Origin of the sequence: Bacteroides caecigallinarum (assembly GCF_016902295.1) — a bacterium.
GTDB classification, from domain to species: domain Bacteria; phylum Bacteroidota; class Bacteroidia; order Bacteroidales; family Bacteroidaceae; genus Phocaeicola; species Phocaeicola caecigallinarum_A.
The window spans coordinates 1-52,012 of the sequence record NZ_JACJLQ010000026.1 but is presented as its reverse complement, the minus strand read 5'-3'; the positions used below and the strand labels follow the sequence as shown (position 1 = coordinate 52,012).

Sequence of the window (52,012 nt, the reverse complement as noted above, 5' to 3'; positions counted from 1 at the left end):
CTCCTGATAGTTTACTTTTTCTTTCGCCATAATCATTGATGTTATTGGGTTATGGCGCAAAGGTATGTTTAAGGAAAATGCGTGTCAAGGCGGAGAATAGAATGGTTACTTTGCACAACATATCTATTTACATATAAAAAACAAAAATTCTATCGGAATACTTAATTCTCTCCAATATAATTATTCGCTTCAATTTCCATAATTAATAATAATTACAACCAACTTAATGAAGTTGCACCTTTCACAACATGGTCATACGTTTCAAGCATCATATCATAACTTATAAAATTAAATAATTCTTTAGATTTATAGTATATCTCCAGATCTATAGTCTGTTCAAATTTTTTCCTATGTTTCTCCGGAGCTACGATAAAAAAACGAGTCCTAAAATTTTGCATTTGCATACAACGTTTAAATGCTCCATCTAAAGTACCGATACTATCTACAACCTCAAATGCATATTGAGGGAATGAAAGTTCTCGGTCACTCATCCAAAGAACATCTACCAACTTCGCTTCTTTTACAATCTCAGGATAAGAGAATTCAGGCAATTGTTTCAATGTTGCTATGTCACATAAATGAGTATTATCCCTGTAAAGCATTGACGGATCAGCAGTATAAGTTTTAAATTTCTGTACGTTGCCAAGTTCAAGACATATTCCCTCCATAAAAGAGTGTACCCTAACTTTATCTGTCATTTTAGGAACTTTTTCCTCTTGATAACCATTTACAGCATAGATACTTAATCCGATTTTCTTAAAACGTGAACCTTGCCTTAATTCTCTATATAAAACACCCCTTATACCTGCATCCCAAGTAGCGGATTGTTTTGCCGTCGGATAAAATTTCTCTATCTGGTCATATATCTGGCTAAGACTTGCAGAGCCACCATTTGCAAGCATAACCTGTTCTATTGCGTCAACTTTTGTCATATCTTAATAAATAACTACATCATAAATAGGATTTCTGTCTTCAATCTCTCCACAACTATTATACGTATAGGTATATGAGCAATTAAGAGGCTTAAAAATATTAATTGCGATATTTTCATAAGAATGTTCCAAATATCCTTCTTCACGGTTATAATCAAATTCTGAAAGAGGAAGATCTATCGTCCTACCATTTTCTTGAATAAAATGAACTGTTTTAGCCTTTGTCATGATAAAAAGATCCATTTCTTCTTTTTCCTGTAGAATATTATTACAATGCAAACAAAGAGGTTCTCTTTCCATTTCATCCAAATACATTTGTAGCACAAAACGATTTGAACGATTACAAAAAGAAATCATCAACTGATTTTTATTCTTCAAACTAAAATCCATGCCATTAGTTTTTCTCCAATCAAAACTTTCAATCATAATTATAATAGGTAATTTAGCAAAAATAGTATTATTTGCTACAAAAATAATAACTCATTATCGTTTTTTACTTCCATTAACCATTTCAGCGTTTTAAATATACGCTTCACCCCTCTCTGTCAATACATACCCTCCAGTCTTGCGAGAGCCTTGATACTCTATAAGATTAAATTCTTCAGATATTAGTTGCTTAAGTATTCTATCAATGGTAGACATTGATACTTTTATTGCATCATACAAGTCTTTTCTCTTAGCTATTCCAAGTTCTGAAATCTTTAACAAAACGCATTTTATCCTATCATTTATCTTATCATTTAATGACTCATCTTAAAAACCCCTCTCTACAAGGAATCTCAATCAGGAAGTAACTTCTTTCATCGTTTGTCTCAATCACAGCAGCTCCGGAGCCATTTCTTCTTAACTCATCCTGTATGGTCGGGATGCCGGTTCCTCTACCTTCGGACAACTGAAGTTCTTTAAGGTAATCACCTAAACGACGGTTACGGTAGCGACGTGACTTAAGTCGTTCTGCCTTCTGAATGGCATCAATGCTGATGGAACGGTCCGGACCGGCATAGCTGAGGATAGAAATCTTATCAGGCTCGATAGTAATCTCAACCGGCTCGCGCTCCTGATAATCTCTATGATACAGGGCTTATGTAAACCTTTACATAAAAGATGATAAAAAAGGCTTCAAATATGCAAATGCTTAGTTGCAAAGGTAATAAAAATCTTTAATAAATTATATGCAATAATTAAGTTATGGAGAGAACAGAGAATTCATCTTTTACATAAATAAAAATCGAGTTGCCCGGTAATTCCGAACTACTCGTCCTTTAATTTTGAACTATCCGGAAAATCCGGATAGTTCAAAGTTGTTATTTTATCAAGAACTTCCACAGATACACCTGCAAGCACCCGACCTTATAAACTTACGTCTAAATGTAAATATATATTATTATACACTTAAAAACAGTAAAATTATTCATTATTATCTCCAGCCGGAGAAAACCCTTTTCCGCCCACCCAAAATAGCAAACTCAAAACTTGGATTTTTTCATCGTAACAAAAATACGCCTCTTTATTATTTGTCATTTTTTGTTCTCATGCTATCAGACAAGCCGTTTAATATAGATTTATTTATACGAAAACACGGGCACATCCGTAAGTGCTAATTTTCACTTACTATTGCTAATATAAATTACATGAGTCTGACTGGTTTTATGAAATTTTCTTAGCGCTACGAATAAAAAAACGCATAATTCACTTAAGATTTTACGGTCATTACGGTCACTACGGTCATATGATCCTATTTTTTTCGTCATATAGAACCATAACTCATTATATATAAACAGATTATACAAATAATACTTATTTCAAGCCATATAATCGGTGATATTCAGGATTAACTTATCACTTATAAAAAACATAGGCTTATTTTATAAATACACACTGTATTTACAATATAAAGAGTATGCTCAATTTTGGAATATTTTAACATTTATTAATTTCATAAACATACTGTTTTGAGATATAAAATTACCATTCTTCAAGTTGGCATAGGGTTAAAGAAATTTTCAATATCGGAACTTATTAGGAAATACGACATAAGCTAATTCGTAAAAAAATGGGTTCATATGACCGTAGTGACCGTAATGACCCCCAATTAAGCTATTTTTTATACTATAAGCACATTAATAACAGACGAAAATCATATATTAGGCTGCATTAAAATTTAACATAAAGTAACACACAAGCCAAATCCAATTCAGTACATTTCACCCGCTTTTAAATCCATAAAAAAACACGGGCATGTTTAAGACAAAACGTGCCCGTGTTTAAGACAAAACGCGGGCACGTTTAAAATCGAATAAGAACAGGTACAAAAATGCTGTTCTACATCGCTGTTTATTTCTTCTTATAATCTTTCACTATAGCCTCTGTTATCCAGTTTGCCAAGGCCTGGCGGTTATTTGGAATCACCAGACGCTTCTGGTCAAGGGCGTTCTGCATATTGCCCAGCTCCATAAACACAGCTACGGGAGTGGTATTCCTCAACACATAAAGATTACGCTCGCTTACTGTTCCGCTGAAGCCCCTACCCGGCTGATGTTTTCTGTATTTGCCTTTGAAAGTCTTTTGAATTTCTGTTGCAAGACGCTCTCCGTATTTGCTTTTAGGAGCGTGATAGAAATAGACGTCTGTCTGTTTGCTTCTTGAACGGCTGTCAACGTGGATAAATATAGCACGCTTATAGCTGCTCTTATCCTTACGGTAAAGATCATTTATAGCCACACACCTCTGCTTCAGACGCTCAATCTGATTAAGAGGAATCGGCTTTCCCATACAGGTTTCACGCTTACTGTTCTTCAGAATATACGAATCGCGGATACCGTCTTTCGCATCCTGAATTATAAAATATACTTTTGCACCTCTTTCCAGTAGTTCCTTGCCCAAGCGCAATATTATATCGTAAGCGTATTCATCCTCATGCAGTTCCTTACCCTGATACTTGCCTATACAGCCGGGGTCGGGTCCTCCATGTCCACTCACGAGATAGAACACGGCTCCCTTAAGTGATGAAGATGATACGGTATAAGATGAATGCGACTTGCCGAACAGAGGTTCTTTCTTAGTTTGAGCCGATAATGAAAAAGATATTACACACAGGAATGACAATAAAAACCAAATGCGCTTCATATAATTTTACCGTCAGTCTTTTAACAGTTCGTCAATTTTATTACACAACGCCTTGAATTCATCCTCATTATAAAGCCTTGTCATCATAACGATTCTACCATCACGGCCAACAAGGACATTCCTTGTTATCCCGGCATTTCTTTCAGCATAAAGAGCAAATATATCTGCCCCAGGATCGAGCCCGAGCGGATAAGTAATCTTTGTCTGTTTAGCAAAGGCTTTTACACGTTCAAGCGGTTCATCACGGTCTATGCCGTAGAGGGCAAACTGCTTGTTATCTTTATGTTTCTGCCATATATCGCTCTCGATGTAAGGCATTTCCTTACGGCATACTCCGCACCAGCTGGCTGTAAACTGAAGCATTACCACCTTGCCGCGCAATGACGAGAGCTTTACTTTAGTCCCGTCAGTGAGAGTCATTTCGAAATCAGGAGCCATATCTCCCACCTTAACTATATATCCAGCCTTATCGGCTACCGGGGTTTGCGACATCAAATTTGTTACACCAAAAAGGCAGATAAACATGGCTGCCAACATGATAAGTCTTTTCATAAGCTTCTGAATTTATAATTTATCCGGGGTAAAGTTACGAAAAAACATCGGTACCGTGAAGGATGTGAAAGATTTGTAAACATAAAAAAGATGAACAGCAACATGACAAGACAATTTTTTTCAGTCTTAAAATGTTACTGTTCATCTGCTGTTATTATTTGCCTATCTTATTACAAAGGCATGTTTCCATGTTTCTTAGGAGGATTGCTCTGACTCTTGTTCTGAGTCATTTCCAATGCCTGGATAAGTTTGTATCGTGTATCTCTCGGGAGAATGATTTCATCGATATATCCCTGCTCTGCAGCACGGTATGGATTAGAGAATTTCTCCTTGTATTCTTCTACTGCCTTAGCCTTTTCTTCAGGAGTAGCCTTGCGATAAAGGATATTTACAGCTCCATCAGCACCCATAACGGCAATCTCGGCTGTAGGATATGAGAAGTTTATATCTGCACCTATAGGTTTACTGTTCATCACGATGTATGCGCCACCGTATGCCTTACGTGTGATAACAGTAATCTTAGGCACTGTAGCCTCAGCGTATGCATAAACAATCTTGGCACCGTGACGGATAATACCATTGTGTTCCTGATCGCAGCCTGGCAAGAATCCAGGTACGTCAACAAACGAAATGATAGGAATATTGAAGCAGTCGCAGAAACGGATGAAACGAGCTGCCTTGTCCGAAGCATCGATATCAAGCACACCGGCAAGATATGCAGGCTGGTTTGCTACGATACCTACAGAACGTCCTCCCATACGGGCAAATCCCACTACCATGTTCTTTGCAAAGTGTGGCATTACTTCGTAGAAGTACTGATTATCGACTACCGGCTCTATGATATTCTTGATGTCGTAAGGCATGTTAGGGTCGTCTGGAATTACAGACATCAGCGATTCGTCTGCACGGCGGATATCATCAGAACATGGCTGAACAGGAGCATCTTCCATATTGTTTGACGGAAGGAAGCTCAACAGCTCGCGGATACCCATAAGTGTTTCTTCTTCTGTATCGCAAAGGAAGTGAGTAACACCACTCTTGCTGCTGTGTGTGTATGCACCGCCAAGTTCTTCCTTATCAACTTCTTCGTGAGTTACAGTCTTAACCACATCAGGACCAGTGATGAACATGTGGCTCTTTTCCTTCACCATGAAGATAAAGTCGGTAAGTGCAGGAGAATAGCAGGCACCACCGGCACAAGGGCCAAGGATAGCGGAGATCTGAGGGATAACACCTGAAGCGATAGTGTTCTGATAGAAGATAGAAGCATAACCTGAGATACTTCCCACACCTTCCTGGATACGTGCGCCACCTGAGTCGTTCAATGCAATTACTGGAGCACCGTTCTTGAGTGCCAACTGCTGTACCTTTACAATCTTCTGTGCGCCTGTCACACTAAGTGTACCGCCATATACAGTGAAATCGTAAGCATATACATAAACCAGACGTCCGTCAACCTTACCATAACCACACACGATACCGTCGCCCGGAATATGGTTCTTTTCCATACCGAAGTCTGTGCAGTGATGTATCACGAACTTGTCTATTTCGTTGAATGTTCCTTTGTCAAGCAACATGTCTATACGTTCGCGGGCTGTCATATGTCCGTTGGCATGCTGTTTTTCCACACGCTCTACTCCACCGCCCTGAGAAGCCTTCTTGTCAAGCTCCTGAAAATATTTGTATTGTTCTTCTGTTGTCATAATTAGTCTTCTTTAATAATATCCAAAGTCATAACCACCTGATTGGCATTTACAGAGTCACCTTCTTTTACAAGGATCTCCTTAACTACGCAAGGAGCGCTTACCTTGTAGTTACTCTGCATCTTCATCGCTTCAATTACAACTACTATATCACCACTCTCAAGTTTGTCACCTACAGAAACCGGTATGCTCACAATCTTACCAGGCATAGGAGAAACAATCTTATCCTGCTGTTTTTCATCAGCTCCCTTACGCATACGAAGATACTTGGCCTGTGAATCTATGATATCAATGTTATATGACTGATAGTGAGCATTTACAGTATAACTCTTACCACCTTCCTTACGGATAAGTTCTGTGTTATACGATTTACCATCATGTATAATAGAGCAACTACCGTTTTCAGCCATTACGATATCCACGTCGTATGGAACGCCATCAATAGTCAGTTGCACCTTATTACCTTCCTTGCTGACCAATGTAACGTCGGCAACTCTGTTTCCTATATGTATTTCCATTGTTTCGAGTTTTTGAGTTTATTAGTTTATAAGTTTATAGTTTATAAGATTATCTGTTTGTAAGCCTAAACCAACTTACAAACTTAAAAACTTACAAACTTATATTCTAAGTACACCTTTCTGCAATCCAAATTCTTTCCATCTGCTGATAGGACGGTTATCCGAAGATGTTCCCTTGTTTTCTTCCAGATTCATCAGATAGTCGATGTATGCAGCCATCATGGCTATGTTTTCAGTCTCTTCCTCTTTCTTGCCTGCCCATTCTTTAAGCATTTCCTGATGCTTAGGAATAAACAATGTATTATAGTGACCTTCTACAAAGTCAGGAACATTCATTATATGACGCAAGTAACTGATGTTAGTCTTAAGTCCGGTAATCTTGTATTCATACAGAACTCGGCGCATACGCTCGATGGCGAACTGACGGGTAGTAGCCCATACAATCAGCTTACCTATCATCGGGTCGTAATAGATAGGAATTTCATAACTTTCATATACATAGCTGTCTATACGTACACCGATACCGTTAGGTTCCATCAGTTGCTTGATAATACCCGGCGAAGGCATGAAGTTATTGTCTGTATCTTCTGCACAGATACGGCATTCAATGGCATGTCCTCTCTGTTTCAGTTCTTCCTGCTTAAGATGTAAAGGCTCATTATTAGCGATACGTAACTGTTCTTTAACCAAGTCAACACCAACAACCTCTTCTGTTATAGGATGCTCAACCTGAAGACGTGTATTCATCTCAAGGAAATAGAAATTACGGTTCTTGTCAACAAGGAATTCAATTGTACCCGCACCTTTATAATTTACAGCCTTTGCGGCAGCTACAGCGGCCTTACCCATTTTCTCACGCAACTCAGGAGTTACGAATGGAGAAGGAGTTTCTTCTACCACTTTCTGATTTCTGCGCTGTATAGAACATTCTCTTTCAAACAAATGGATGGCATTGCCATAATTGTCACCCAAAATCTGGAACTCAATGTGATGAGGTTCTTCAACAAATTTTTCCAAATATACAGTGTCGTCACCAAATGAAGACATTGATTCCGAACGGGCTGTATTGTATGCTTCTTCCACTTCATCCTCATTATGAATAAGACGCATACCTTTACCACCGCCACCCATTGAGGCCTTAAGCATTACAGGATAACCTATTTCATTACATATTTTCTTTGCCTCTTCTACATTCTGTAAAGGTTTTTCGGTTCCGGGTACGACAGGTACTCCGGCAGCAATCATGTGTTTTCTCGCTGAAATCTTGTCTCCCATAGCATCCATAGTTTCAGGATCAGGACCTATGAAGATGATTCCCTCCTGCTTACATCTGCGGGCAAATTCAGAATTTTCGGAAAGGAAACCATATCCCGGATGAATAGCATCTGCACCATGACGCTTGGCTGCTTCAATAATTTTGTCAATATTCAAATAACTCTCACGAGATGCAGCAGGACCTATGAAACAAGCTTCATCTGCATATAATACGTGGCGAGCCGCTCTATCGGCCTCAGAGAATACAGCTACAGTTCTGATTCCCATCTCTCGACAAGAACGCATAACACGCACAGCAATCTCTCCACGATTAGCTATCAATACTTTCTGTATCATGCTCTATGTTTTTAGTTTATATACTTTGTTAGGCGTATGCCGAGTGCGGCACACAAAATCATATTCTGTGCAAAAATATTAAAAGAATTACAAACGCATGCTTAATAACATCTTTTTAAGTCAGAGCCACGCCTGTATTTCATTTTTTTTAACAGCTATAATATATTTAATAGGCAAATGCAATATGGGTATAGCAAAATAACAACAAAATCCGAACTACAACAGCATAGTGTATTTACAACGAATAAATACGATACACTATTGTAGTCCGGATTCTACTATATGTTTGGATTATTACTTCTTCCTAGTAACAGTATAAATCACTTTTCCTTCCTTATTTATCATGTGTAAATTCAGTTCCTTTTTGTCGGCACAAATCAGCGAAAAGCCTGTATCGCCGCTGCAGAATCTGGTTCCATCTATTGGTTTCACCTTACGGCTGAGCGAACCTGACGTATTCACTACATAATCTATATTACTGTCAACTTTGCGGATATGCTGGAAATTATGTATATGACCGCACAGATACATATCTACATTAGTATGCTTGCGAAGTATGGAATCAAGCCTTTTCTGCAAGTCAAGCCTTTCAGAATCATCCTTACCTGTTTCAGCAAAGATTGGATGATGGCCAACAACCAATACCCAGTCTTCTTTGGATGTTGTCAATAACGAATCAATCCAGCTCAACTGTTTGTCCATATCCTGCTTGCATGCATCAGAATATTCGTCATCTTCACGATATTTATCTATGAGCGGAGCAGTATCAACCATAACGAAACGCACTGTTATACCATCATTCTCCATGACAAAAGTGTAATAACGATCCGGCATATTCCACCTTGCGCTTATTTTACTATAGTCAATGACCGCCTGAGTATTTCCACGATATTCATGGTTTCCAAGTATGGCATACCACGGAATCATCAGTTCCGGATGACTGTATATAAGCTCGTAGTTAGTCATCCACAACGGGTCATTAACGCTGCGTACGCCTTCAAAATGATGTACGTCGCCGGCAGCAACCACACATTCTATATCTACTGTCTCTGCCATATTTCCCATCAGTTCGGCAATAGGTTTCTGGTCATAATATCCGTTACGGCCAAGGTCATTGGCAAGATAGAAATTCAATGGCTTTTCCAGAGCTTTCCAGCTTTCAGGTGTTTGTGCAAATGAAACAGCAACTACCGCCAAAGCCATAAATAGAGTAATGATGTTTTTTCTTAATGAGATCATAATTATTATAATTTAATTTATTGATTTAATTTACTTGTGCAAAGTAATGGCACAAAGCTGAAAAGATTCTGAATTATCTTTATATAACAGACAAATCAGAATCTTTTTCAAATATATTTATACTAACACCTATTTATCAGAAACTGATTTTCACACCTGCATTAGCTCTGACTCCATAAAACTCAGCCTGCATAGTACGTTCTTTTGTACCCTGATAATAGCGTAACGGCTGGTTAAGAAGGTTTGTAGCTTCTGCATAAACAGTACATTTCACGTTCTTGCCGAATGTATAACTTGCGTTCACATCCATATAGTTTACAGAATCATAATATCTGTCAAGGTCTGCATGTTCGCCCATTTCATCGATGAAATCCGAAGCATAGTTATAAGACAATCTTACGTTAAATCCTTTCTTTTCGAAATAAAGAGAAGCATTTGCGGTATGCTCAGGAGATCCCGGAAGTCTCAAATCCTTTTCATTCTCACGTCCTTCGAAATTGAAGTTCTTCACATTGGTATATGTATATGTATAGTTACCATAGAAACCGATGCACTTCAATGCCGGAGCTATGAAACCAAAGTCACGCTGGAAACCGACTTCTACACCGAGAAGGTCCGCATCACCGGCATTTACCGATTTCTTTATCTCCTTGAAATCAACTCCCGGATATCCGGCAAACTCACCGCTTGTACGCTGGTCAACTATAAAATCGTCTATTCTCTTATAGAAAATACCTCCGGAAACAAGTCCTATGCTTTTGAAATAATAGTCGGCACTCAAATCGAAGTTGTAAGATAGAGTTGGAGTCAAATCAGGATTACCTATATAGATTTCTGTTTCTGCAAGATTTATATTCGTACTTGGTACAAGTGCTGAATACTTAGGTCTTGCAAGAGTTTCAGTAAACGAAGCACGTACTTTGAAATCATCGTTTACATTAAACTTATAAAGGACGCTTGGAAGTATATTTATATAATTGTTCTTACGTTCTCCAGTCGGATCCAAAGTTTCGTTCTCATCCGCATCTACGTTCCAGTTGAAACCACTATAAGTAAGATTTGTTGCTTCCAGACGTGCACCAAGCACCAACTGATGACGTTTTCCGAAATTCTGGTCAAAACGCAAGTAGCCTGAAGTCACTCTTTCTGTCGCGTCGAAGTTTCCTGACGATTCTTCCAGAACACGTTCTCCCTCCATATCAGAGAAATTCATGTTTCCAAGATATTCTTTTGTAACGAAATCTGTTGACTGATACTGTGATCCCGGCATATATCCATCACGCACCTGCGAGCTAAGATGACTCATATATTCGGTTCCGAATTTTTCTTCGTATGCGTCACAGTAGTCGTAAACTACAATATCCTTATGTTTGTTCTTGCTGACATGCTTTGCACCGAATTTCAGTCTGTTGCTATAATAGCCTAAAGCCAAAGGCAATTCAAAATTCAATTTGAACTTAGCGTCTGTTTCATATATTTCCTGATTTGAATTTGTCAGTTCGTCCAATCCCCAGTCTCCTGTATTAGGATTAACCTTAGTTGAGATATAAGGGAAGCGCTGACCTGCATCAACAACATCAAGAGCTATATCTTTCTGTTTAAGAGTGAAATATCTTTCTTCAGGACGGTCTTCGCTTGCACGAGAGTAAGACGCACCCCAGTCCATTTTCAATTTACCGAACAGGTGTTCACCTCCCAAAGCCAAGTCCATTGTCTGCTGCAGTTCAAGACGGGCATTTCTGTTGTCAGAAGAACCTCCTTTGGTCTGAATTTCCACTTTGGCTTCACCGTCTGCCGCAGCATCAAGATCTTTATATGAGATACGGTAACGGTTTTCCCAGTCGTGACGACGGTTATAGATACCCTTGAATGTAAGCTTGTGATTAGGATTTATATCATAATCCAAAGACAACGAATAACTCTGACGCTGGCGTGTCACATAATACTGACGGGTTTCTGCGTCTGTAATGAAAACTTCTCCCGTATCTTCATCCCTGTCATATTCAAACTCCACATCGTCCGAACCTATAGGAGCATTCTGATATGAAAGAGCAACCATCATACCGAGCTTGTCGTTGAAGAAACGGTCACCGTAAGTAAAGCCGGCATTGACCTGTGCTTTCTGGCTCACTACATTATAACCGCTACCAAGAGTTGCATTGATAACACGCTTGAACGGAGTACTCTTTGTGACAAGATTGATAGAGCCACCGATGGCATCTCCATCCATGTCTGCAGTAACCACCTTGTTTACTTCAATAGTCTGGACCATATCCGAAGGAATAAGGTCGAGCTGTACGTTACGGATATCACCCTCTGCCGAAGGAATCCTGTTACCATTGATAGTTACAGAACTTAAATCAGCCGAAGTACCGCGCACCTGTCCGAAGCGAGCTTCACCCTGGTCATACTGAACATTGATACCACTGATACGCTTCAAAGCGTCACCGATGTTTGAGTCAGGGAACTTACCGACCTGGTCGGCAGAAACCACATTCACAATACCCATTTCGTTTTTCTGTGAGTTTAATGCACGACGCTGTCCCTGAAAAGCACCACCAACGATTACTTCCTGCAATTCAACACCTTCATTAAGTACAATATTTTTCTCAACAGTTTTACCGCCTGAGATTTTGATTTTCATTTCAAAAGGACTATAACCTACGTATGTCACTTTAACCTTATATTCACCCGGTTTAAGATTAGGGAGAATATAGAAGCCGTCTATATCACTGACTACACCGGTGTGTAAATCTTCTATAAATATAGAAGCTCCCGGCAGTGTGTGATTCTCAGTATCTACCACACGTCCTCTTACAATACCCATTTCTGCAAGCTCTGTGTCGTCTGCAGCGAAAACATTTGCACTAAGTGCTGTTGCAGCCAAGACGCATGCAACACTTTTAAAAACCTTTTTCATACCTTTATTAAAAAAAACTTTTTCTGGTGCAAAGGTCTCAATAAGCGGTTACATATTCATTTCGCAGATTTTAAGAATTCAAAACAAAAATATTGCAAAAACATTACAGTAAAAACTATTTATAACTTATAGTTTTCACTTCTCCCCATGTTATAGAAGTAAGGCCATCCTTATTCCACAAACATTCTCTCACAGTAATAATCTTATTATCAGTATCAATACATACAACCTGATAAGACAACAGGTTTTCATTCCTGGAAGAATACTCCCCTTTCATCGGCGAATCCACTCTGAATACAGGAAGAGAAACAGTACCATTGACACCCTTCCATTCATAGAATTCATTATAATTGCAGTCACCGTGAAAATATGCCTTTATCTGTGGATGTGACTTTACGAAACGTTCAAAACGACTCCAATTACCCTCAGGCAATTTGTTAATATTATCAACAGAACAGGTATCACTCAACAGATTTTCAAACTTGTCAACCGCATTTATATTATAAGGATAGTTAGGATTGGTATAATGTTTTGCATCAGCCTCAACAGGATCATGAGTGAATATTATAACTGGCGAAACAGGATCTTCTGTCATGACACTGTCCATCCACATACGCATATTGCCGTCGGGCCACATACCGATGAACATAAATCTGAGACTATCTCTGACAAAGGAATATCGTACTGAGTTTTCCGGATAATTAAAATCTTCAATCTCACTATGTCCGTACATCGGCATATTATGATTGAATATACCTACCGCACTCGCATCATCACGCTCAGGTGAAAGTCTCTTCGGGTATCCTATAGCATTTGATATGTCATGATTTCCGGGAACAACATAAACAGGATAATCCAAAGCATCTATCCAGTCCTTTTTAAATTGATTCCACGATTCAGATGCTGTCCATGCTCCTTTCTGCATTCTGTTTGAAATATCCCCCGTACAAATAAGGAAATCCGGCTCCCCGAATACAGTTCCTGCTCCGGCTCCTCCGTCCGACGGCAGTGGTGAAGAATAAAGCAACGTAAACGATTTCAGCATCTCGTCCACCACCTTATATGTCTCACACTCCTTTCCTCTAAAATTTCTCTTTATTCCATAATGAAGGTCTGAACAATATATAAACCGTATCTCTTCAGCGTCTAAAGTTAATACATTGATAAAATTGAATATCAGAAAAAGAAAAAGCGAAATAAAACGAATAGTTCTCATTTGTTACAGCTACATTTTAATGTTTATAACTTATCAATATTTATCCGCAAAAATAAAGTAATTGACAAATTATAAATACCATAAGGTAATAATAAACTTAACCGGAAACAAATGATGTCATACGTTTGTAACCAAAATGAAAAGAAAACTAAAAGCCAAGTTTAAGAACTATTTAAATACTATTTAAATACCGTTTAAACAGTATTTAAACAGCTCTTAATTCAATCATTTCCGCATTCCATCTTACGCAAACACTTGTTAAACTTATCTATAAAACAATCCACCTCCGATTTTGAGATACACAATGGCGGCAATATCCTCAGAACATTTTTTCCTGAATATCCGGTAAATATATGATAATCATAAAGCAAAGAATTGCGGATATCAGATACTGAAACTGTAAACTCAACACCTATCATAAGCCCGCGTCCTCTAACCTCCTTAATTAACGGAGAATTCAAGGGACGCAATTTACTGATAAAATAAGAACCTACTTCATTGGCATTCTCTATAAGATGCTCATCTTTCATTACCTGAATAACCGACAATGCCGCCGCACACCCCAGATGGTTTCCGCCAAATGTGGTTCCAAGCATTCCCTTGCGCGGATTGAAAGCATCACTTATCAATACTCCTGAGAACGGGAAACCATTGGCTATGCCTTTTGCCACAGTAATGATGTCGGGCTTTATGCCGCTCCACTGATGGGCAAAGAACTTTCCTGTACGTCCGTAGCCGGATTGTATCTCATCCAGAATAAGTACAGCATTATATTTTTGAGTCAAAGCTCGTAAAGTCTTGAGAAATTCATCATCAGGCACCTTTATTCCTCCCACTCCCGATATACCTTCTATTATTACAGCACATACATCACCTTTACGCAGCACGTCCTCCACCTCGGCAATATCCATATCTGCAAAATAGACATTGTCATTGGAATTAATAGGTGCGGTTATCAGCGGATTGTCTGTCACTTCCACTGCAGCAGACGTACGGCCATGGAAAGAACTCTTGAAAGCTATAACCTTTTTCTTTCCGGTATGAAACGATGCCAGTTTAAGGGCATTCTCATTGGCTTCTGCTCCAGAATTGACAAAGAACGCACTGTAATCCGGATAACCGGATATTTTCCCTAATTCATACGCAAGTTTTTCCTGGAGTTTATTAATCACAGAGTTAGAATAGAACATCAGATTCTGCATCTGCTCATACATACATTTTATCAGATACGGATGTGAATGTCCGATTGATATTACAGCATGTCCGCCATAAAAATCAAGATACGAATTTCCGCAATCATCATATACATAACAACCTTTGCCCCTTATTATATTAATAGGGAACACAGAATATACATCAAACAATTTCATAGTAAATCCCTCCGTCATTCCATTCTGCCATACTTCATTTCATCTCCATTCTTATCATACTGCTTGCGCTTGCCCGTAGGAGGAGCCGACAAGGTTATCCTGACTACCGCCGTACGGTGAATGCTTCTCCGGATAGCCTCATCGAAAGCATCCATGTGTTTTGGCAGGAAACGTTCGCTTATCAGTCTAAGCGCCAGTATCTTTTCATCCGTATCTGTCACCAGTTCCGCCTTGCCGAATGCTATGGCCGAACGATACTGCAGTGTGAAGGTTCCATCCTTCGGACCTACAGTAGGCTGGCATTTGGTTACAGCAGAAAGGCATACTTCCGGATTTACGGCTATGGCATCAAGCTTGTCACCCTCCTGTGCACAGTGAAAATACCATACATTATCATCTTTACTTGCCAGCGAAAGCGGCACGCCGTATGCAGTACCGTCTGCCCTAGTAAAACTGACAGTTATATAAGGAGCCTTGCGCATTATCTCAAGGGCCCATTTGCTGTCCATCTCACGACTTGTTTTTCTCATATTCTATCTGTTATAAATTTCTGTATTAGGTTTGACAAAAATACAATCATAATATCACTTGCCGTGTAAGATATATGACGTACACGCATAATTATCAGAAAATAAAATCATTAATACCAGAATAAATTTGATGATTAAAGATTAAACTGATACTTTTGCATTTAAAACAGTAAAGCTATGATGAAGACTATTACTTTCGATAATTATTATAAGGAAAAGCTATTATCCATACCTTTGTTCGACAATCTGCCTGTCAATATAAAAAACGAGATTCCAAAGAGACTGGACATCAAGCTTTACGAGATTAATGAAAATACTGTTGTACTTGAACAGGGAAACGTATGCTGTAATTTATACATATTGCTGGAGGGCAAACTGGAGGTAAATATCATAGATGCCAATGCAAATGAAGTGCTTATAGAGTATATTGAAGCTCCAAGAGCTTTTGCCACCCCTCATCTTTTCAAAAAGGACAACCGTCTGCCTGCCACGTTCAAGACTCTTGAAAAATCAGTCTTGCTGACAGCTACAAAAGATTCTACGTTCGAACTGATAAGCAAATACCCTGATATCCTAAAGAATTTCCTCTGTGTTTCGGGGAACTGCAATGTATGTACCACTATGAGGCTGGATGTATTGTCAAGAAAAACAATCCGTGAAAGAATACTCGTTTATTTAATGAAAAGGCTTGATAAAGGGTCTTCTACGATAAGACTACCTCATACTATAACCCAGCTGGCAGAATACATCAATGTTTCTCGTCCTGCCCTTTCGACTGAATTCAACAAAATGGAGAAAGAAGGTATTATTACCAGAAAAGACAGCAATTATATTGAATTGAACTTGAAAGCTATAAAGAACATAACTTTATAAAATACAAAAGACCATTCATTAGAAGAATGGCCTTTTTGTATTATGTATAAATTATTTTATAAATATTCTTGGATTAATATTCAGGGATACCCATCCCCAGTCTTGCCAGCTTTTGTGGTTTCCACCTTTCACCGCATCCATTGTTGATGTTCCGAACATAACGGAATAACCTACCGTCATACTGACATCTTTCATTATCTTCCAGTTAAGTTGATAATCAACTTCAGAACCAAGTGTACGTTTCAGGTTGTCCAGCTTGACTGCTGTAGCAAAATAATGATAGTTCAGCCCCATAGATACAGCATTTGATACCTTGAAGTCAACTCCCACATGAGTATCCGAAAGGCCCGGATTATAACCAGCCGCAAAATCTGTGGCATAGAAATAATCCATTCCTCCGTAAAACTTATGATGTGTGCCATATAGAGGATTGAACGCCTTATATTTTCCGTCTGCATCGTTGCTTCCGCTCAAATAGTCTGTACCTATACCCACAGACCATAATCTGTTTATACTATATGAGAGGTCTATATTTCCCATATATGCGGAAACTGTGCGTGAAGCCGCATTTTTACCGGTCTGATAATAGAACGATCCTGAGATGTTCCATGAGTCCGGCATATATTTGATATAAGTACCGAAAGTCTGCATGTATTTGGTATCAGCCTTCCTTGTCGCGGCATCTCCACCTTCCTGACCAATGTTCATCGCAAGCAATGAAACCTGCAGAGGTGTTGATACGCAATCATAATGATACCACAACGTCTGCATATTCTTGTAGAGTTTGGTTTTACTGCTGTCATAGAATGTTCCTCCTATTACGTTCTCGTCATTCTGATTGAAAGCAAATATTCCATGAAGCTGATGGCCATTGTTCTTATATCCTATCTTCAACGCGTCATGATAACGTCCGGCAACATTCCAGTCAAGGCTTCCGAGAATTCGTTCATCATCGTACACCAACGCCTGCCTACCCAGCTGCACAAACCAATAGTCATTCATATTGAAAGATGCCCATGCCTCATTCAATATGAAACGCCCGTTTTTATCAATAAGGGCATCCTGTCCCCATACACCTAGATGCTGTGCAGAAAACCTTAAAGCCAGTTTCTGACGTTCATAACCGAATGTAAGTCTGGCACGCTCGTTTACGAATCCGGCCGGAGACTCTCCTTTATCCCGGGGATACAATGCACCATTACGGTATTCTCCCCTTGTACGAATCTGGGCTGACACCCAGAAACTGTCATCCGCTTTTTTGTCATCTTGAGCATAAGACAATGATGCATTCCCCATAAGAAGGAATGGAATCAAAAAATGTAAACTTATTTTTCCCATAAATTTCAAGGTTTTAATCAGTTCATATTATAAGTATGGATACTGCTTCCTTGTGCCGAAGGCAAATAGTTAATACCCCACCAGCACATCTGTAGAAATATAAACGACAAAAGCAATATATACAAGGATGACTTTTCTCTGCCTTGTATTCCTAACCTCATGTGAATATAGGTAAGATATGAAAACCATGTTACGGCAGCCCATGTTTCTTTAGGGTCCCACGACCAGTAGTGTCCCCATGCCTCTTTAGCCCACAAGGCACCGGTCAGCATTCCCAAAGTCATGAATGACAGACCTACATACACCATGTTATCACATAAAGCCATCTCCTTAACATCGCACCCGGTCTTCTTTATCCACAGAAGATAAATTCCCATTATGGCAGAGGCTCCCAGCATAGCGTATGCGAACATATAGATAATGACATGAGGAGCAAACCACGGACTCTGCAATGCCGGCATTAACGCCTTATTGTGAATCTCAGGCTTAAGCAGGTTGACGCAAATGAATACCACCGACAGTATGGTACTGAAACACAGAATCCATTTGTATTTCCATCTGACATAGGTTATCAGTCCGGCCAATGGCAAAAAGAAAGAGTACCAGAGGCGAGTCTCTCCCATAGTGCGCAGTGGAGGACGTTCCAATGATGCCCACAACAGACCTATGAAGGTACCGAACACAAGGAGTCCGGCAATAGTGAAAACACATGCCTTCGACTGTGACCCTTTAAAGGCATTCCAAGAACCTGCAGTCCACAATACCACAGACAAAACGGCAAAATATATAAACCAATCCCAATTCATCATAATCGTTTGTTTGCTAATTGTTATTCTTTTGTGCCGTAACGAACATACATACAGCTCCCAGCATTATCATTATAATTCCGACATATACAGCAGGCAACCACGGGTCTGAAACCAGTTCAAAAACACTTATATCGCTCCAGCGTCCTTTACTTTCGTCATAGCTAAGCTGATATATCTTCCAACCTTCTATCTCGGCAGGTCTGTTCACCTCTATGGTCTCTTCCTGCGTTTTGCCGCTCTCAGTATAAATCACTACGTCGGATGAATAACGGCGAGGCTCCCTGTCGGGCATGACAAGGCTGCAATCATTGTCAAGACGCAATGCCTGATAAGGGAAAAAGAAACTTCCGCAACTTACCCATCCGCTGACAGACTGTTTGCCGTCAGGCGATACAGCTCTAACATTTACGGCATAAGTTGCTCCGGTGCTAGGCCATTCCACATACTTCACAGTGTCATTCCCCGATACAGAAGCCGCCATCTCTATTCTGTCCGATATCTCAATATTCCATCCTGACAACATTCCTGATTTTACCCCTTCCTCCAACAAGATATGTTCCGGCGTACCATAGGGCAGAGCCTTGCCTGTAGCATTATCTATCAGCATAAGCTTGGGAGGATATTCATCAATACTGAAGTCTTTCAGTTCTACGGCAAGCGGCAGTTCGTACACATTTCCATCAGCATCAGTGGCACGCCATTCCGCCTGACCTATACGGGTGTTCATCGTAAGTCTCTTCATATCGGCACTTCCCAAAGTAGCAGAAACCAAGGCTATGAACAGGCCAAGATGATTCAGCAGAAACGGTATTCTTCTGATGCGAAAATGAAACAGACTCCTTATAGAAACCAGTCCTACGATAGTAGTCATCCAAAGATAGACAAGAATAAAAGGCCAGAATGAAAGCATGCGGTTCAAGATGAATACATCTTCCGACTGTACCGAAGACGGCACCTGCCTTATCATTCCCATAAGGAAGGTCAGGAACACTACGGCTACCAACGATGGGACTGCCGCTTTGTAGGACATTGCCCAACGCACGAAATACACCTTTTTCCTTAGAATATACAATACGATTATCGCAACGACGTATATTGCCAAGACACAGATATTTAGAGGCCAGGCAAAACTGTCCCAGTTTATTCCTCCCGTAAACAAATGAAGGATAAGACCTATGACGATAAGTCCGCCACAGGTCATTATCCCTTCTTTAACTCCCCAAGTATTTTTCCACATGGTATCAAATGATACGTCCGTTAGCCTTAGCCTCTTTCAGCCAGCCCGGAACTGTAGTGTTCATAAATCGTTCTTTAGCCGCTTTTTCGGCAGGAATATCCAGTCCTATATATTTCTGAGCCTTATCCTTGGTAGAGATATCCGGCATAGGAACATCATCAGTATATCCATGCTTTGCAAGGACCTTAGATATAGAGAGTCGTGCCTGCAAAGCTCTGTCAAGTCCATGCGAAAGGATTCTCTGGATTTCCTGAGGCGCATGGAATGCGGCTCCGTGTGAAGCCACTCCAAAGTCCCATCTCCACTGCGCTTCGCGAAGAAGCTTCAATACAGGTTTCATCTCAGTTTCAGTAGCGCCCTTATCCCATGCGAACTTGGCCTCGATATGTGCCGATGCAAGTTCTTTTTCCAGACGGTTTCTTATTTCGTTAGCCTTACGCTGACGTTCGTAAACATTGTTTCGCAAAGTCTCTTCGCTTTCACGATGGCAGACCTGACATGTACGGTCTATCATGGCAAGCGGACTCTGGATATGGTGATCGCTGAACTTCATACCGCCTTCACTCTTATATGGCATGTGGCAGTCGGCACACGATACTCCACGCTGACCGTGAATACCCAATTGCGAGATTTCATAATCAGGATGCTGCGCCTTGATAATCGGAGCACGGCTCAATGCGTGAGTATAATCAGAGAAATTGTTTTCATCGTAATACTGCTCCATAGCCTCAACAGTCATACCTTTATCCCACGGGAAAGTCAGATATTTTCCGTCACCCTTAAAGTAGTATTCCACATGACACTGCGCACATACCAGCGAACGCATGTCCTGAGGTGTAGCCTTAGTTATGTCTTTTCCCTGACGTGCGAAAGCCTCAATCAGCGCCGGACGACTTATATGGAGGTCCATTGTCTCGGAATCATGACAATCCGAACATCCTATAGGGTTTACAATCTCAGAACCGAAAGCTGCCCACTTGTTGTTATAGAATGAATCAACTCCTATTTCCTGCATCATACGTGGAACGTCCGGACTCTTACAAGTCCAACAGGTCGAAGGTTGTGGTCCGTCGTTTGCAGTCTGAGGGGCTCCTGTACGTAAAGTTGCACGGATATCCTCTATGGCATGCATGTGTCCTCGTGGTGTAGCATAATCTTTTGAGAAAGCATAGCCGGCCCATAGAATTACCATTTCGGGACGCTGCTCGAGTACATCAACCTGGATGTTTCCGTTGAACTCGCTCTGGAAATCTGTGTAGGCGGTTTCAGTCCACGTCTGATACTCACGAGGGAAATCACTCTGGAACTTCTCATTCTGAGGAACAATTCCTTTCATCGGATTCTTCCTGTTGTTGAATATGCTTACCACTTCAGCTCTACGTTCAGACAAGGCCGACACAGCCAGTCCCAAACAAAATACTACGGCCATTGATACAACAAACAACAACCATCCATGCCAAGATTTAAAATTATTCATCATATACTCTATATTTAATTATTTTACCTTTTCATTTTCCTAAGCCATTCCGGCAATGGAGAATCCGGTAATGGAACCACCGCGTCAGGAGTGGACGAAAGGCTGTTCTTTCCTCCATGCGGAACATCCCTGTGACAATCCCAGCAGGCTTTCCCCTTCCCTACCTCGGACATCATATAGTCTATACGCCCGGTCTTGACAAACTCGGTATTCAATTGCTCATGACACCGGATGCAGTTATTCATAATGACCTGAGAACTGGCAGATTGCGCCTGTATGACCTGAGGTTCGGAACTTGTCAGAAAAGCCGCAACATGTTTCATTCCGTCCATACCCTTGAAAGTCCATTTCCTGACGAAATTCTCATGCGGTACATGACAGTCATTACATGTGGCATCCCTTGAATGGGAGCTGTGCATCCATGTGGCATAATAAGGCGACATGATATGGCAGTTCACACAAGCAGAAGGCTCATCCGTGAGATATGTATGTGCCCTCAGCAAGTAGAGAAAAAACAATCCTCCTCCTACAATTATTCCTGATACAACAGATATAAAAATCTTTTGTCGTTTAGATAGTGTCATAAATTATACTTTTTTGCAAATAAAACATTTTTTATGGAAAAATGGTGTAATAATTATGACACAGACGATATATTTTTCTGGTTATAATAATTTACGTAATAGAAAAATCGGGAAAAAGCAAGCTAAATATCAATCTTGACAAAACATCAGAAAAAAAACGTGGGCAAATTTTAAGTCAAACTTGCCCACGTTTTACCTAAAATTTGCCCACGTTTTTTTTAAGTATTTTTAAGCCTTACTTGGCCGAATCAATTTCTTTCAGCAATTCCTCTACAGCAGCCTTCAGCTGAGTATCCTCACCTTTAACAATAGTTTCAGGAGAGTTCAGAATATAGATATCCGGTTCAAGCTGTGTATTTTCCAGATAGCTTCCGTCAGGCAAACGATAACCTACCACAGGAATACCGAATACCAGTGTAGGGTCCTGAAGACGCTCCCAATTGACACTTGTCATAGTTCCGGGAACAGGAGCACCCACCAGTTTGCCAATACCTCTATGCTTGTATACCCAAGGAGTTCCATGAGCATTAGAGTAATTGGCTTCACACTGAAGCATAATAGAAGGCTTGTTCCATCTGCGGCTTGGCATATCACAGGCTTCACGTCCTCTTATCACCTGTGTGAAGTATTTCTTGCCACTAAACAGCACCTCGATATCCTCATGCAGGCGGCCTCCACCATTGAAGCGTGTATCGATGACAATTCCTTCACAATTATTGTACTTACCTAAGATATCGGAATATACTGTACGGAAACTTCCGTCGTCCATAGACTGGATATGAACATATCCCAAACGTCCACCGGAAAGTTTCTCTACCTCGTCGGCGCGCTGCTTAACCCAACGTTTATACAGAAGTGAACTCATGGCAGCACTTGTAACCGGCTTAACCACTTCATCCCATCTTTTACCGGATTCTGGATTATAAACAGATACAAGCACCTTCTTTCCAGCCTTTCCGTTAAGCAGAGTAGTATAGTCTGTATCCTTATCTATAACACTGCCGTCAATCTTTTCGATTATATTTCCGGCCTCAACTTTGGAATTCTTTCTGTCGAACGGACCTTTGGCCACAACTTCAGAAATACGAAGTCCCTTACCGGAGTATTCCCAGTCGTACAGTAATCCTAGATTTGCTGTAGCCTCAGTCTTTGAAGACGGACGGTAGCTTGCACCGGTATGCGAAACATTAAGCTCGCCAAGCCACTCACTGAGCATCTCGGCAAAGTCATAATTATTTGAGATATGAGGCAAGAAACGGCGATAAGCCTCGGTAAGTCCTTCCCAGTCCACTCCATGCATATTAACCTCATAGAAACGTTTCTTCTCCTGTTTATATACATGATTGAACATATACTCACGTTCTGCGGCAAGATCCATTTTCATTTCAGCCTTATATGTTATAGGCTTCAGAGACTCGGACGAAGCATCCATTTTCTGCATATTGCTTCCGCCAAGAATAAACACAGCCTTACCTTCCTTATCGGTCTGCATATCTCCCCATCCGGCATCCATCTTATGAAGGAGCTTAGTCTCTTTTTTTCTCAGGTCCAACTTCCACATATCATATCCACCCTCGAATGAAGACAGATAGTAAAGCTTCTCTCCATCCTCTGAAATAATAGCGGAAGCTATGCTTGATGAGTTAGGAGTAAGACGGACAATGCGGTCTTCTATGCCTTCTATTTCAACTTCAACAGGTTTTACTGATTCTTCGTCCTTCTTGTCGGCATCATCACCCTTCTTTGATTTTTTATCGTCTTTCTTTGAACTCTTGTCGCCCTTAGAGTTATTTTCCTTCTTGGAAGCCTTCTCCTGTTCTTCCTTCAGAGCCTTCTCTATTTCATAATCCTCCTTGCTAAGACAGAATTTATCGTATGAGTCCTGATTCATGAAAACTATCATCACATCATCCAGCGAGCCCCATGAAGCATGATTGCGCATACCGTATCTTTCGGTAGTGAAAAGAAGAGCATTACCATCCATAACCCAGCGAGGAGAACCGCTTGTGTAACCGCTTCCAGTAATATTCACAATATCTCCTTTTCCGTCGGCCTTAACAATACCTATATCAGTGTAAGGATCGTGTTTGTGACCTATAAATTCAAGAGTGAACCACTTTCCGTCAGGACTCCATGAATACTCAAATCCTCCGTAAGTATTATACCATGTAGAACCATCGGTAATCTGTCTTACTTTCTTCGATTCGAGGTTCACCACCATAAGTTTGTTCCTGTCTTCAATGAAAGCCACTTCCTTACCGTCTGGAGAGAACTTAGGATATCCACGTTCCACAGATGTTGAAGGCAGCAAAGCTTCTTCCTCTATAAGTGTAGCGTTAGGGAAATTAGGGTCATCTTTACGGGCTATCTTAGCCAGATATAGTCCCCAGTTGCCACCTCTTTCGCTTGCATAAACCAAGGTACGGTTGTCTGCTCCGAAAGAAACACCTTTCTCCGCTTCCGGAGTATTAGTTATCTGCTTGGTGGTATTGTATTCTACAGAAGTCACAAAAACCTCGCCACGCACAATAAATGCCACCTGTTTACCGTCTGGAGATACTACCGCCTCACTTGCACCACGTGTGAAGCTCATATTTTCAGGCATATCCTCATCATCCCTCACAAGAGTAACATTCAGTTTTTTAGGCTTTTCTCCAAGGTTCTGAGTATAAATCTCACCATTATAAGAGTAGCACAATTTATTTCCGTCACCAACCGAAAGGAATCTAACGGGATGAACCTTAAAATCGGAAATCTGACTAACATTCTTTGGGGCCGACAGTGGGAAAGAATAGACATTAAAAGTTCCTCCGTTTCTTTCACTGAGGAAAAATACGGTCTTCTCATCATCCGAGAATACAGGATTTCTGTCTTCACCTGCACGCTCTGTAAGATTGGTATGCTTTCCGCTTTTTGTATCATATAACCAGACATCACGTGTTACGGAAGAAGTATGATGCTTTCTCCACTCATCTTCATACCCCTTACAGTCCTGATAAAGGAACAAATCGCCTTCATTATTAAACTCAACCATTTCGGCAGGAGTGGCAAGAACCTGTAAAGTTTTTCCTCCTTCTGCTGGAACTTTATAAAGTTCTGTCATAGCCAAAGTAGGGAAAAGAGCACTCTGTGCAGGGTCCTGAATAGAGGCAGAAAAATAAACGAACTTGCCATCGGGACTGAAAGCTGTAGGTATCTCTGACGCAGAATTAAGGGTAAGTCTGCGTGCCGGACCACCATCAGCCGACATAATGAACACATCCTGATTACCATAACGGTCGCTTGCAAAAGCTATTTGCTTACCGTCGGGCGACCATACCGGGTCTGATTCATACGACTCCTGGGTGGTAAGCTGAACAGCCTGTCCACCATCGGAACTAACCTTATACATATCTCCCTTATAGCAGAAAACCACTGACTTACCATCGGGTGATATGCGTACATCACGCATCCATAGAGGATTAATACTTGCAGCCTGAGCTGTCAAAGCTCCCGCACCAAGTATCAGCATTAGAATATTCTTTCTCATTATTCAAATATTATATTTCAGTTCTATATTATTTAGTTTCAACAAAGATTTTCAATCCTTATAAATTTCCATTGTCTAATTATCTTATCCGGCCTGTATGCTCGTTATCTCCTGCAATTCCCTTACAGCCGACTGAACATCTTTTATATCCTTGATAATCATGCTGCGTTTTCCGTTCTGTTCCCTGAGATTACATTGACGCGGATAGCGCGACATATAGCCTATCATCTTGCCGAAAGCCTCACTCTGATAATACGGACTGTCAGGATTGCTTACAAAGAAGAGTGTCATACGTCCTGATTTCAGGAATATCTTCTCTATACCAAGACGCTTGGCAATGCGCCTCAACGGAACTATCCGTATCAGCTCTTCCCCTTCAGGCGGAATTGCTCCGAAACGGTCTATCAGACGCGCTTTGAAATCTTCTACATCCTTGTCGAGTTCCAGCTTGTCAAGCTCACGGTAGAGCAACATCCTTTCGCTGCTGCTTGGGATATATTCATTAGGGAACAACAGTTCAAGGTCGCTTTCTACTGTACATTCATCAACAAATCCTTCACCGCTCAAAACTTCCTCACCTGCTTTCACCTCATCGGCATAAAGTTCGGAGAACTCATCGTTTTTAAGTTCGGTAACAGCTTCTGCCAAAATCTTCTGATAAGTCTCATAACCAAGGTCTGCAATAAATCCGCTCTGTTCGGCTCCAAGCATATTTCCTGCACCACGGATATCAAGATCCTGCATGGCTATATGGATACCACTACCCAAATCGCTGAAATTCTCAATAGCCTGCAAACGACGGCGCGCCTCAGGCGTGAGCGAACTCAATGGAGGTGCAAGCAGATAGCAGAAGGCTTTCTTGTTTCCTCGTCCAACACGTCCGCGCATCTGATGCAGGTCGCTCAAACCAAAATTCTGCGCCTGGTTTATTATTATGGTATTGGCATTCGGAATGTCTATACCACTTTCGATTATGGTTGTTGCCAGAAGTACATCGTAATCATAATTTACAAAATCGAAGATAATCTTTTCAAGTTCCTCCGGCTGCATCTGCCCGTGACCTATACATACACGGCAATCCGGTATGTTTCTTTCTATCAGAGCCTTCAGCTCAACAAGGTTCTGTATGCGATTGTTCACAAAGAACACCTGACCGTTACGGCTCATCTCGAAATTTATAGCCTCAGTTATTATCTCCTCGTTGAAAGTATGTACCTCGGTCTGTATAGGATATCTGTTTGGCGGCGGTGTCTGTATAACGGAAAGGTCTCTTGCGCCCATAAGCGAGAACTGAAGTGTTCGCGGAATAGGTGTGGCCGTCATAGTAAGTGTATCAACATTCACCTTTATCTGACGGAGTTTTTCTTTCACACTTACCCCGAACTTCTGTTCCTCGTCTATGATAAGCAAGCCCAAATCCTTGAACTTGACACTCTTGCCTATTATCTTGTGAGTTCCTATAAGGATATTTATCTGACCGTCGGCAAGCTCTTTCAAAATTCTACTGGTATCCTTGGCCGTACGTGCACGACTAAGATATTCCACCTTGCAAGGCAATCCCTCAAGTCGTTTTTTGAAAGTCTGGAAATGCTGGTATGCAAGAACTGTTGTTGGGACAAGTACTGCCACCTGCTTATTGTCGGCCACAGCCTTGAATGCAGCTCTTACGGCAACTTCAGTTTTACCGAAACCCACGTCACCACAAACCAAGCGGTCCATAGGACGGTCGCTCTCCATGTCGGCCTTCACCTCCTGAGTGGCTTTCGACTGGTCCGGAGTATCTTCATAAAGGAACGATGCCTCAAGTTCATGCTGGAGAAAACTGTCAGGACTATATTTGAAACCTTTCTCCTGTTTGCGCTGCGAATAAAGCTTTATAAGGTCGCGCGCTATATCCTTTATCTTGGTCTTGGTGCGCTCCTTTATTTTCTCCCACGCGCCTGTTCCCAATTTGCTGATTCTTGGCGGTTCGCCTTCCTTGCCCTTATATTTGGAAATCTTATGAAGCGAATGGATTGACACGAACACCACATCGTCATTCTGATAAATCAGTTTGATTACTTCCTGAGTGGTATTCCCGTTAGGTATGCGTACCAGTCCGGCAAAACGACCTATACCATGGTCTATATGAACTACATAGTCTCCAGGTTCAAACTGATTAAGTTCCTTAAGCGAAAGCGCAACTTTTCCGCTGCGTGCCTTGTCGCTGCGGAGATTGTATTTGTGGAAACGGTCAAATATCTGATGGTCGGTAAATATACAAAGATGCATTGTATGGTCGATAAAACCTTCATGCAAAGTACGGTCAACAGGTTCAAACTTTATATCGTCTTCCCTTTCGGCGAAAATATCCTTCAGTCGGTCAGTCTGTTTAGAACTGTCGGAACATATAAAAATCTTATATCCTCTTTGTATGAAATCTTTGAGTGACGACGATACCAAATCAAAATTCTTATGAAAAATAGGCTGCACAGAAGTCTCGAAATTAAGCTTCGACTGAGGTGTTCCGATTGGTTTTGAGCCAAAATCAATTCTTCTGAAATTTAAAGCCTTATCTGTAAAATCAGTACCGGTAATTATTGTTTTCTGAATATCAGGAAGTACATTTTCTTCCCCCTCTATGGCAGTAACAGCCTGAGGTGAGAGCACCTCGTCATGGATGCTCTGTATCCGTTCCCTTACCCACAGCAGGTCTTTCACACACAAAAGTGCGTCCGAAGGAAGGAAATCGAGGAATGTAACAGAACCGGCTGTCACTCCCGTGAGTTCGGGAACTATATTCAAAGCTGTCTTTTTCTCCTTCGACAATTGCGTTTCAACTTCGAATGTTCGCATACTGTCTATTTCGTCACCGAAAAAGTCTATACGGAAAGGATATTCCGACGCAAACGAAAACACATCGAGAATACTTCCACGAATGGCAAACTGCCCCGGTTCGTAAACATAGTCCACATGGTCGAAACCAAGCGAAACCAATTGTGCGGCTATTGCGTCAGTCTCAATATTCTGTCCCACTTTCAGTGATATAGTCTTGTCCGAAAGTATGTTTTTCGACACCACCTTTTCCGCCAAAGCTTCAGGATATGTCACCACAGCCACATTATCCTTCTTTTCAAGTCTGCTGAGTACCTCTGTACGCAGAATTTCGTTTGCCGCATCCTTCTGTCCGTACTTGATGGCACGTCTGTACGAGGAAGGGAAAAACAGAATATCCGTATCACCATTGGCCTGAACCATATCGTGATAGAAATATCCTGCCTCCTCACTGTCGTTAAGTACAAACAAATATACAGATGGAGTTTTCTTTATGAATGCCGAAAAGAAAAACGATACACACGAAGCATGTACACCGCCTAAATAAATAGTCTTTATGCCGCTATCTTTAAGAATCAATTCCAAACATCTTGTATTGGGATGAGCAGCATACACGTTTTGCAATTCTGAAATAGTCATTTTAAGTTTATAAGTTTTTGAGTTCATGAGTTTTTAAGCTAACATCAACTAACTAAAAACTAAATAACTCATATAAAATAGTTCGTGCAAAATTACAAAAAAGTTATTATTTTTGCAGCAATAGTATTAAGATTGAAATAATATGTATAAAGAGATAAAAGAATTGCTTCATACACACAAATTAAAAGAAGCTCTGGAAAAACTTTCCGAATATGCTTCTCCCACAGACAACTGGCAAATGAAATCGGATATTGAAAGTCTGAAAACCACATACGGTTTCATGATGCAATATGCGACTCAAGGTATGAACGATCCTGAAAGAAACGAAATGTACAACAACTTACTAAAAAAAGCGTTCGTTCTTAACGAAAAGATTAAAATACAGCTGTTGTTGGAAAATGGTAACTCATACGTTTCGCAAACATATAGAAACACAAGAAACAGCCAGCAGTCGGGATACTATGAGATATGTACAAAAATTGAAGAGTTACATAAAGAACTCAATATTTCCGACATGTATGACGAGCCACACAGGACAGAATTGATTGAGAGTCAGAACAAAAGACTCCAATTTATTCTTGAGGAGTTGTTCAACAAGACATGGACACCTGTTATATGGAACGAGGAAGACTATACCGGAGCATTATCAATAATAGAATCGGATAAAATATCCGACAATGAAAAGGCTTTGTTTACATCAGCATTGTGTTTGAGCCTCATACACATACTCGACGTCTATAAATTCCGTTTGCTTTTACACACATATCTGAAAGGCAAAAGCTGCGTTGTTACACAACGTGCTTTGGTCGGAATCCTGATAGCTATATACTTACAGGACGAAATGATTAAATTCGCATATCCGAACCTTACAGATGAGATTAATCTGTTGAAAGAAAATCCTTATTTTCTGGATGATTTATATACAGTAATTATACAAGTGATTTTATCGCTTGAAACTGAAAATATCGACAAGAAAATGAGAGACGAGATAATACCTTCGATAATGCAATCGACAGAGTTAACATCGCCTATTAATGAAATGTCTGATATAAATATCGAAGAACTAATAGAAGGAAATCCGGAATGGAGGGAAAGCATAGAAAAAATCAAGGATCAGATTAAAGAACTTGACATGCTACGACAGGAAGGAGCAGACACAAACATGTGTACTTTTTCAAATCTGAAAAACTATCCGTTCTTCTATGAGCCGTCGCACTGGTTCTATATATTCAGTTCTGAGGTACCTGACATATACGAAATGATGACAGACAAAAAGAATAACTATGCGCCTTTCATTGAAACTCTGCAGAAAGCAACCGACATGTGCAATTCCGACAGATTCTCTCTATGTCTGACATTCAAATCCATGCCTAATCTACCATTAGATGCCATGAATTCAGGGCTGACAGCTCAAAACAAAATGAACGAAGAATCAGAAGGAACAAACAGTGAAAAGAAAAAACGGCAGACCGAAAGCAGACATTTCATACAGGACTTATACCGTTTCTGTAAGTTATGGAGAAACAATTATTATGACAAAATAGATATATTCAGTCAAGGAATAGCTTTGTGGCAAAGTACAATCATACGAAATATGATACAGGACAGCGGAAAACTGAAACAATTGGCTGACTATCTTTTCGCTAAAGGACACGTCAATGACGCAATGTTCTCATATATGGATATCATTGATGATAACCCTGACGACTACGAGGCTTTCCAGAAAATTGGATATGTACATGTTCTGAACAAAGATTACGACAAAGCTCTGGATTCACTAAAAAAAGCAGACATTCTATCTCCTGGCGACACATGGACTCTGAAAAATATAGCGCTCTGTTATAAAAAGAAAAACCGCTATGACCTTGCTTATGAATATCTGAAAGAAGCCGAACAAATCAATCCGGATGACTTGAACATTTGCACACAAATTGGGCAAGCCCTCATAACAGAAGGTATATACGATGAAGCCCTGAGATATATGTTCAAGGTGGAATACATGACAAAAGGAAAGACATCGGCACAAAGGGCAATCGCATGGTGTTATTTCATGATGGACAGATATGATAAAGCAATTGAGATGTACAACAAAATATTAGATAAGAATGACGCAATTGCAGAAGACTGGATGAATACAGGGCATGTATATCTGGTGAACAACGATATAAAAAGCGCTATTTCATTCTATAAAAAAGCAATTGAGCTGCAAGACAAGAAAACTTCTTTCTACGAGATATTCTCGTCTGATATAAAAACTCTAAAGAATAAGGGGGTAGATGAAGTTCTGCTCAATATGATTCCGGATATGACAATATCATAAATACAAATTTAGCGCCTGTTTAAACAGTATTTAAATACCATTTAAACAGGCGCCAAACATTTTCCATATTTCAAAATCTAATTACTATCCCAACACATTTCCCAGATACAGGAACAGCATACTTATCAATACCAGAAGCAAATCTACGGCTTTACTCTTCAAATTCTTTTCGCGGAACACCATTGCGCCAAACAGGAACGAAACTACAACGCTGCTTCGTCTAACCATAGAAACAATGGAAATCATGGAATCTTCCATAGACAATGCGTAGAAATATACGAAATCGGCTGCAGAAAGGAATATTGAAATCAGAATTATGCACCAGTCCCATCGGAAGGGAGTACCATGCTTTCGCCTTGGCCACCAAAGGAAAAGTATTACACCTCCCATGAGGAATAACTGGTAGATATTATACCATGCCTGTACAACCATATTGTTGAACTGGCCCATGAGATACTTGTCATACAAACCACTTATTGCTCCAAGAACAGCCGCAAGCACAACAAACCATACCCAACGGTCATGCTTGAAATCTATACCTTCCTTTTTCCCTGAACGGCTAAGCAAGAAAAATGAAATTATAGCAAGAAGAACTCCAATCCACTGATAAACATTCAGTCGTTCGCCAAATATAAGAAGTGCTCCTACAAGTGTCATCACCGGACGTGTGGCATTGATTGGTCCCACTATGGTAAGAGGCAAATGCTTCATTCCAAAATAACCGAATACCCACGAGCCAAGCACGATAAACGACTTAAGTATGATGAACTTGTGAACTTCCCATCCCGCATCAGGAACATAAAACAGGGAACCGTCAAGTAAATCCGGTCCGAAATGCGAAATCAGTATAAACGGTATAAAAATAAGACTTGAAAACAATGTGTTCAGTCCAAGCACGGGAAGTACCGCATTGTTTGCCAACGATTTTTTCTTGAATACATCATAAAAGCCCAACAAAGCTGCCGAGCAAAATGCTAATAATAACCACATATATTAAGTTTTTAAGTTCTTGAGTTTTTGAGTTTAATCTTCTATAGAAACAAATCGTCCGGATAACCTATGTCTGTCAAAAACAAAGCATTGCCAGGAACAGATGTACCTGCACTGCAACGGTTCTTATCTTCAATAACTTTTCTGAAACCATCAACTGAAAGCTTGCCACGTCCCACTTCGACAAGTGTACCGACTACGGCACGCACCATGTTACGCAAAAATCTGTCTGCCTGAATGGTAAACACACATTCGTCTTCGCCACACCGTGTCCATTCCGCATGCATTATCTTGCAGTTGTTGGTCTTTACATCAGTATGAAGCTTGCTGAAACTTGTGAAGTCGGTATATTCAAAGAGTGTGGCAGCAGCCTCATTCATCTTATCAATATCCAATTTCTGGAATAATCTCCATGAATAATGTCGGGTAAACGGGTCTTTACGGGTTGTTATATAATATTTATATGTACGGTAGGTTGCATCAAAACGCGCATGAGCATCTTCTTTTACACGTTTCACGCAATATACCGATATATCCTGAGGAAGCAATCGGTTTAGTTTGTCCGTAACAGCATCACAATCCAGTTCGCGCTCAATATCGAAATGTGCCACCATGAGCCTGGCATGAACACCGGCATCAGTACGACCTGCCCCAACTACCTCAATAGACTCATTACGGAGAAAAGTACGCAAAGCTCTGTTCAGTGTCTCCTGAACACTGTCTCCATTAGGCTGAATCTGCCACCCGTGATAGTTTGTGCCATCGTATGCAAGGTATATAAAATATCTGTTCATCCGATTATTATCTTGCTGTTATATGGAAACATCCCTGTTTCAACTCATACTTCACGTAACATCTTTCTTCTTTCTTCAAATCGCGAAGCACCTCCGACAGAACCAGCTTAAGTGTATCAGCGCGTACATCCTGCATTGGTCGTCCGTCAGGATCTTCCACCTTGGTAAATCTCTTCCAGCTAATATCGAATGTTGTGCCGTAAAAGTGACATGAGTTCATTGAAGCGTTAACGTTTGTACGTCTAAGTCGTTTAACGTCTTCTTTAGTACGTGTAACAGAAGTTACGATAATCTTATTAGGATTAAGTCCCTTGCTTTCGAGCGAATCAAGAAAATTCTCGCCTATAGATTCAAGCAATGCACTGGCTGTAGGAACAAGATAAGGAATGGAATGTGTAAGCGAATCCATGTCATAATACTCGCATGGTTCTATTTTTACCAATTTTTTCTTCAGATGTTCAGCTTCTTCGCGCGATGCCACAGGCGTTATACCTATAGCCTTTGCTGTCTTGAGCTGTACGGCATTCAAATCGCCAAAAGAACGTTTGTAACTCACCACTCCTTTTATATTACGTGGATTATTCATCTTCATACTCTTGTCTCCGCACGATGAGAATGCCATTACAACTATAGCAAATGCGCAGAGAGCACCAAATAAATTCTTCATTCCGTTATATTTATATTTTCGGACGCAAAATTAACAATAATGCTTGACATAATAAAAGTACACCACTGTAATTATTCGGTATTTCGGTTATTACCAAAAGTTATAAGCTATAAAATAAGATGAAAAACAACATATTAACAAATGCGCTATCTTTGCAGCCGAAATAAAGAAACCATAAACAAAAACAAAAAGATATGTTTACAAAAGAAAACCGCGCCAATACCATTCATGGTATTTTGCTTATCGCATTATTCTCATTCGCAGCATTCTACATCGCAGAAATCCCGTTTGTAAAAAGTCTGTCATTCAGTCCATTGATTGTTGGTATAATCCTCGGTATGCTGTATGCTAACAGTCTCAGAAACAAGCTTCCTGAGACATGGGTACCTGGTATTAAATTCTGTACCAAACAGATTCTTCGCGCCGGTATCGTACTCTACGGTTTCCGTCTTACTTTGACACAGGTTGCTGCTGTAGGAATACCTGCAGTCGTTATAGATACAATTATCGTAGCCGGAACTATATTCCTGGGAGTTTGGTTAGGCAAACTGCTGAAAATGGATGCCGACACATCGCTTATGACAGCAACAGGTAGTGCTATTTGTGGTGCGGCAGCAGTTCTCGGTGCAGAACCAGTAGTGAAATGCGAAGGCCACAAAACCGCAATTGCAGTATCTACAGTGGTTATCTTCGGAACAATATCAATGTTCCTCTACCCTATCATGTATCGTTCAGGAATGCTTGACGCTCTTGGAGACACCGGAGTGGCTATATATACGGGCAGTACACTTCATGAAGTGGCACACGTGGCTGGAGCAGGTAATGCAATGGATCCTACAGACGCGCTTGGCATAGCCGGTACAGCTACTATCACAAAAATGATCCGTGTCATGATGCTTGCTCCGGTACTCGTAATAATGGGTATCGCACTTTCAGGCCGCAAGACCAAAGACGCTAACGGCAAATCACAAAAAAGCAAAATTACTATTCCTTGGTTCGCTTTCGGATTTATCGGAATAATCTGTCTAAACTCTCTTCTACAATACCTTTTGGGAGTTGATAGTGTTAAGGAAATACCTCTGAACGGCGCAATAGAGTACGTTGACACATTCATGCTTACTATGGCAATGACTGCTCTTGGTACTGACACAAGCATTGACAAGTTCAAACAGGCTGGTGCCAAACCATTCGTTCTCGCCGGACTTCTTTACATCTGGCTCGTAGGCGGAGGATACCTGATTACCAAATACCTGGTTCCAATGTTAGGATAAAAAACTCATGAATTCATAGAGCAACGCGAGACTAATAAATAAGATAATATCCCCGCTTTAAGGTTTTTACATCTTAGTAATCCCTTAAAGCGGGGCATTTTATTTATGACATACTTGCTAATTCATATACTGGCGATAATTGAGATAATGAAATTATGACATGTTCTTTACTTGATGAACATGACATAAATGTCAGCTATAACAATATTTTTTGATTTACATCAATAAAAGGCAAGAAAAATATAAAAACATGTCGTAAAACATATTTTGTAAGAAAAAAGGCCTTATCTTTGCAGTGTAATTAAAGACCAAAAGGTCCTAAACTTAACTAAACACATAAATAATTAGAAGGTTAATAGGTAAAATGATTAAGGTAAATTCGAAGGCCAACCGTGAGGCTCGCCAGAGAGAAAAAAGTTATTATTAACTTAAAAAAGAAAGGATAACAATTATGAAAAAGGTAAAAAGTCTTTTTAACAAGATTGCCAATGCAGACCCAATGATTTGGGGTTATGTAATGTTGAACGACAACAAGGCAAACAAAAACTAAAACAAACACGGGTCGGTAATGACCCCTATTAATTTGAAGTTTTATGGTCGAAAGACCAGAGTTATAAAAGAAAAGCGTCTGTATCGGTTACAGCCGCTTTTTTTCTTTTTAATTAATTTGTATATTCGCACTTCGAAAATGATTATCAAGAAACTTTTTTCGCTAAATGGCATTATCAGGCATAGATACAAGCAATAAAGAATTTCAGAATGCGCTGAAACTTATACAATATACACGCCAGTCAGTATTTCTTACAGGCAAGGCAGGTACAGGTAAATCAACATTCCTGAAATACATCTGCCAGAACACTAAAAAGAAGTATGTTGTTCTGGCTCCAACAGGTATCGCAGCTATTAACGCAGGAGGAAGCACGTTGCACAGTTTCTTCAAACTTCCTTTTCATCCACTATTGCCAGACGACCCCAAATTTTGCGGAAACAGACTTCATGAATCATTGAAATATACTTCAAACCATAGGAAACTTCTCAAACATCTCGAACTGATTATTATTGATGAGATTTCTATGGTAAGGGCCGATATAATCGATTTCATAGATAAAGTACTAAGAGTATATTCAGGTAATATGCGTGAACCTTTCGGAGGGAAACAACTGTTACTTGTAGGAGATGTTTTCCAGCTTGAACCTGTTGTAAAAAGTGACGAAAGGGAAATATTAGGTAAATTCTATCCTAATCCATATTTTTTCTCCGCAAAAGTCTTCAGACAAATAGAACTGGTATCTATAGAACTGACTAAAGTTTACAGACAGACCGACAAGGCTTTCGTAGGGGTTCTTGACCATATCAGGACAAACTCAGTAAAAGCCGCAGATTTGCAACTACTCAACACACGTTTCAATGCGCCTGTCGCAAAAAATGAAAATGACATGTACATCACATTAGCGACAAGAAGAGACAGTGTGGACTACATCAACGAAATGAAACTGAACGAGCTGGATACGGAACCTGTAATTCTTCGTGGAGAAATAAGGGGTGAGTTTCCGGAAAGCAGCCTTCCCACGAATATGGAACTGACAGTGAAAAAAGGAGCCCAGATAATTTTCATAAAAAACGACATGGAAAAACGTTGGGTAAATGGTACTATAGGAACTATAACAGGATTTGCTGCAGACGGAAGCATAAGCATAACTACAGACGAAGGAAGAGAATTCTACGTGGAACAGGAAAGCTGGAGCAACATACGATATCACTATAACGAACAGGAAAAGAAAATAGAGGAAGAAGAACTGGGAACCTTCAAACAATATCCCATAAAACTGGCATGGGCAATAACTGTTCACAAAAGTCAGGGACTGACATTCAGTAGGGTTATCATAGACTTCACTGGAGGAGTCTTTGCCGGTGGACAGACATACGTAGCGCTTAGCCGTTGCACATCTCTCGAAGGAATCCAGTTGAAAAGAGAAATTACAAGGGCAGATATTTTCGTCAAACCGGAGATAACAGACTTTTCTCAAAAATTCAATGATGACACATCCATCGACAGAGCAATGAAAAAAGCTCAGGCCGACATTGAATACGAGAATGCCGTGAAAGAATTCGATAAAGGAAACTTTGCGGCGTTCATGGACAGTTTCTTCAAAGCCATACACAGCCGATACGACATAGAAAAGCCTATTATACAGAGATTTATCAGAAGGAAGTTAGGTATCATAAACATATTGAAGGAAGAGAACAAAGCCCTTAAAGAAGAACTTAGAAAACAAAAGGAAAGCCTTAAAAAATATGCTCACGAGTACTATCTTATGGGGAACGAGTGTATAACCAAAGCCAAAGATACAAGAGCCGCACATGCCAATTTCGACAAAGCCATTGAGCTGTATCCTGAATTTGCTGATGCATGGGTTCGCAAAGGTGTAACTTTCTTCGACGAAGACAATCCTGAGGATGCTGAAATATGTCTTAACAAGGCACTGAGCATACAACCTAATAACTTCAAAGCTATTTACAACCGCGGAAAACTGAGACTATTCACCGGAAGGACTGAAGAGGCAATATCAGATCTTGACAGAGCAACAAGCCTGAAACCAGACAATGCCGGCGCACATCAGTTTTTTGGTGAAGCTCTTGAAGCCGCAGGAATGGAATACGAAGCCGAAATCCAATATAGAATAGCTGAAGAGTTAAGAAAGAAAAAATGAACCATAAATCCAACTATCATATTATTGATATTTTTACTACATTTGTGAAATGTACATATAAAACAACCTAAAAATCATGATTATAAAACTATATAACAAAAACAACAGCATCGATACCCTGCAAACCATCACGGACACACTGAATGATGGAGGAATTATAATTTATCCTACCGATACCATGTACGCCATTGGGTGTCACGCACTGAAAGAACGCCCAATAGAGCGAATCTGCAAACTAAAAAAAATAGATCCACGTAAACATAATCTATCAATAATTTGTTATGACTTAAGCAACATCAGTGAATATGCAAAAGTAAGCAATACTACATTCAAACTGATGAAGCGCAACCTGCCAGGTCCTTTCACATTTATTTTGAAAGCAGACAGCCGTCTGCCAAAAATATTCAGAAACAGGAAAGAAGTAGGAATACGCGTACCCGATAATGACATAATCAGGGATATTTGCCGTATGGTAGATGCACCTATTCTATCTACTACACTACCTTTAGACGAAGGTGAAGACATGGAGTATTGCACCGACCCCGAACTTATCTACGAAAAATTCGGCAATGAAGTAGATATTATAATAGACGGAGGTATTGGAGGCATTGAACCATCTACGGTTGTAAATTGTTGTGAAGATGAACCCGAAATAATACGTCAGGGAAAAGGAATATTAGACGAATAAACTTTAAACAAATATAATTATGCTACTTACATTATTAAACGCAGCTTCGAGCGTGACATCGAAAATCAACATTGAAGCAATTATTGACAAACTTATCAGTTGGGGTATTGATACAGGAAAAGATCTTATAGGAGCTATACTGATATATGTCATTGGACGATTCATTATAAAACAAATCACCAAACTTGTCAATAAGATATTAATCAAACGAAAGCTGGAAGTAAGTGTTCAGACATTCCTTAGAAGTCTTTTGAGTATCACACTGAATCTGATTTTAGCATTTGCCATCATAGCGCGTTTAGGAGTAGAAACTACAAGCTTTGCAGCCATCCTTGCTTCTGCCGGTGTCGCTATTGGTATGGCTCTTTCAGGAAATCTTTCAAACTTTGCAGGCGGACTTATAATCCTTGTCTTCAAACCGTTCAAGGTAGGTGACTTCATAGATGGTCCAGGTGCAAGCGGTACAGTAAAGGAAATTCAGATTTTCCACACAATTCTTGCAACCGTTGACAACAAGATAATTTATGTTCCAAACGGCTCTATGAGCAGTAATGTTGTTGTAAATTACAGCAAACAGGACACAAGACGTGCCGAATGGGTAATCGGAGTTGAATACGGTGAAGATTTCGAAAAGGTAAAAGCAGTAATCGAACGTCTTATAAACGAAGACGAAAGAATACTTAAAGACCCTGCACCATTTATAGGCCTTGGAGCACTGTCTGCAAGCAGTGTTGACATAAAAGTACGTGCATGGGCATCAACAGCAAACTACTGGGATGTTTACTTCGACTTCAACAAAAAAGTTTATGAGACATTCAATAAAGAAGGCATAGGATTCCCATTCCCACAACTTACAGTACATCAGGCAAAAGACTAAAACTATATTTATTTTTCAACATGCCCAAGAATATGCCACAACACATATTCTTGGGTTATTTTTTTCTATGTTTTTATACTAACATAAGTTTAAATGGTGTTTAAGCACTGCTTAAACACCATTTAAACTGTATTCAAACAGTATTAAAAATCCATTTTATGGCCAAATATTCAAGACTTATTCTTATATTTGTACATATAACTACATAAAACATTAAAACTATGTACACAATTCAAGCAAACCCTTCAGGAACAAGAAGCCTGAACATTTCAGAAGAAAATCTTAAGACAATCGAAAAATATTCTTTATTCCAACAACTTATTGACAGCAACGGTATAGTGGATGAAAGTGTTCTCGAAAAACTGAAGCTAAACATCCGTTCCCTGATAGCCTCAACTGAAGAAGACTGTAAAGACTTGCTCGACCTGTGTCTGAATGTAATCTATCATGACAATATGAAAGCTTTTGGACTACACCAGCTTATCATGCTTTACATCAATTGGGAAAGAGAAAAAGGTAATATTGAAGAAACTGAATAATAAATCTTGAAAGAACATAATCTTACAGACTGGTTGCCTACAACCAAGAAAGAAGTAGAACTGAGAGGATGGGATGAACTTGACGTTATCCTGTTCAGTGGCGATGCATACGTTGACCATCCGTCATTTGGAGCTGCCGTCATAGGAAGAATGCTTGAGGCACAAGGACTTAAAGTAGCCATAGTTCCACAGCCAAACTGGCGCGACGACCTTCGTGACTTCAAGAAACTTGGTAAGCCAAGACTCTTCTTCGGAATATCAGCAGGATGTATGGACAGTATGGTAAACAAATATACAGCCAACAAGCGACTACGAAGCGAAGATGCATATACACCGGACGGACGTCATGACATGCGTCCGGAATATCCAACGATAGTATATTCGCAGATATTAAAAAGACTATACCCGGAAGTACCTGTAATTATAGGTGGTATAGAAGCTTCGCTGCGCAGACTGACACATTACGACTACTGGCAGGACCAAGTAAGACAATCAATACTGATAGATTCCGGAGCTGACCTGTTGATATACGGTATGGGTGAAAAGCCTATTACAGATTTGTGCAAGCACATGGCTTTAAGTACTGAAGTTCCGACTGACATTCCTCAAACCGCATACGTCTGCAACAAGGATAAGTTTAAAGCAGAGGAGAACGACCTACGACTATATTCGCACGAGGAATGTCTGAAAGACAAGAAGAAACAGGCAGAAAACTTTAAGCATATAGAAGAGGAATCCAACAAATATGCCGCACAAAGAATAATTCAAGAGACCGGAAAGAAAATAGTAGTTGTAAATCCGCCTTATCCGCCAATGACTCAGGGCGAGCTTGATATGTCGTTTGACCTTCCATACACACGCCTTCCGCATCCGAAATACAAGAATAAACGTATCCCGGCATACGATATGATAAAGTTCTCTGTAAACCTACACAGAGGGTGTTTCGGAGGATGCGCATTCTGCACCATATCGGCTCATCAGGGAAAATTCATTGTAAGCCGAAGCAAGGAAAGCATACTTAAGGAGGTAAAAGCTATAACTGAAATGCCTGATTTCAAGGGTTATCTGAGCGACCTTGGAGGCCCGTCTGCCAATATGTATGCCATGAGAGGAAAAGACGAGAATATGTGCCGCCGCTGCAAACGCCCTTCGTGCATCCACCCTAAAGTATGTCCTAACATGAATACAGACCACAGGCCACTGCTCGACATCTATCATGCCGTAGATGCACTTCCCGGTATCAAAAAAAGCTTTATAGGCAGCGGTGTAAGATACGATTTGTTACTTCACGAGAGTAAGGATCCGGAAGTGAACAAAAGCACAAAAGAATATACCCGCGAACTTATAATGAAACACGTGAGCGGACGACTGAAAGTAGCGCCTGAGCATACCAGTGATAGAGTACTTTACGTCATGCGCAAGCCTACATTCGAACAGTTCGAAAGATTCAAGAAAATATTCGACCGCATAAATACGGAGCATAACCTGCGCCAACAGATTATACCATACTTCATAAGCAGTCACCCCGGGTGTACGGCCGAAGACATGGCAGAACTGGCTGTTATAACCAAAAGGCTTGACTTCCATCTGGAACAGGTTCAGGACTTCACACCTACTCCTATGACCGTCGCTACCGAAGCCTGGTACACAGGTTACCATCCTTATACCCTTGAACCTATTTTCTCTGCAAAAACTCAGAAAGAGAAACTTGCGCAACGCATGTTCTTCTTCTGGTACAAGCCTGAGGAAAGAAAAAATATTATCAATGAACTGAGGCGTATGGGAAGGAATGACCTTATAGACAAACTTTACAAGAAGAGATAAAAAAACGAGTGAAACAAACGCTATATCTACGAATCAGTTTGTTTCACTCGTCTTTTATTATTCAGCTTTCAAATCCACGACTTCACGAACAAAATATGTTCCATCATATTCAGCGGCAAATCCATCGTCCCACTTTCCGTTATATTCAAGTCTTAATATAGCTTTTACCGGCTTTCCGTTCTTTTGTCCTTTCGTAACTTTATCATACTTCTCTAAAAGCTGACCGGTCTTGTCAACAATCCAGAATTCTCTGTCGCTGCCTGAAGGAGTAAACGCTCTCACTTCATGCCCTATTCTCAATTCGCCTTCCATGGTATAAAGCAAGTCCATCGAAACTGAATCAGTTTCTGTCTTACACAGTTCAATGCTGTTTTCATCAAACAACGGTGCATCCTGGCCTATTTCCACAAAGACAGCCTTGTCCGGAGCATCATCGTATATCTCAAAATATCTCATTCCGCTATTGCCTGTTCCCCAACCATTACACGTACTCGGAACAGGTTCCTGCTTCTTCATACTATCTATCATCTCCGCATAATCACCGTCAGGAAGCATAATATACCTGCGTACTCCACTGCGGCCGGATGCTGTTTCTTCAAACCTGCATGTCTGACTCTTATCCCAGTCTGCGGAGTTTGAGAGTATATCTATAACGTCGTCTATACGTTTATTCTTCAATTGGAATATCCTGATTAAAGCGTGAGGAGCATCATCACCGTTTCTTACCATAACTATTCCAGGAAGTAAAGGATCAACCAAAAGTCTTATGTTTTCACTCCTTTGAGCCATCAGTTTCATTCCGGCTCCGGAAATCTCAGTCCATTCAAATCCATCGTATGGATTTCTTGAAGGAATAACATTTACCGTATCATTACCTGAAGCTGTATTACTCCCTTTAGTATTATATCCGCATGAAATACAAGAACAAAACACTAACGGCAGCAACCAATTCAACAGTTTCATAATCAAAAAAAATTAAATTATTATTGAAATCATATCTGTTTACAAGTTTTTCCAAGTGTAATAAGCTTAGTTTTACCTGTTCTTCTTTTCAAGTTCCTGAAGACTTTCCATCTTCTTTGTCTCAAGGAACTCGTATATTCCGCACAGATGTTCTTTAACCTTCTTATTACCGAACTCATAAACTTTGGTAACAAGCCCATCGAGGAAGTCACGGTCGTGGGATACTACAATCAGAGTTCCGTCAAAATCCATGAGAGCCTGTTTCAGTATATCCTTGGTCTTCATATCAAGGTGGTTTGTAGGCTCATCGAGGATAAGCAGATTCACAGGTTCAAGCAGAAGTTTGATCATTGCCAGACGGGTACGCTCACCCCCGGACAATACCTTGACTTTCTTCATTGATTCTTCCGGACCTCCGAACATGAACGCTCCAAGCAAGTCTCTGATTTTGTTTCTAATTTCGCCTTTCGCCACATCGTCTATAGTCTGGAACACAGTAAGATTCTCGTCAAGAAGCGAAGCCTGGTTCTGTGCGAAATAACCTATCTGTACGTTATGGCCGAGAGTAAGGATTCCTTCGTGGTCTATCTCGTTCATGATACATTTCACGAGAGTTGACTTACCTTCACCGTTCTTACCTACGAAAGCCACTTTATCGCCACGTTCTATCGTAAGACTGGCATTACGGAACACCACATGATCACCGTATGTCTTTCCTACTCCATCCATTATCACTGGATAGCTTCCACTGCGTGGTGAAGGCGGGAATTTAAGCCTCAACGCCGAGGTATCTTCTTCGTCAACCTCAATCAGCTCTAGTTTCTCAAGCATCTTCACACGGCTTTGAACCTGAAGTGTCTTACTGTATGTACCTTTGAAACGCTCGATGAAATCCTTAGTTTCCTGAATCATCTTCTGCTGTTCCTCGTACTGTTTCATCTGCTGTTCGCGACGTTCCTTACGGAGAACAAGATACTGGGAATAGTTCACCTTATAATCGTATATTCGTCCCATAGTCACTTCTATGGTACGTGTAGTGATATTATCGACAAACTTACGGTCGTGGCTTATAACGATTACAGCCTTCGCACTGTTTATAAGGAACTCCTCAAGCCACTGGATAGATTCGATGTCAAGATGGTTTGTAGGCTCGTCAAGCAACAGTACATCAGGATTCTGAAGAAGAAGTTTTGCCAGCTCGATACGCATACGCCAACCACCGCTGAAGTCGCTTGTAGGACGGTCGAAATCTTCTCTCATAAAACCAAGACCGAGAAGCGCTTTCTCTACATCTTCCTCAAAATGTGTCATATCAATGGCATAAAACTTCTCGCTCATGGCTGCAACCTTCTCAATGAGAGCCATATACGAATCGCTTTCGTAATCAGTTCTTGTGGCAAGTTCTTCGTTCATAGCCTCTATCTCCTTCTCCATTTCCTGAAGATGAGAGAATGCCTGCGAAGCCTCCTCGAATACTGTACGGCCGTCTTCTGTCATAAGATGCTGCGGCAGATATGCTATAACGCAGTCTTTGGGTGCTGTAACCTTTCCACGTGTAGGCTGTCTTACCCCAGCCAGGATTTTCAATAATGTAGATTTTCCGGCACCGTTTTTACCCATAAGTGCTATACGGTCCTTCTCATTGATTTGGAAACTAATGTCGCTAAACAAGGTGGTACCGCCAAACTCGACGGTCAATCCATCTACTGAAATCATAAGTTTTTTAAGTTTTTGAGTATTATAGTTTTTGAGTTTACAAAGGTATGAATTATTGCGCTTTCAGAATCTAACTTTGACAAAAAAATTGGCAGGCAGAAAGGAATATCATCCTCATCTGCTTGCCAAAAGAAATCATTTCATATAAAAATATACATTTCTATGCCATCAGCAATATCAGCAACTGCGCCGTTAGAATACGCAAGAACATACTCAAAGGATAAACTGTAGAATAACCTACGGCAGGAGCGTCGTTACTTGATACCTGGTTTGCATAAGCCAATGCAGGTGGGTCTGTATTACTACCTGCAATAAGTCCCATCAATGTATAATAGTTCAGTTTGTGTCTCCATCTTGCCACAACACCCATTATTACCAATGGTATAAATGTAATAAGGAAACCGACACCCACATAAAGCAATCCGTCACCTTCGACCACAGTCTGCACGAAACTTCCGCCGGCCTTGATACCTACACTTGCAAGGAATAGGGCAAGTCCCACTTCACGAAGCATCAGATTGGCACTCATTGTAGTATATGTAACAAGTTTTACTTTATGACCGAATCGGCCTATAAGTATTGAAATAATAAGCGGACCACCGGCAAGACCTAATTTAATAGGTGTAGGAATTCCCGGAATAGCAATAGGCAGACTACCGAACAATATTCCACACAAGATTCCGACAAAGATTGTAATAATATTAGGATGATCGAGTCGTTTCAACTGGTTACCAAGCAAACCTGCCACACGATCAACAGCGTCCTGAGGACCAACCACCATCACACGGTCACCCACCTGGAGGGTCAACTGTCGAGATGCGAACAGGTCCATACCGGAACGGTTTACACGGGTTACGTTTACACCATACATACTGCTGAAATGCAATTCACCAAGTGTCTTACCGTTAATATTCGACTGAGTGACAAGAATACGTCGCGACACCATAGGCTTTTCAGTTTTTCCTGCGGTATCCCAGTTTACATCTTTCACTTCCGGACCGATGAATGTTATAATAGCCTCCGAATCATCTTCGGCACAAACTATAAACATTTTATCATTAATTTCGAGAACTGTATTTGCATTCGGAATATACACACAGCCATCGCTCTTCATAATACGCGAACAAACGAAATCGCGTGCCAGGAAGTTGCGTACCTGCAAAACCGTTTTACCCTGCAAAGCCTCATTATGAACCTCCAGATTAAGGAAGAAAGGCTTAAGATGCGGATTTGCTTCCTCACCGCGCTTGATTTCTTCCTCTTCCTTGTTCAAATCTATTCTGCAAATAAAACGGATAAGAATCATAGAAAGAATAATACCCATAACGCCCAACGGATAAGCACAGGCATAACCCATCGCTATCTGCGGACCATTATAGTTAATCTGAGTAAGCGCCTCGTTTGCGGCACCAAGACCAGGAGTATTGGTAACTGCACCACACAGGATACCAACCATCATAGGTATGTCAATCCTGCCTTGAAGAGCAAAATACACGATTAAAGCCACAGCTATGTTTAATGCTACAATTCCCGTGGCTACCATGTTCATGGCTATACCGCCTTTCTTAAAAGAAGAGAAGAAAGATGGTCCAACCTGAAGACCAATACAGAACACAAATAAAATTAACCCGAAGTCTTGCACGAAATTAAGAATGGAGGTATTTCCGGTAAATCCAAAATGTCCAACCAGAATACCTACGAACAAGACAAATGTGACCCCCAGCGAAATACCGAAGATCTTAATCTTTCCCAATAACACACCCACTGCTATAACAAAGGCATAAAGAGCAACTATGTGGGCTATTGAATCGGGATTGAATAACAAATCACTTAACCAATTCATAGTTTTTAAAATAACACATAAATAATTTGCAACAAAAGTAGTTAAAAAATAATAAGGTGTCAAATTATAAGCCTCAAAAGTAATTATTATGAAAGTTTTTTTTGCCACACAGACATTACAATACTATAAAAAATCATTCCGTTTTATAAAATAAATGTTTATATGAAGTGTATTTCTTACCCGAAAATGCACGAGATAACAAGAAATTTGTATCTTTGCCTTAAAAGGTACTTGAACTATGAAGTACGAATCTTTAATATAACCTATTTATATAAACCTAATCGACTATGGCAGATAGTAAAGAAAAACTCTTTTCCGATTTCCCTTCCGTAAGCACACAGGAATGGTTGGACAAGATTACAGTTGACCTTAAAGGCGCTGATTTTGAAAAGAAGTTGGTATGGAAAACCAACGAAGGATTTAAAGTAAAACCTTTTTACCGCAAAGAAGATCTTGAAGGACTGAAAACCACTGAAGGACTCCCTGGAGAATTCCCATACGTAAGAGGAATAAAAAAAGACGACAATACTTGGTTCATACGTCAGGATATACAAGTTACAGATGCTGCTGAAGCAAACGCAAAAGCACTTGACCTATTAAATAAAGGTGTAGATTCCCTATGTTTTAAAGTAAACGCGACTGATATAAGCGCAGATTTCATAAAGACTTTACTTAAGGATATTTGCTGCGACTGCATCGAACTGAACTTTTCTACCTGTCAAGGACATACAGTGCAACTGGCGGAACTGCTTGTGGCATACTTCAAGGAAAAAGGATACGACCCTAAATCACTGCAAGGTTCTGTCAACTTCGACCCTATCAGCAAGATGTTAGGAAAAGGCAAAGACAGAAGCGGACTTATCACCAACGCAAAGAAACTCGTTGAGATTTTCGCAGAATACCCTAAGTTCCGTTGCATCACAGTAAATTCAGTTGACCTTAATAATTCCGGTGCATATATTTATCAGGAATTGGGATATGCACTCTCTTGGGGTAATGAATATCTCAATCAGATGGTAGAAGCAGGTGTTCCTGCCGCTCTCGCCGCAAAGAAAATAAAATTCAACTTCGGTATCAGCTCAAACTATTTCATGGAAATCGCAAAATTCCGTGCTGCTCGTATGCTTTGGGCTAACATCGTAAAAGAATATAATCCTCAGTGCCCTCGCACAGACTGTTCCAACACTGGTGCAGACGGTACTTGCTATTGCGCTTGCAAGATGGTTGCACATGCAGAAACATCCAAATACAATCTTACACTTTTCGATGCTCATGTAAATCTGCTCCGTACTCAGACTGAAGCCATGAGTGCCGCTCTGGCAGGTGTAAACTCTATCACAGTCACTCCATTCGACAGTGTTTACGAAACTCCTAACGAATTCTCTGAACGTCTGGCACGCAACCAGCAGTTATTGCTTAAGGAAGAATCACACTTCAACCGTATAGTTGACCCGGCAGCCGGCTCATATTATATCGAGAACCTTACTGCTTCTATAGCTCAGCAGGCATGGAACCTGTTCCTGGCTACTGAAGATGAAGGTGGTTTCCTTGCAGCTGTAAAAGCTAACAAGGTACAGGAAACTGTAAATGCCAGCAACAAGGCTCGTCATGAGGCTGTTTCAAAACGCAAGGAGATACTCCTCGGTACAAACCAGTATCCTAACTTCTCTGAAATGGCAGGCGAAAAGACTCCTGAAGAATGCAAGTGCAACTGCGGATGCAGCCACGGAACAGAAGAAGCCGCTCCTTACATGGCTCTTGACAAGTCACGTGCTGCAAGCGAATTCGAGGCTCTCCGTCTGCAGACAGAGCACTCAGGCAAGCGTCCTAAAGCATTCATGCTTACTATCGGAAATCTTGCTATGCGTCAGGCCCGCGCACAGTTCTCATGTAACTTCCTTGCATGTGCCGGATATGAGGTTATTGACAACCTCGGCTTTGCTACAGTAGAAGAAGGCGTGGAAGCTGCTATGAAGGCTAATGCAGACATCGTTGTGATGTGTTCAAGCGATGACGAATATGCAGAATATGCAATTCCTACATTCAAGGCACTCGACGGACGCGCTATGTATATCGTGGCAGGTGCTCCGGCATGCATGGACGATCTGAAAGCAGCAGGTATCGAGAACTTCATCCACGTTCGCTGCAACGTATTGGAAACTTTAAAAGAGTATAACGAAAAGTTAGGAATTAAATAACTATGAAACCGAATTTCAAAAACATCGATATATATGCCGGATTCCAGCCTAAAGACGGTATGGAATGGCAGAAAGCCAATGGCATTGAAGCCAATTGGAGAACACCGGAACAGATTCAGGTAAAACCGGTCTATACAAAAGAAGACCTTGAAGGAATGGAACACCTTGACTATGTGGCAGGTATCCCTCCTTATCTTCGTGGTCCTTACTCAATGATGTACACTTTCCGTCCTTGGACTATCCGCCAGTATGCAGGATTCTCTACAGCCGAAGAATCAAACGCATTCTATCGCCGTAACCTTGCATCAGGACAGAAAGGTCTTTCTGTGGCATTCGACCTTCCTACTCACCGCGGTTACGACCCAGATCATCCACGTGTAGTTGGCGATGTAGGTAAAGCCGGAGTATCTATCTGCTCGCTCGAAAACATGAAGGTTCTGTTCGACGGTATTCCATTGAACAAGATGTCTGTATCAATGACCATGAACGGTGCGGTACTTCCTGTAATGGCTTTCTATATCAATGCCGGACTTGAACAGGGTGCGAAACTTGAAGAAATGGCAGGTACAATCCAGAACGATATCCTTAAGGAGTTCATGGTGCGTAACACATACATCTACCCACCTGCATTCTCAATGAAGATTATCTCTGACATCTTCGAATATACATCACAGAAGATGCCTAAGTTCAACTCAATTTCTATCTCAGGTTACCACATGCAGGAAGCAGGTGCTACAGCAGACATCGAGTTGGCTTACACTCTTGCCGACGGTCTTGAATATCTCCGTGCCGGTGTAGCTGCAGGTATCGACATTGATGCCTTCGCTCCTCGCCTCTCGTTCTTCTGGGCTATCGGTATGAACCATTTCATGGAAATTGCGAAGATGCGTGCCGCACGTATGCTTTGGGCTAAGATTGTAAAACAGTTCAATCCAAAGAACCCTAAGTCACTGGCATTGCGTACTCACTCACAGACTTCAGGATGGTCGCTCACAGAACAGGACCCATTCAACAACGTAGGCCGTACTTGTATCGAAGCTATGGCTGCCGCTCTTGGTCACACTCAGTCACTACATACAAATGCGCTTGACGAAGCCATCGCACTTCCAACAGACTTCTCTGCACGTATCGCACGTAACACTCAGATTTATATCCAGGAAGAAACTCAGATATGCAAGAACGTTGACCCATGGGGCGGTTCTTACTATGTTGAGGCTCTTACAAACGAACTTGCTCACAAGGCTTGGGAACACATTCAGGAAATCGAACGTCTGGGCGGTATGGCTAAGGCTATCGAAACAGGTATTCCTAAGATGCGTATCGAAGAGGCTGCAGCCCGCACTCAGGCACGTATCGACTCTGGCGAACAGACTATCGTGGGTACAAACAAATACCGTCTTGAAAAAGAAGACCCAATTGATATCCTCGAAGTGGATAACACAGCAGTTCGTCAGGAACAGATTGAAAACCTCCGCCGCTTGAAGGAAGGCCGCAACCAGGCTGAAGTTGACAAGGCTCTTGCAGCAATCACAGAATGTGTGAAGACAGGTAAGGGCAACTTGCTTGAACTTGCAGTAGAGGCAGCACGGGTTCGCGCTACATTGGGAGAAATCTCAGATGCTTGCGAAGTGGTAGTAGGACGTTATAAAGCAATAATCAGAACAATATCAGGCGTGTATTCATCAGAAAGTAAGAAAGATGCAGATTTCGCAAGAGCTTGCGAACTGACAGAAGAATTTGCGAAGAAAGAAGGTCGCCGCCCACGTGTAATGATTGCCAAGATGGGTCAGGACGGACACGACCGTGGTGCAAAAGTTGTAGCGACAGGTTTCGCCGACTGCGGTTTCGACGTTGACATGGGACCATTGTTCCAGACTCCGGAAGAAGCAGCACGCGATGCAGTAGAAAACGACGTTCATGCAGTAGGTGTTTCTTCACTTGCGGCTGGTCACAAGACTCTTATCCCACAGATTATCGCCGAGCTGAAGAAACTTGGCCGTGAAGATATCCTTGTATTCGCAGGTGGTGTAATCCCTGCTCAGGACTATGACTTCCTCTATAAGGCAGGCGTTATGGCTATCTTCGGTCCTGGTACATCAGTAGCAAAATCTGCTTGCCAGGTTATGGAGCTGTTGATGGAAACTGAAGAGTAATATTCTACAAGTAAGACAATAAATTATCCGGTTTTTAAATGCTATTTAAATGGTTATTAAATACTATTTAAACAGTGTTTAAAAACCGGATTTTATTTACTTATTCAATTATATTGTATGCGGAAATAATCCAACAAGACCTTGTATTCATCCTGTGCAGCAAGACATGTATCTCTGAGATATTCCTTTATATGCGGCCATTGCTGCAAGCCACGATAATAGAACATCTTCAGTTCATCGGTTATAATGAAGGGTACTATACCATTTGCAAGACATTCCTTAAACATTATAAGTCGTCCTACTCTACCGTTCCCATCCTGAAAAGGATGTATTAACTCAAACCTCTGGTGAAAATCAAGAATATCATCAAAAGTCTTTTTCTTTATGGCATTATATTCTTTCAATAGCCTGAAAATCTCATGTTTTGTGTTCTCAGGGGCGACAGTTTCTATTCCGCCGACCTCATTGGGTATCTTCTTATAATCACCCACCGCAAACCATGATTTAAGACTATCAGAAGTTCCGGACTTTAGTATCCTGTGAAGTTCTTTTATGAATCCCTCTGTCAGGCGTTCTTCAGCCTTGTCTATAATCATGTCAATACAACGGAAATGGTTTGTGGTCTCAACAATATCATCGACTTTCACACTTTCCCCCTCAAAACCTATTGTATTGGTCTCAAATATGTATCTCGTCTGATCATGAGTAAGGCGACTTCCTTCTATATGATTGGAGTTGTATGTCAAATCAATCTGAGTCCGATGATATATCCCACCTTTCAGTTTCATTTCCTTTTGTTCCCGCAATATTTTAAGCAAAGGCATAGTCTCATGCTTTTGCCTTCCTCTCTTCGGAACTTCCGAATCGGCAGGAATATTCCATGTTTTACCTACCAGTATTACACCCTCAATCTTACCTGTCGCACAATAATTACGAACGGTGCGTTCAGATATGTCATGCTTGGCAGCGAATTCTGTAACTGAAATATATTTCATATCCTATAAAATCTATCGGCAAGTTTATATAATAGAACGTCATGGCAAAGATACATTTTTTGCCGATATCGGCAATATTTCAATCAAATAAAGTCAGGCTACTATCCACCTGTCTATAGTCCTTGTTTCAGAACTGAAATTCACTCCTACCTTGATAACCTTCCGTCCGTCGGCAACAAATGCGGAGGCATAGCCTTTTGAGTCTATCTGAGCCATGGCTTCCTCGGCTGTCCCATCAAGTTTGAATTCCATGACATAGATATAATCGGAGGTCTTCAGAACAAGGTCAACACGTCCACGCGATGTATGATATTCCACTTCCGAATGGAATCCCATTAGCTTGAACACTATGTAGAGAATGTTCTGATAGTGTACTTCACGGTCGCGTGGCGCAAGTTCGTATGGTATATCATCGAAGAAAGTCTGCAGGCGGCTCAGGAATGAAT

37 protein-coding genes and 1 pseudogene are annotated in these 52,012 nt (G+C 40.7%); 10 read left to right on the top strand and 28 right to left on the bottom strand.

Annotated elements, in window-relative coordinates; all coding sequences use genetic code 11:
- Positions 1 to 212: 212 nt before the first annotated feature.
- The 13 genes and pseudogenes from H6A27_RS09900 to H6A27_RS09840 all read right to left on the bottom strand — a co-directional run bounded on the left by H6A27_RS09900 (position 213) and on the right by H6A27_RS09840 (position 15,717).
- Entirely contained in the window at positions 213 to 932 is a 720-nt protein-coding gene (locus tag H6A27_RS09900) for a hypothetical protein (protein ID WP_204508566.1), read from the bottom strand.
- A gap of 3 nt (positions 933 to 935) precedes the next feature.
- Positions 936 to 1,358: a hypothetical protein gene (locus tag H6A27_RS09895; RefSeq protein WP_204508565.1), complete on the bottom strand. Its 423-nt coding sequence runs from the start codon at positions 1,356 to 1,358 to the stop codon at positions 936 to 938.
- Between the two features lie 93 nt (positions 1,359 to 1,451).
- Positions 1,452 to 2,013 (bottom strand): annotated as a pseudogene (locus H6A27_RS09890) (ATP-binding protein); the annotation flags it as partial.
- 1,253 nt (positions 2,014 to 3,266) lie between these two features.
- On the bottom strand, positions 3,267 to 4,058 hold the full coding sequence (locus tag H6A27_RS09885; RefSeq protein ID WP_204508564.1) for an N-acetylmuramoyl-L-alanine amidase family protein: 792 nt from the start codon (positions 4,056 to 4,058) through the stop codon (positions 3,267 to 3,269).
- 12 nt (positions 4,059 to 4,070) lie between these two features.
- Entirely contained in the window at positions 4,071 to 4,583 is a 513-nt protein-coding gene (locus H6A27_RS09880) for a TlpA family protein disulfide reductase (RefSeq protein ID WP_235354098.1), read from the bottom strand.
- A gap of 197 nt (positions 4,584 to 4,780) precedes the next feature.
- Positions 4,781 to 6,313, bottom strand: coding sequence for an acyl-CoA carboxylase subunit beta (locus H6A27_RS09875; protein WP_204508563.1), 1,533 nt, complete (start codon positions 6,311 to 6,313; stop codon positions 4,781 to 4,783).
- A gap of 2 nt (positions 6,314 to 6,315) precedes the next feature.
- Entirely contained in the window at positions 6,316 to 6,831 is a 516-nt protein-coding gene (locus tag H6A27_RS09870) for an acyl-CoA carboxylase biotin carboxyl carrier protein subunit (protein WP_204508562.1), read from the bottom strand.
- A gap of 99 nt (positions 6,832 to 6,930) precedes the next feature.
- Positions 6,931 to 8,442 (bottom strand): acetyl-CoA carboxylase biotin carboxylase subunit, encoded by a 1,512-nt coding sequence (accC, locus tag H6A27_RS09865; RefSeq protein WP_204508561.1) that lies wholly within the window; start codon positions 8,440 to 8,442, stop codon positions 6,931 to 6,933.
- A 294-nt stretch (positions 8,443 to 8,736) separates the two neighbouring features.
- Positions 8,737 to 9,645: a metallophosphoesterase gene (locus H6A27_RS09860; protein ID WP_420867851.1), complete on the bottom strand. Its 909-nt coding sequence runs from the start codon at positions 9,643 to 9,645 to the stop codon at positions 8,737 to 8,739.
- Positions 9,646 to 9,817: 172 nt separating this feature from the next.
- On the bottom strand, positions 9,818 to 12,601 hold the full coding sequence (locus tag H6A27_RS09855; RefSeq protein ID WP_204508559.1) for a TonB-dependent receptor: 2,784 nt from the start codon (positions 12,599 to 12,601) through the stop codon (positions 9,818 to 9,820).
- A gap of 115 nt (positions 12,602 to 12,716) precedes the next feature.
- The gene (locus tag H6A27_RS09850) at positions 12,717 to 13,817 is read right to left on the bottom strand and encodes a metallophosphoesterase family protein (protein ID WP_204508558.1); all 1,101 of its coding nucleotides are present in this window, start codon (positions 13,815 to 13,817) and stop codon (positions 12,717 to 12,719) included.
- Between the two features lie 221 nt (positions 13,818 to 14,038).
- On the bottom strand, positions 14,039 to 15,187 hold the full coding sequence (locus H6A27_RS09845; protein ID WP_204508557.1) for an aspartate aminotransferase family protein: 1,149 nt from the start codon (positions 15,185 to 15,187) through the stop codon (positions 14,039 to 14,041).
- Between the two features lie 14 nt (positions 15,188 to 15,201).
- Entirely contained in the window at positions 15,202 to 15,717 is a 516-nt protein-coding gene (locus H6A27_RS09840) for a pyridoxamine 5'-phosphate oxidase family protein (RefSeq protein WP_204508556.1), read from the bottom strand.
- A 180-nt stretch (positions 15,718 to 15,897) separates the two neighbouring features.
- Here H6A27_RS09840 and H6A27_RS09835 point away from each other — a divergent pair, with 180 nt between their 5' ends.
- A complete protein-coding gene (locus H6A27_RS09835) occupies positions 15,898 to 16,590 on the top strand; it encodes a Crp/Fnr family transcriptional regulator (protein WP_204508568.1) in 693 nt (230 codons plus the stop codon).
- Between the two features lie 51 nt (positions 16,591 to 16,641).
- Here the strand turns inward: H6A27_RS09835 and H6A27_RS09830 are convergent, their stop codons facing one another.
- The 7 genes from H6A27_RS09830 to mfd form a co-directional block, all read right to left on the bottom strand.
- Positions 16,642 to 17,928, bottom strand: a complete 1,287-nt coding sequence (locus tag H6A27_RS09830) for an alginate export family protein (RefSeq protein ID WP_204508555.1) — start codon at positions 17,926 to 17,928, stop codon at positions 16,642 to 16,644.
- A 17-nt stretch (positions 17,929 to 17,945) separates the two neighbouring features.
- The gene (locus H6A27_RS09825; protein WP_204508567.1) at positions 17,946 to 18,734 is read right to left on the bottom strand and encodes a cytochrome c biogenesis protein; all 789 of its coding nucleotides are present in this window, start codon (positions 18,732 to 18,734) and stop codon (positions 17,946 to 17,948) included.
- Positions 18,735 to 18,750: 16 nt separating this feature from the next.
- Entirely contained in the window at positions 18,751 to 19,974 is a 1,224-nt protein-coding gene (locus H6A27_RS09820) for a cytochrome c biogenesis ResB family protein (RefSeq protein ID WP_204508554.1), read from the bottom strand.
- Positions 19,975 to 19,978: 4 nt separating this feature from the next.
- A complete protein-coding gene (gene nrfA, locus H6A27_RS09815) occupies positions 19,979 to 21,454 on the bottom strand; it encodes an ammonia-forming cytochrome c nitrite reductase (RefSeq protein ID WP_204508553.1) in 1,476 nt (491 codons plus the stop codon).
- 20 nt (positions 21,455 to 21,474) lie between these two features.
- Positions 21,475 to 22,035, bottom strand: coding sequence for a cytochrome c nitrite reductase small subunit (gene nrfH, locus H6A27_RS09810; protein WP_204508552.1), 561 nt, complete (start codon positions 22,033 to 22,035; stop codon positions 21,475 to 21,477).
- 235 nt (positions 22,036 to 22,270) lie between these two features.
- Positions 22,271 to 25,564, bottom strand: a complete 3,294-nt coding sequence (locus H6A27_RS09805) for a S41 family peptidase (RefSeq protein WP_204508551.1) — start codon at positions 25,562 to 25,564, stop codon at positions 22,271 to 22,273.
- A gap of 84 nt (positions 25,565 to 25,648) precedes the next feature.
- The gene (gene mfd / locus H6A27_RS09800) at positions 25,649 to 29,017 is read right to left on the bottom strand and encodes a transcription-repair coupling factor (protein ID WP_204508550.1); all 3,369 of its coding nucleotides are present in this window, start codon (positions 29,015 to 29,017) and stop codon (positions 25,649 to 25,651) included.
- A 142-nt stretch (positions 29,018 to 29,159) separates the two neighbouring features.
- Here mfd and H6A27_RS09795 point away from each other — a divergent pair, with 142 nt between their 5' ends.
- Complete coding sequence (locus H6A27_RS09795) at positions 29,160 to 31,337, top strand: tetratricopeptide repeat protein (RefSeq protein ID WP_204508549.1); 2,178 nt, start codon at positions 29,160 to 29,162, stop codon at positions 31,335 to 31,337.
- An 84-nt stretch (positions 31,338 to 31,421) separates the two neighbouring features.
- On the opposite strand, the gene H6A27_RS09790 is transcribed toward H6A27_RS09795, so the two are convergent.
- The 3 genes from H6A27_RS09790 to H6A27_RS09780 are packed head-to-tail and all read right to left on the bottom strand — an operon-like array spanning position 31,422 to position 33,743.
- The gene (locus tag H6A27_RS09790) at positions 31,422 to 32,327 is read right to left on the bottom strand and encodes a DMT family transporter (RefSeq protein ID WP_204508548.1); all 906 of its coding nucleotides are present in this window, start codon (positions 32,325 to 32,327) and stop codon (positions 31,422 to 31,424) included.
- Between the two features lie 41 nt (positions 32,328 to 32,368).
- On the bottom strand, positions 32,369 to 33,121 hold the full coding sequence (gene truA, locus H6A27_RS09785) for a tRNA pseudouridine(38-40) synthase TruA (protein WP_204401054.1): 753 nt from the start codon (positions 33,119 to 33,121) through the stop codon (positions 32,369 to 32,371).
- A gap of 7 nt (positions 33,122 to 33,128) precedes the next feature.
- Complete coding sequence (locus H6A27_RS09780; RefSeq protein ID WP_239469654.1) at positions 33,129 to 33,743, bottom strand: DUF5715 family protein; 615 nt, start codon at positions 33,741 to 33,743, stop codon at positions 33,129 to 33,131.
- Between the two features lie 239 nt (positions 33,744 to 33,982).
- Here H6A27_RS09780 and H6A27_RS09775 point away from each other — a divergent pair, with 239 nt between their 5' ends.
- The 6 genes from H6A27_RS09775 to H6A27_RS09750 all read left to right on the top strand — a co-directional run bounded on the left by H6A27_RS09775 (position 33,983) and on the right by H6A27_RS09750 (position 41,698).
- Positions 33,983 to 35,059: a YeiH family protein gene (locus tag H6A27_RS09775; protein ID WP_204508546.1), complete on the top strand. Its 1,077-nt coding sequence runs from the start codon at positions 33,983 to 33,985 to the stop codon at positions 35,057 to 35,059.
- 716 nt (positions 35,060 to 35,775) lie between these two features.
- On the top strand, positions 35,776 to 37,770 hold the full coding sequence (locus H6A27_RS09770) for an AAA family ATPase (RefSeq protein ID WP_204401048.1): 1,995 nt from the start codon (positions 35,776 to 35,778) through the stop codon (positions 37,768 to 37,770).
- A gap of 76 nt (positions 37,771 to 37,846) precedes the next feature.
- Positions 37,847 to 38,458 carry an L-threonylcarbamoyladenylate synthase gene (locus H6A27_RS09765; RefSeq protein WP_204401046.1) on the top strand — a complete coding sequence of 204 codons (612 nt, stop codon included), beginning with the start codon at positions 37,847 to 37,849 and terminating at the stop codon, positions 38,456 to 38,458.
- A gap of 19 nt (positions 38,459 to 38,477) precedes the next feature.
- Complete coding sequence (locus H6A27_RS09760) at positions 38,478 to 39,335, top strand: mechanosensitive ion channel family protein (RefSeq protein WP_204401044.1); 858 nt, start codon at positions 38,478 to 38,480, stop codon at positions 39,333 to 39,335.
- Positions 39,336 to 39,556: 221 nt separating this feature from the next.
- Positions 39,557 to 39,874: a hypothetical protein gene (locus H6A27_RS09755; RefSeq protein WP_204401042.1), complete on the top strand. Its 318-nt coding sequence runs from the start codon at positions 39,557 to 39,559 to the stop codon at positions 39,872 to 39,874.
- Between the two features lie 6 nt (positions 39,875 to 39,880).
- Complete coding sequence (locus tag H6A27_RS09750) at positions 39,881 to 41,698, top strand: YgiQ family radical SAM protein (RefSeq protein ID WP_204508545.1); 1,818 nt, start codon at positions 39,881 to 39,883, stop codon at positions 41,696 to 41,698.
- Between the two features lie 57 nt (positions 41,699 to 41,755).
- Here H6A27_RS09750 and H6A27_RS09745 read toward each other — a convergent pair whose 3' ends face one another.
- From H6A27_RS09745 to H6A27_RS09735, 3 genes are all read right to left on the bottom strand, one after another.
- Positions 41,756 to 42,661 (bottom strand): hypothetical protein, encoded by a 906-nt coding sequence (locus H6A27_RS09745; RefSeq protein WP_204508544.1) that lies wholly within the window; start codon positions 42,659 to 42,661, stop codon positions 41,756 to 41,758.
- Positions 42,662 to 42,733: 72 nt separating this feature from the next.
- The gene (locus H6A27_RS09740; protein WP_204508543.1) at positions 42,734 to 44,377 is read right to left on the bottom strand and encodes an ABC-F family ATP-binding cassette domain-containing protein; all 1,644 of its coding nucleotides are present in this window, start codon (positions 44,375 to 44,377) and stop codon (positions 42,734 to 42,736) included.
- Between the two features lie 160 nt (positions 44,378 to 44,537).
- Complete coding sequence (locus H6A27_RS09735; protein ID WP_204401033.1) at positions 44,538 to 46,220, bottom strand: putative transporter; 1,683 nt, start codon at positions 46,218 to 46,220, stop codon at positions 44,538 to 44,540.
- A gap of 287 nt (positions 46,221 to 46,507) precedes the next feature.
- Here H6A27_RS09735 and mutA point away from each other — a divergent pair, with 287 nt between their 5' ends.
- Together mutA and scpA are read left to right on the top strand one after the other, a co-directional pair.
- Positions 46,508 to 48,418 (top strand): methylmalonyl-CoA mutase small subunit, encoded by a 1,911-nt coding sequence (gene mutA / locus H6A27_RS09730; RefSeq protein ID WP_204508542.1) that lies wholly within the window; start codon positions 46,508 to 46,510, stop codon positions 48,416 to 48,418.
- Positions 48,419 to 48,420: 2 nt separating this feature from the next.
- The gene (scpA, locus tag H6A27_RS09725) at positions 48,421 to 50,571 is read left to right on the top strand and encodes a methylmalonyl-CoA mutase (RefSeq protein ID WP_204401030.1); all 2,151 of its coding nucleotides are present in this window, start codon (positions 48,421 to 48,423) and stop codon (positions 50,569 to 50,571) included.
- 104 nt (positions 50,572 to 50,675) lie between these two features.
- On the opposite strand, the gene H6A27_RS09720 is transcribed toward scpA, so the two are convergent.
- Both H6A27_RS09720 and H6A27_RS09715 read right to left on the bottom strand, forming a co-directional pair.
- Positions 50,676 to 51,566 (bottom strand): Fic family protein, encoded by an 891-nt coding sequence (locus H6A27_RS09720; RefSeq protein WP_204508541.1) that lies wholly within the window; start codon positions 51,564 to 51,566, stop codon positions 50,676 to 50,678.
- 93 nt (positions 51,567 to 51,659) lie between these two features.
- Positions 51,660 to 52,012 (bottom strand): PD-(D/E)XK nuclease domain-containing protein (locus H6A27_RS09715; RefSeq protein WP_204508540.1); only part of this gene is annotated, 353 nt, incomplete at its 5' end.

Bases quoted from the DNA above. Each gene is read 5' to 3' on its own strand.
- H6A27_RS09900 (WP_204508566.1), bottom strand. From the start codon at position 932: ATGACAAAAGTTGACGCAATAGAACAGGTTATGCTTGCAAATGGTGGC.
- H6A27_RS09895 (WP_204508565.1), bottom strand. From the start codon at position 1,358: ATGATTGAAAGTTTTGATTGGAGAAAAACTAATGGCATGGATTTTAGT.
- H6A27_RS09885 (WP_204508564.1), bottom strand. From the start codon at position 4,058: ATGAAGCGCATTTGGTTTTTATTGTCATTCCTGTGTGTAATATCTTTT.
- H6A27_RS09880 (WP_235354098.1), bottom strand. From the start codon at position 4,583: ATGTTTATCTGCCTTTTTGGTGTAACAAATTTGATGTCGCAAACCCCG.
- H6A27_RS09875 (WP_204508563.1), bottom strand. From the start codon at position 6,313: ATGACAACAGAAGAACAATACAAATATTTTCAGGAGCTTGACAAGAAG.
- H6A27_RS09870 (WP_204508562.1), bottom strand. From the start codon at position 6,831: ATGGAAATACATATAGGAAACAGAGTTGCCGACGTTACATTGGTCAGC.
- accC (WP_204508561.1), bottom strand. From the start codon at position 8,442: ATGATACAGAAAGTATTGATAGCTAATCGTGGAGAGATTGCTGTGCGT.
- H6A27_RS09860 (WP_420867851.1), bottom strand. From the start codon at position 9,645: ATGGCTTTGGCGGTAGTTGCTGTTTCATTTGCACAAACACCTGAAAGC.
- H6A27_RS09855 (WP_204508559.1), bottom strand. From the start codon at position 12,601: ATGAAAAAGGTTTTTAAAAGTGTTGCATGCGTCTTGGCTGCAACAGCA.
- H6A27_RS09850 (WP_204508558.1), bottom strand. From the start codon at position 13,817: ATGAGAACTATTCGTTTTATTTCGCTTTTTCTTTTTCTGATATTCAAT.
- H6A27_RS09845 (WP_204508557.1), bottom strand. From the start codon at position 15,187: ATGAAATTGTTTGATGTATATTCTGTGTTCCCTATTAATATAATAAGG.
- H6A27_RS09840 (WP_204508556.1), bottom strand. From the start codon at position 15,717: ATGAGAAAAACAAGTCGTGAGATGGACAGCAAATGGGCCCTTGAGATA.
- H6A27_RS09835 (WP_204508568.1), top strand. From the start codon at position 15,898: ATGAAGACTATTACTTTCGATAATTATTATAAGGAAAAGCTATTATCC.
- H6A27_RS09830 (WP_204508555.1), bottom strand. From the start codon at position 17,928: ATGGGAAAAATAAGTTTACATTTTTTGATTCCATTCCTTCTTATGGGG.
- H6A27_RS09825 (WP_204508567.1), bottom strand. From the start codon at position 18,734: ATGAATTGGGATTGGTTTATATATTTTGCCGTTTTGTCTGTGGTATTG.
- H6A27_RS09820 (WP_204508554.1), bottom strand. From the start codon at position 19,974: ATGTGGAAAAATACTTGGGGAGTTAAAGAAGGGATAATGACCTGTGGC.
- nrfA (WP_204508553.1), bottom strand. From the start codon at position 21,454: ATGATGAATAATTTTAAATCTTGGCATGGATGGTTGTTGTTTGTTGTA.
- nrfH (WP_204508552.1), bottom strand. From the start codon at position 22,035: ATGACACTATCTAAACGACAAAAGATTTTTATATCTGTTGTATCAGGA.
- H6A27_RS09805 (WP_204508551.1), bottom strand. From the start codon at position 25,564: ATGAGAAAGAATATTCTAATGCTGATACTTGGTGCGGGAGCTTTGACA.
- mfd (WP_204508550.1), bottom strand. From the start codon at position 29,017: ATGACTATTTCAGAATTGCAAAACGTGTATGCTGCTCATCCCAATACA.
- H6A27_RS09795 (WP_204508549.1), top strand. From the start codon at position 29,160: ATGTATAAAGAGATAAAAGAATTGCTTCATACACACAAATTAAAAGAA.
- H6A27_RS09790 (WP_204508548.1), bottom strand. From the start codon at position 32,327: ATGTGGTTATTATTAGCATTTTGCTCGGCAGCTTTGTTGGGCTTTTAT.
- truA (WP_204401054.1), bottom strand. From the start codon at position 33,121: ATGAACAGATATTTTATATACCTTGCATACGATGGCACAAACTATCAC.
- H6A27_RS09780 (WP_239469654.1), bottom strand. From the start codon at position 33,743: ATGGCATTCTCATCGTGCGGAGACAAGAGTATGAAGATGAATAATCCA.
- H6A27_RS09775 (WP_204508546.1), top strand. From the start codon at position 33,983: ATGTTTACAAAAGAAAACCGCGCCAATACCATTCATGGTATTTTGCTT.
- H6A27_RS09770 (WP_204401048.1), top strand. From the start codon at position 35,776: ATGGCATTATCAGGCATAGATACAAGCAATAAAGAATTTCAGAATGCG.
- H6A27_RS09765 (WP_204401046.1), top strand. From the start codon at position 37,847: ATGATTATAAAACTATATAACAAAAACAACAGCATCGATACCCTGCAA.
- H6A27_RS09760 (WP_204401044.1), top strand. From the start codon at position 38,478: ATGCTACTTACATTATTAAACGCAGCTTCGAGCGTGACATCGAAAATC.
- H6A27_RS09755 (WP_204401042.1), top strand. From the start codon at position 39,557: ATGTACACAATTCAAGCAAACCCTTCAGGAACAAGAAGCCTGAACATT.
- H6A27_RS09745 (WP_204508544.1), bottom strand. From the start codon at position 42,661: ATGAAACTGTTGAATTGGTTGCTGCCGTTAGTGTTTTGTTCTTGTATT.
- H6A27_RS09740 (WP_204508543.1), bottom strand. From the start codon at position 44,377: ATGATTTCAGTAGATGGATTGACCGTCGAGTTTGGCGGTACCACCTTG.
- H6A27_RS09735 (WP_204401033.1), bottom strand. From the start codon at position 46,220: ATGAATTGGTTAAGTGATTTGTTATTCAATCCCGATTCAATAGCCCAC.
- mutA (WP_204508542.1), top strand. From the start codon at position 46,508: ATGGCAGATAGTAAAGAAAAACTCTTTTCCGATTTCCCTTCCGTAAGC.
- scpA (WP_204401030.1), top strand. From the start codon at position 48,421: ATGAAACCGAATTTCAAAAACATCGATATATATGCCGGATTCCAGCCT.
- H6A27_RS09720 (WP_204508541.1), bottom strand. From the start codon at position 51,566: ATGAAATATATTTCAGTTACAGAATTCGCTGCCAAGCATGACATATCT.